The sequence below is a fragment of the Nonomuraea guangzhouensis genome, assembly GCF_019396345.1.
In the GTDB taxonomy this organism is placed as follows: Bacteria; Actinomycetota; Actinomycetes; order Streptosporangiales; family Streptosporangiaceae; genus Nonomuraea; species Nonomuraea guangzhouensis.
This window is the reverse complement of the sequence record NZ_JAHKRM010000037.1, coordinates 1-56354: the sequence shown is the minus strand read 5'-3', so window position 1 is coordinate 56354 and position 56354 is coordinate 1. Positions and strand designations below refer to the sequence as shown.

The 56354-nt window shown below is 70.0% G+C and carries 53 protein-coding genes and 1 pseudogene (1 of these 54 running past the window's edge); 17 read left to right on the top strand and 37 right to left on the bottom strand.

Going from position 1 to position 56354, the window contains the following annotated elements; all coding sequences use genetic code 11:
- Positions 1-480, top strand: the 3' end of a protein-coding gene (locus KME78_RS51660) for a UDP-glucose dehydrogenase family protein (RefSeq protein WP_219537383.1). Its footprint begins 834 nt before the window's first position; 480 of the gene's 1314 nt are visible here — the last part of the coding sequence; its start codon lies beyond the left edge, outside the window; its stop codon occupies positions 478-480.
- 14 nt (positions 481-494) lie between these two features.
- Here KME78_RS51660 and sigJ read toward each other — a convergent pair whose 3' ends face one another.
- The 4 genes from sigJ to KME78_RS51640 form a co-directional block, all read right to left on the bottom strand.
- On the bottom strand, positions 495-1379 hold the full coding sequence (gene sigJ, locus KME78_RS51655) for an RNA polymerase sigma factor SigJ (protein WP_219537382.1): 885 nt from the start codon (positions 1377-1379) through the stop codon (positions 495-497).
- Positions 1380-1463: 84 nt separating this feature from the next.
- A complete protein-coding gene (gene purE, locus KME78_RS51650) occupies positions 1464-1964 on the bottom strand; it encodes a 5-(carboxyamino)imidazole ribonucleotide mutase (protein WP_219537381.1) in 501 nt (166 codons plus the stop codon).
- Positions 1961-3109, bottom strand: a complete 1149-nt coding sequence (locus KME78_RS51645; protein WP_219537380.1) for a 5-(carboxyamino)imidazole ribonucleotide synthase — start codon at positions 3107-3109, stop codon at positions 1961-1963. The genes purE and KME78_RS51645 overlap by 4 nt, the downstream gene beginning before the upstream one ends.
- Before the next feature lie 24 nt (positions 3110-3133).
- Positions 3134-4000, bottom strand: coding sequence for a hypothetical protein (locus KME78_RS51640; protein WP_219537379.1), 867 nt, complete (start codon positions 3998-4000; stop codon positions 3134-3136).
- A 250-nt stretch (positions 4001-4250) separates the two neighbouring features.
- Between KME78_RS51640 and KME78_RS51635 the strand changes: the two genes are divergently transcribed.
- Entirely contained in the window at positions 4251-4727 is a 477-nt protein-coding gene (locus KME78_RS51635; protein ID WP_219537378.1) for a GtrA family protein, read from the top strand.
- Here the strand turns inward: KME78_RS51635 and KME78_RS51630 are convergent.
- The 9 genes from KME78_RS51630 to KME78_RS51590 form a co-directional block, all read right to left on the bottom strand.
- Positions 4711-5988, bottom strand: a complete 1278-nt coding sequence (locus KME78_RS51630) for an ATP-binding protein (RefSeq protein ID WP_214633457.1) — start codon at positions 5986-5988, stop codon at positions 4711-4713. The two genes, KME78_RS51635 and KME78_RS51630, sit on opposite strands and share 17 nt — an antisense overlap.
- A gap of 2 nt (positions 5989-5990) precedes the next feature.
- The gene (locus tag KME78_RS51625) at positions 5991-6659 is read right to left on the bottom strand and encodes a response regulator transcription factor (RefSeq protein WP_043620820.1); all 669 of its coding nucleotides are present in this window, start codon (positions 6657-6659) and stop codon (positions 5991-5993) included.
- Between the two features lie 247 nt (positions 6660-6906).
- Complete coding sequence (bfr, locus tag KME78_RS51620; protein ID WP_219537377.1) at positions 6907-7389, bottom strand: bacterioferritin; 483 nt, start codon at positions 7387-7389, stop codon at positions 6907-6909.
- A 16-nt stretch (positions 7390-7405) separates the two neighbouring features.
- A complete protein-coding gene (locus KME78_RS51615) occupies positions 7406-7582 on the bottom strand; it encodes a (2Fe-2S)-binding protein (RefSeq protein ID WP_214633455.1) in 177 nt (58 codons plus the stop codon).
- A gap of 93 nt (positions 7583-7675) precedes the next feature.
- Positions 7676-8296 carry an MBL fold metallo-hydrolase gene (locus KME78_RS51610; protein ID WP_219537376.1) on the bottom strand — a complete coding sequence of 207 codons (621 nt, stop codon included), beginning with the start codon at positions 8294-8296 and terminating at the stop codon, positions 7676-7678.
- Positions 8296-9381 carry an S-(hydroxymethyl)mycothiol dehydrogenase gene (locus tag KME78_RS51605; RefSeq protein WP_219537375.1) on the bottom strand — a complete coding sequence of 362 codons (1086 nt, stop codon included), beginning with the start codon at positions 9379-9381 and terminating at the stop codon, positions 8296-8298. The genes KME78_RS51610 and KME78_RS51605 overlap by 1 nt, the downstream gene beginning before the upstream one ends.
- A 15-nt stretch (positions 9382-9396) precedes the next feature.
- The gene (locus KME78_RS51600; protein ID WP_308127446.1) at positions 9397-10362 is read right to left on the bottom strand and encodes an adenylate/guanylate cyclase domain-containing protein; all 966 of its coding nucleotides are present in this window, start codon (positions 10360-10362) and stop codon (positions 9397-9399) included.
- Positions 10359-10871 carry a PH domain-containing protein gene (locus KME78_RS51595; protein ID WP_219537374.1) on the bottom strand — a complete coding sequence of 171 codons (513 nt, stop codon included), beginning with the start codon at positions 10869-10871 and terminating at the stop codon, positions 10359-10361. The genes KME78_RS51600 and KME78_RS51595 overlap by 4 nt, the downstream gene beginning before the upstream one ends.
- Before the next feature lie 32 nt (positions 10872-10903).
- The gene (locus KME78_RS51590; protein WP_219537373.1) at positions 10904-11725 is read right to left on the bottom strand and encodes a biotin--[acetyl-CoA-carboxylase] ligase; all 822 of its coding nucleotides are present in this window, start codon (positions 11723-11725) and stop codon (positions 10904-10906) included.
- Positions 11726-11785: 60 nt separating this feature from the next.
- Here KME78_RS51590 and KME78_RS51585 point away from each other — a divergent pair, with 60 nt between their 5' ends.
- The 3 genes from KME78_RS51585 to KME78_RS51575 are packed head-to-tail and all read left to right on the top strand — an operon-like array spanning position 11786 to position 15975.
- A complete protein-coding gene (locus KME78_RS51585; RefSeq protein ID WP_219537372.1) occupies positions 11786-13990 on the top strand; it encodes an FdhF/YdeP family oxidoreductase in 2205 nt (734 codons plus the stop codon).
- Positions 13987-14838 carry a formate dehydrogenase accessory sulfurtransferase FdhD gene (fdhD, locus tag KME78_RS51580; RefSeq protein ID WP_219537371.1) on the top strand — a complete coding sequence of 284 codons (852 nt, stop codon included), beginning with the start codon at positions 13987-13989 and terminating at the stop codon, positions 14836-14838. The genes KME78_RS51585 and fdhD overlap by 4 nt, the downstream gene beginning before the upstream one ends.
- 57 nt (positions 14839-14895) lie before the next feature.
- Positions 14896-15975, top strand: a complete 1080-nt coding sequence (locus tag KME78_RS51575; RefSeq protein ID WP_219537370.1) for an epoxide hydrolase family protein — start codon at positions 14896-14898, stop codon at positions 15973-15975.
- A 2-nt stretch (positions 15976-15977) separates the two neighbouring features.
- Here the strand turns inward: KME78_RS51575 and KME78_RS51570 are convergent, their stop codons facing one another.
- The 3 genes from KME78_RS51570 to KME78_RS51560 all read right to left on the bottom strand — a co-directional run bounded on the left by KME78_RS51570 (position 15978) and on the right by KME78_RS51560 (position 20999).
- Positions 15978-18599 carry a phosphoenolpyruvate carboxylase gene (locus KME78_RS51570; RefSeq protein WP_246654265.1) on the bottom strand — a complete coding sequence of 874 codons (2622 nt, stop codon included), beginning with the start codon at positions 18597-18599 and terminating at the stop codon, positions 15978-15980.
- A gap of 67 nt (positions 18600-18666) precedes the next feature.
- On the bottom strand, positions 18667-20226 hold the full coding sequence (locus KME78_RS51565; protein WP_219537369.1) for a hypothetical protein: 1560 nt from the start codon (positions 20224-20226) through the stop codon (positions 18667-18669).
- A complete protein-coding gene (locus KME78_RS51560) occupies positions 20223-20999 on the bottom strand; it encodes an ABC transporter ATP-binding protein (protein ID WP_219537368.1) in 777 nt (258 codons plus the stop codon). Before KME78_RS51560 ends, KME78_RS51565 begins: the two co-directional genes overlap by 4 nt.
- 35 nt (positions 21000-21034) lie before the next feature.
- Here KME78_RS51560 and KME78_RS51555 point away from each other — a divergent pair, with 35 nt between their 5' ends.
- From KME78_RS51555 to KME78_RS51530, 6 genes are all read left to right on the top strand, one after another.
- On the top strand, positions 21035-22624 hold the full coding sequence (locus KME78_RS51555; RefSeq protein WP_219537367.1) for an acyl-CoA carboxylase subunit beta: 1590 nt from the start codon (positions 21035-21037) through the stop codon (positions 22622-22624).
- Positions 22621-22821: an acyl-CoA carboxylase subunit epsilon gene (locus tag KME78_RS51550; RefSeq protein ID WP_219537366.1), complete on the top strand. Its 201-nt coding sequence runs from the start codon at positions 22621-22623 to the stop codon at positions 22819-22821. The genes KME78_RS51555 and KME78_RS51550 overlap by 4 nt, the downstream gene beginning before the upstream one ends.
- Positions 22822-22925: 104 nt before the next feature.
- Entirely contained in the window at positions 22926-23867 is a 942-nt protein-coding gene (locus KME78_RS51545) for an NYN domain-containing protein (RefSeq protein ID WP_219537365.1), read from the top strand.
- Positions 23868-23974: 107 nt separating this feature from the next.
- Complete coding sequence (locus KME78_RS51540) at positions 23975-25417, top strand: Ada metal-binding domain-containing protein (RefSeq protein ID WP_219537364.1); 1443 nt, start codon at positions 23975-23977, stop codon at positions 25415-25417.
- On the top strand, positions 25414-25914 hold the full coding sequence (locus KME78_RS51535; protein WP_219537363.1) for a methylated-DNA--[protein]-cysteine S-methyltransferase: 501 nt from the start codon (positions 25414-25416) through the stop codon (positions 25912-25914). The genes KME78_RS51540 and KME78_RS51535 overlap by 4 nt, the downstream gene beginning before the upstream one ends.
- Before the next feature lie 44 nt (positions 25915-25958).
- Positions 25959-26156: a hypothetical protein gene (locus KME78_RS51530; protein ID WP_219537362.1), complete on the top strand. Its 198-nt coding sequence runs from the start codon at positions 25959-25961 to the stop codon at positions 26154-26156.
- 44 nt (positions 26157-26200) lie between these two features.
- Here the strand turns inward: KME78_RS51530 and KME78_RS51525 are convergent, their stop codons facing one another.
- Positions 26201-27361 (bottom strand): MFS transporter, encoded by a 1161-nt coding sequence (locus KME78_RS51525; RefSeq protein WP_219537361.1) that lies wholly within the window; start codon positions 27359-27361, stop codon positions 26201-26203.
- Positions 27362-27450: 89 nt separating this feature from the next.
- Between KME78_RS51525 and KME78_RS51520 the strand changes: the two genes are divergently transcribed.
- Complete coding sequence (locus tag KME78_RS51520) at positions 27451-27882, top strand: MarR family winged helix-turn-helix transcriptional regulator (protein WP_219537360.1); 432 nt, start codon at positions 27451-27453, stop codon at positions 27880-27882.
- 8 nt (positions 27883-27890) lie between these two features.
- Here the strand turns inward: KME78_RS51520 and KME78_RS51515 are convergent, their stop codons facing one another.
- The 12 genes from KME78_RS51515 to KME78_RS51460 form a co-directional block, all read right to left on the bottom strand.
- Positions 27891-28811 carry a hypothetical protein gene (locus KME78_RS51515; protein WP_246654251.1) on the bottom strand — a complete coding sequence of 307 codons (921 nt, stop codon included), beginning with the start codon at positions 28809-28811 and terminating at the stop codon, positions 27891-27893.
- Complete coding sequence (locus tag KME78_RS51510; protein ID WP_219537358.1) at positions 28811-29401, bottom strand: hypothetical protein; 591 nt, start codon at positions 29399-29401, stop codon at positions 28811-28813. The genes KME78_RS51515 and KME78_RS51510 overlap by 1 nt, the downstream gene beginning before the upstream one ends.
- Entirely contained in the window at positions 29398-32100 is a 2703-nt protein-coding gene (locus tag KME78_RS51505) for a BTAD domain-containing putative transcriptional regulator (RefSeq protein ID WP_246654247.1), read from the bottom strand. The genes KME78_RS51510 and KME78_RS51505 overlap by 4 nt, the downstream gene beginning before the upstream one ends.
- Before the next feature lie 74 nt (positions 32101-32174).
- Positions 32175-32591, bottom strand: coding sequence for a TadE/TadG family type IV pilus assembly protein (locus tag KME78_RS51500; RefSeq protein WP_246654242.1), 417 nt, complete (start codon positions 32589-32591; stop codon positions 32175-32177).
- The gene (locus KME78_RS51495) at positions 32588-32989 is read right to left on the bottom strand and encodes a TadE/TadG family type IV pilus assembly protein (protein ID WP_246654237.1); all 402 of its coding nucleotides are present in this window, start codon (positions 32987-32989) and stop codon (positions 32588-32590) included. The genes KME78_RS51500 and KME78_RS51495 overlap by 4 nt, the downstream gene beginning before the upstream one ends.
- Positions 32986-33378, bottom strand: a complete 393-nt coding sequence (locus tag KME78_RS51490) for a TadE family protein (RefSeq protein WP_308127445.1) — start codon at positions 33376-33378, stop codon at positions 32986-32988. Before KME78_RS51490 ends, KME78_RS51495 begins: the two co-directional genes overlap by 4 nt.
- 59 nt (positions 33379-33437) lie before the next feature.
- A complete protein-coding gene (locus tag KME78_RS51485; protein WP_219537357.1) occupies positions 33438-33656 on the bottom strand; it encodes a hypothetical protein in 219 nt (72 codons plus the stop codon).
- On the bottom strand, positions 33656-34576 hold the full coding sequence (locus KME78_RS51480) for a type II secretion system F family protein (protein ID WP_219537356.1): 921 nt from the start codon (positions 34574-34576) through the stop codon (positions 33656-33658). Before KME78_RS51480 ends, KME78_RS51485 begins: the two co-directional genes overlap by 1 nt.
- On the bottom strand, positions 34569-35411 hold the full coding sequence (locus KME78_RS51475) for a type II secretion system F family protein (RefSeq protein ID WP_219537355.1): 843 nt from the start codon (positions 35409-35411) through the stop codon (positions 34569-34571). The genes KME78_RS51480 and KME78_RS51475 overlap by 8 nt, the downstream gene beginning before the upstream one ends.
- Entirely contained in the window at positions 35408-36706 is a 1299-nt protein-coding gene (locus KME78_RS51470; protein ID WP_308127444.1) for a TadA family conjugal transfer-associated ATPase, read from the bottom strand. Before KME78_RS51470 ends, KME78_RS51475 begins: the two co-directional genes overlap by 4 nt.
- A 160-nt stretch (positions 36707-36866) precedes the next feature.
- Positions 36867-37583 carry a CpaE/TadZ family protein gene (locus KME78_RS51465; protein WP_219537354.1) on the bottom strand — a complete coding sequence of 239 codons (717 nt, stop codon included), beginning with the start codon at positions 37581-37583 and terminating at the stop codon, positions 36867-36869.
- A 1-nt stretch (position 37584) separates the two neighbouring features.
- Complete coding sequence (locus KME78_RS51460) at positions 37585-38250, bottom strand: hypothetical protein (RefSeq protein ID WP_219537353.1); 666 nt, start codon at positions 38248-38250, stop codon at positions 37585-37587.
- Between the two features lie 477 nt (positions 38251-38727).
- Between KME78_RS51460 and KME78_RS65450 the strand changes: the two genes are divergently transcribed.
- Positions 38728-44568: an FtsK/SpoIIIE domain-containing protein gene (locus tag KME78_RS65450; RefSeq protein WP_246654232.1), complete on the top strand. Its 5841-nt coding sequence runs from the start codon at positions 38728-38730 to the stop codon at positions 44566-44568.
- A 572-nt stretch (positions 44569-45140) separates the two neighbouring features.
- On the opposite strand, the gene KME78_RS51445 is transcribed toward KME78_RS65450, so the two are convergent.
- Complete coding sequence (locus KME78_RS51445; RefSeq protein WP_219537352.1) at positions 45141-46517, bottom strand: hypothetical protein; 1377 nt, start codon at positions 46515-46517, stop codon at positions 45141-45143.
- A gap of 8 nt (positions 46518-46525) precedes the next feature.
- On the bottom strand, positions 46526-46939 hold the full coding sequence (locus KME78_RS51440; protein ID WP_219537351.1) for a hypothetical protein: 414 nt from the start codon (positions 46937-46939) through the stop codon (positions 46526-46528).
- A gap of 138 nt (positions 46940-47077) precedes the next feature.
- On the opposite strand from KME78_RS51440, the gene eccB reads away from it, so the two are divergent.
- The 3 genes from eccB (at position 47078) to KME78_RS51425 (ending at position 50423) form a co-directional block, all read left to right on the top strand.
- A complete protein-coding gene (eccB, locus tag KME78_RS51435; RefSeq protein WP_219537350.1) occupies positions 47078-48508 on the top strand; it encodes a type VII secretion protein EccB in 1431 nt (476 codons plus the stop codon).
- A 218-nt stretch (positions 48509-48726) separates the two neighbouring features.
- Positions 48727-48975 (top strand): hypothetical protein, encoded by a 249-nt coding sequence (locus KME78_RS51430; protein ID WP_219537349.1) that lies wholly within the window; start codon positions 48727-48729, stop codon positions 48973-48975.
- Positions 48972-50423 (top strand): LysM peptidoglycan-binding domain-containing protein, encoded by a 1452-nt coding sequence (locus KME78_RS51425; protein WP_219537348.1) that lies wholly within the window; start codon positions 48972-48974, stop codon positions 50421-50423. Before KME78_RS51430 ends, KME78_RS51425 begins: the two co-directional genes overlap by 4 nt.
- A gap of 3 nt (positions 50424-50426) precedes the next feature.
- Here KME78_RS51425 and KME78_RS51420 read toward each other — a convergent pair whose 3' ends face one another.
- The 6 genes from KME78_RS51420 to KME78_RS51395 form a co-directional block, all read right to left on the bottom strand.
- On the bottom strand, positions 50427-51209 hold the full coding sequence (locus KME78_RS51420) for a WXG100 family type VII secretion target (protein ID WP_219537347.1): 783 nt from the start codon (positions 51207-51209) through the stop codon (positions 50427-50429).
- Positions 51206-52348 carry a type VII secretion target gene (locus KME78_RS51415; RefSeq protein ID WP_219537346.1) on the bottom strand — a complete coding sequence of 381 codons (1143 nt, stop codon included), beginning with the start codon at positions 52346-52348 and terminating at the stop codon, positions 51206-51208. Before KME78_RS51415 ends, KME78_RS51420 begins: the two co-directional genes overlap by 4 nt.
- Positions 52349-52367: 19 nt before the next feature.
- Positions 52368-53777 carry a WXG100 family type VII secretion target gene (locus KME78_RS51410; protein ID WP_219537345.1) on the bottom strand — a complete coding sequence of 470 codons (1410 nt, stop codon included), beginning with the start codon at positions 53775-53777 and terminating at the stop codon, positions 52368-52370.
- A complete protein-coding gene (locus tag KME78_RS51405) occupies positions 53777-54181 on the bottom strand; it encodes a hypothetical protein (protein ID WP_219537344.1) in 405 nt (134 codons plus the stop codon). The genes KME78_RS51410 and KME78_RS51405 overlap by 1 nt, the downstream gene beginning before the upstream one ends.
- An 81-nt stretch (positions 54182-54262) precedes the next feature.
- The gene (locus KME78_RS51400; protein WP_219537343.1) at positions 54263-54577 is read right to left on the bottom strand and encodes a WXG100 family type VII secretion target; all 315 of its coding nucleotides are present in this window, start codon (positions 54575-54577) and stop codon (positions 54263-54265) included.
- Positions 54578-54606: 29 nt separating this feature from the next.
- A complete protein-coding gene (locus tag KME78_RS51395) occupies positions 54607-54957 on the bottom strand; it encodes a WXG100 family type VII secretion target (protein ID WP_219537342.1) in 351 nt (116 codons plus the stop codon).
- A 314-nt stretch (positions 54958-55271) separates the two neighbouring features.
- Here KME78_RS51395 and KME78_RS51390 point away from each other — a divergent pair.
- Positions 55272-56354: pseudogene (locus KME78_RS51390) on the top strand (hypothetical protein); the annotation flags it as partial.

Here is a 56354-nt window from a genome sequence, read left to right as displayed (position 1 = left end):
CTGGGGGCCGACCAGGCGCTGACGTTCCTGCGCGAGGTCGACGCGATCAACATGCGCCGCCGCGCCCGCATGGTCGACCTGGCCCGCGAGCTGGCGGGCGGTTCGTTCCACGGCTGTACGGTCGGCGTGCTCGGCGCCGCCTTCAAGCCGAACTCCGACGACATCCGCGACTCCCCCGCACTCGACGTGGCGGTCACCATTGGCGCCCAGGGCGGCCAGGTGACCGTGTACGACCCGATCGCCTTGGGCAACGCCCGGAAGGCACACCCCGAGCTGCACTACGGCGAGTCGGCGCTTGAGGCCGTCCGAGGGGCACATGTGGTGCTGCTGCTGACCGAATGGCCGGAGTTCGTCGACCTGGACCCGGAGGAGCTCGGCAAGGTGGTCGCGGCCCGCCGCATCGTCGACGGCCGCAACGCCCTGAACACCGAGACCTGGCGCTCCGCGGGCTGGCACTACCGCGCGCTGGGCCGCCCCTGAAAAACCACCCGCCGTCAGTCGTCGAGGGCGGTCAGGTCCAGTTGGTGCAGGCGTTCGGGGTCGGACAGCACCTCGATGGAGACGATCTTCCCGCCGGTGACGGTGAAGGCCATGACCGAGAGCGGCCGCCCGTGCATCGCGACGACGACCCCCGCGGCCCCGTTGATCAGCACCGGGCGGGCGAACGGGGAGAGGCGGCTGAACGTGAGCGCCTGTCCGGCCACGGACTGCGCGCCGGTGATCACGACGGTCTGGCGGGCACGCGTCACGCCACCGTCGGACCGCAGGACGACCTCGGGGTCGAGTACGGCGACCAGCGCCTGGAAGTCGCCGTCGCGCGCGGCGGCGAAGAACGCGTTGACGACGTCCCGCTGACGGGTGAGGTCGGGGTCGGGCGCCGGGGCCTGACCCTGGACCCGGCGGCGGGCACGGCTCGCGAGCTGCCGCGCCGCCGCCGGGGATCGCTCGATCATCGGCGCGATCTCCTCGAACGGCACGGCGAACATGTCGTGCAGGACGAACGCGAGCCGCTCGGCCGGCGACAGCGTCTCGAGCACCACCAGCAGCGCCAACCCCACCGAGTCGGCGAGCACCGCCTGGTGCTCGGGGTCGGCCCCGGACTCGGGGCTGATGATCGGGTCGGGCACACGTACGTCAAGCGGGTCCTCGCGCCGTCGCTCACGCGAACGCAGCGTGTTCAGGCACACGCGCGCCACCACCGTGGTCAGCCACGCGCCCATGTTCGCCACGTCGCCGGTGTCGGCGCGGTTGAGTCGCAGCCAGGCATCCTGTACGGCGTCGTCGGCCTCGCTCACCGAGCCGAGCATCCGGTAGGCCACCGACCGCAGATGACCCCGATGCTCCTCGAACTGCTCCGTCAGCCACTCGCGCTCGTCCACCGTGTCACGTTCCTTCCTCGCGGTCTGTCACAGAAGTAGACCCGCGAGATCCGGCTGATGTGACACCGAGACGGACTACGTGATCTAGCGGAGCAGGTTGGCCGCTTCGGCGCGCAGGCGTTCGCCCTTGGCGTGCGCCTGTTCCTTCAGCTCGCCCTGGAACTCCTCCATGCGCCACCGCAGCTCAGGGTCGGAAACGCCAAGAATGCGGACCGCCAGCAGCCCGGCGTTGCGCGCCCCGCCGACGGCCACGGTGGCCACGGGCACCCCGGCCGGCATCTGGACGATCGACAGCAGCGAGTCCATGCCGTCCAGGTATTTCAGGGGCACCGGCACCCCGATCACCGGCAGCGGTGTCACCGAGGCCAGCATTCCTGGCAGGTGGGCCGCGCCGCCGGCTCCGGCGATGATGACCTTGACGCCGCGGGACGCGGCATTCCGGCCGTACTCGATCATCTCGGTCGGCATCCGGTGCGCGGAGACCACGTCGGCCTCGAACGGGACGCCGAACTCCGCCACCGCCTCCGCCGCGGCCTTCATCACCGGCCAGTCGGAGTCGCTGCCCATCACGATGCCGATCGTCATGTGTACTCCCCAGTGGTCAGGTAGACGGCGGCGTGCCGGGCGCGGGCGCGTACGGTGTCGAGGTCGTCACCGACGGCGGTCACGTGGCCGATCTTACGGCCGGGCCGGACCTCTTTGCCGTAGAAGTGCAGTTTGATGCCGGGATCGTGGGCCATGACGTGCTCGTACCGCTTGAACAGGTCAGGGTCGTCGCCGCCGAGCAGGTTGGCCATGACGACGACGGGCGCGCTCATCGACGGCGAGCCGAGGGGCAGGTCGAGCACGGCCCGCAGGTGCTGCTCGAACTGCGACGTACGCGAGCCGTCGATCGTCCAGTGGCCGCTGTTGTGCGGCCGCATGGCCAGCTCGTTGACCACCAGCCCGCCGCTCGTCTGGAACATCTCCACGGCCAGCAGTCCGGTCACGCCGAGCTCGTGCGCGATCTGCAGCGCGACGCGCTGGGCCTCGGCGGCGTCCTCCGGGTCGAGGCCGGGGGCGGGCGCGAGCACCTCGACACAGATCCCGTCCTGCTGCACGGTCTCCACGACCGGGTAGCTGACGCCCTGGCCGTGGGGCGAGCGGGCGACGAGTACGGCCAGCTCCCGCTCGAACGGCACGAACGCCTCGACCATCAGCGGCACGCCGGTCTGGAGCGCCTCCTCGACCTCCGAGGGGGTCCGGCAGACCCACACCCCGCGGCCGTCGTAGCCACCCCTGATCGCCTTCAGCACGACCGGCCAGCCGTGCTCGTCGGCGAACGCCGACACCTCCGCAACCGCCGACACGCGGGCCCACGCGGGACACGGCGCGCCGAACGAGGTCAGCCGCTCGCGCATGACGGCCTTGTCCTGGGCGTGCACCAGCGCGTCGGCCCCCGGACGCACCGCGAACCCGTCGGCGGCCAGCGCCCTGATGTGCTCGGTCGGCACGTGCTCGTGGTCGAACGTGATCGCGTGACAGCCTCCGGCGAACTCGCGCAGGTCGGCCAGCTCGCGATAGTCGCCGAGCCGCGTGTCGACGATGACCCTGGCGGCGCTCTCGTCAGGCGTGTTGGCCAGCACCCGCAACTCCACGCCGAGCGCGATGGCGGACTGCTGCGTCATCCTGGCCAACTGGCCCGCGCCGACCATGCCGACGACCGGCCCGATGGGACTGTATGCACTCACGGCAGGTGAGCTTACCCAACGCGCTCAGGCTGGTCCGCGCCGCACGCCCACCGTGGTCAGGCCCTTCGCCGCGCTGATCACCGTGGCCAGCACGACGATCTCGGCGTCCTTCTTCAGCGGATGCGTAAGAGATGACTTGCCCGCCTTCGGGCGTTGCCGGTAGACGATGCGCAGCGCGTCGAAGGCGAGCATGGTGTCGGCCGACAGCACGAGCGCCATCGTGGGCTGTTCGGGCAGCTCGACGTCGATGTCGAGCCGGTCCGGCCGGACCTGCTCGGGCAGGCCGTCGAGCTCGTCCCGCAGGCCGCGTACCGGGTCTCCTGGCGGGAAGCGCACGCCGGCCACCCCGGCGGGGTCGGTGAGGTAGGTGAGGTGACGCTGAGCGACCACCCGGGCCTGACCGCCCAGCCCGGCATCGGGGGTGACGGTGGTCGACGTCTCCGGCGCCGCCCCGCGCGCGGGGATGGGTCCCGCGCCGAGCCGCCAGCGCCCGCCCTCGCGCAGGAACACGAAGTACGCCGGCGACGGCTTGCGCGCCAGGGCGGCGAACCAGTCGCCCTCGCCGGGCAGGAAGAAGGTGGGATCGCTGTAGAGGGCTGGGCGGCCGTTCCGGGTCGCCTCACAGGCACGACCGCCCAGCGTCTTCTCCGCCCACGTGGTCAGGTCGGCGACAGCGGCGCAGTCCCGCCGCTTCCAGGCCTGGTCAAGCCCGCCGAGCAGCTTGAACACCTGTTCGGCCGTCGCCGTGTCGACGCTGTGGGCGGACGCCGGAGCGGAGGTCGGATCCTCGGGTGGCGCCACCGTGGCGACGCCCGCGGTGCCGCAACCGGCCGCCACGACAGACAGGCCGACGAGGAGGCCGACGAGGAGGCCGAGCAGTCGAAGCGGCACAGGAGAACCCCGAGGGTCGTGGCCGTCTGCTGACGGCGGTCCGTCTGAGCCCATCGCCGGCACGTACCGGCGATCTGCCACCGCAGCGTAACGCCCTCTATTCGTAATTGTCGGTCATAACACGATATTTATTGGGTTGTTGATAGGCATGGGATGTCACTGGCTGTGGCCTGCCATCGGCCTGACGACCGGTACGCTGAAGTGGTCATGACCTGATTTGCGCCACGACCGGAAGGGCCGAGTAGCAGACGTGGACTTCGCCAAGCGGCTCTACCAGCGGTTCTCGGCTCTCCTGCATGAGCTGACGAAGTTCGGCACGATCGGCGCCATCGCCTTTCTGATCGACACCGGCATGCTCAACCTCTTCGCGGGCGTCTTCGGCATGGGTCCGCTGACCTCCAAGGTGCTGGCCACGCTCATCTCCGCGACGGCCGCTTACCTGGGCAACCGGTTCTGGACCTTCCGGCACCGCGAGCAGAGCGGCCTGGGCCGCGAATACTTCCTGTTCTTCCTGCTCAACGGCATCGCCCTGCTGTTCGGGCTGCTGGTGATCGGTTTCACCAAGTACACCCTGCACCTGCACGACCTGCTCAGCCTGAACATCGCGAACATCGTGGGCGTCGGCCTCGGCACGCTGTTCCGCTACTGGTCGTATAAGAAGTGGGTGTTCCTGGAGGCCACCGAGCCCATCCCCACCGAGCTGCCCGGGGTCAAGCAGGACCGCTGACCACGCGGGTCCGGTCGTTGTCCTCGGCGTGCCGCAGGAAGATGGCGAACGTCGCCGGACGCCGGCGCACCAGCTCCAGCCGGCCACCGTCGGCGGCGGCCAGCGCGCGGGCCAGGGTCAGCCCCAGGCCGGTGCCTCCGGCTCCGCTGACGTTGCGTTCGAAGACCTTGGGGGCGATGTCGTCGGCGATGCCGGGACCCTCGTCGGACACCTCGGTCACCACGTAGTTGTCGCCGCTGGTCGTGGTGACGGTGACGGTGCCGCCACCGTGCCGCAGGGAGTTCTCCAGCAGGGAGGCGATGACCTGGCCGAAGCCGCCGGTGGTGGCCAGCGCCCTGAGCCCGCGCGAGCCTTCGAGCAGCAGCGAGCGGCCCTCGCCGCGGAAGACCGGCTCCCATTCGGTGACCTGCTGGACCAGGACCTCGTCGATCCCGACCGGCTTGGCCTGGGCGTGGCGCTGGCGGCGGGCCGCGGCCAGCAGCTCGTCGATCACGGCGGTGAGCCGCTCGGCCTGCACGATGGCCGCCTCGCCCTCCTCGCGCACGACCTCCGGGTGCTCGCTGGCCGCGACGATCTCCTCCAGGCGCATGGTGAGGCCGGTCAGCGGGGTGCGGAGCTGGTGGGAGGCGTCGGTGGCGAACTCGCGTTCGCGGGTGAGCAGGTCGGAGATGCGGGTGGCGCTACGGTCGAGCACCTGAGCCACCCGGTCGAGCTCCGGAATGCCGTAACGATGTTTGCTGGGCCGGGCGTCGCCGGAGCCGAGCCGGTCGGCGATCTTCGCCAGGTCCTGCAGGGGCAGCGTCAGACGGCGTGACTGGACGATGGCAAGGCCGACCGCCACCGCCAGAGCCGCGACGGCCAGGGCCACGATCAGCAGCAGGCGTGCTCGCACGTCCTGCTCGACCTGGTCCCTGTCGCGGCTCACCCGGACGTAGATACCGTTCTCGGACTGGGCGTCCTCGGTCATCTGGTGACCGGACGGCGGCGGAACGCCGACGATGGTCGCCTTGGGCTGGGTGGCACGCTCGTAGATCTGGATGTAGCGGTCGGGATACTTCTGCTTGAGTTGCTGGGGATCGAGAGGCGTGTCCTGGATGCGGGCATACTCGACCTCCCCCACCAGGCGCGTGGCCTCCGCCCTGAGCTCCTGGGCCGCCTCGTCGACGATCAGGCGGCTGACCACGATGCCCAGGGGGACCCCCAGCAGCAGCACCGCGATGACCGCGACGACCAGGGTGGATGTGAGCAGGCGGCGGCGCATCCCTACTCGCGTTCGAAGCGGAAGCCGACTCCTCGGACGGTGGTGATGTAGCGAGGCTTCGCCGCGTCGTCGCCCAGCTTGCGGCGCAGCCAGGAAATATGCATGTCGAGTGTCTTGGTGGAACCCCACCAGTTGGTGTCCCACACCTCGCGCATGATCTGTTCGCGGGTGACGACCTTGCCCGCGTCGCGGACCAGCACGCGGAGCAGGTCGAACTCCTTGGTCGTAAGGTGCAGCTCTTTCTCTCCCATCCAGGCCCGGCGGGAGTCGGCGTCGATGCGGACGCCTTGGACCACCGGTGTCTCCGAGGTGCCCCGGCGCAGCAGCGCACGCACCCTGGCGAGCAGCTCGGCCAGCCGGAACGGCTTGGTGACGTAGTCGTCGGCGCCGGCGTCGAGGCCGACGACCGTGTCGACTTCGTCGACCCGAGCGGTAAGTATCAGGACCGGAGTGCCGTGCCCTTCGGCGCGGATCCGGCGCGCAACCTCCAGCCCGTCCATTTCTGGCAGGCCGAGGTCAAGAACGATGAGGTCGATGCCACCCGACAGAGCCCTTTCCAGGGCCTGCGGGCCGTCGGGGCTCACCTCAACCTGATAGCCCTCACGGCGCAACGCGCGCGCGAGTGGCTCGGAAATCGAGGTGTCATCCTCGGCGAGAAGTACGCAGGTCATGAAGCGATCGTAGGACCTTAGGCGATCGTTTCCCGGTCACAGCGCGCGGTTTGACTCGTCGTTGACCTATCCATTGACCTGGGCAAACTCAGATAAATGTCGGTTGATCCCGCTTAAATTACCGCATTCGCGGGGGACAAAAGCGGTGGCTGATCTTCCGGAATCGCAAAACCTTCTGTGCCGTCCGGCGTGTCGCGGAATGGCGCGCGCCCGCCGGGAGTACCGGCGGGCGCGTCGAATCCGGGGCTCAGCCCTCGGAGGGCGGCTCGGCGTAGCGGGCGAGATAGAGCTGCTCGCCCAGGCTCCGCATGAGCGCCAGCTCGGTCTCCAGGTAGTCGATGTGGTGCTCCTCGTCCTCGAGGATGTCCTCGAAGATCCGTGCGGAGGTCACATCGCCTTTCTCTCGCATGAGCTTGATGCCCGGCCGCAGCCGGGCCACGACGGACACCTCCACCTCCAGGTCGGCCCGGAGCTGCTCCTCGACCGTCTGCCCGATGTGCAGCGTGCCAAGGCGCTGGTAATTGGGCAGTCCTTCGAGGAAGAGGATGCGATCGGTGAGACGCTCGGCGTGGCGCATCTCGTCGATCGATTCGGCGCGGGTGTGCTCGGCGAGTTTGGTGTAGCCCCAGTTCTGCTGCATCTTGGCGTGCAGGAAGTATTGGTTGATCGCGGTCAGCTCAGCGGTGAGCTGTTCGTTGAGCAGCTCAATGATCTGGATGTCGCCCTGCATGAACGGGCCCCTCGTGCTATGCGGTCGTGAGTTCCTCAGACCTCTTCAGGATCGCACATATCTTTCTGACACAAGTCGCGCAGTCTCCCCCGGCACCCGTGGTGTCGCGGATCTGCTTAGCGCTCCTGGCACCCGCGGCAATGCAGTCGTGGACCTCGTTCTCGGTCACAGCACGACAGACACATACGTACATGCGGGGACAAGCCTTTCACGAAGGGAGCCAAGGTTAGGCACACCTAAAGTAGCTCACTTCGGTAAGGCTTGCCTATGTTAGGTCGGACACAGATCACTGTCCCCGGGCGATCCACTCCTCCAGGTGCGGCGCCTCGGCCCCGATCGACGTCGAGTCGCCGTGGCCGGTGTGCACGACCGTCTCGCCGGGCAGGGTCAGCAGCCGCCGGCTGATCGAGTCGATGATCGTGTCGAACGACGAGAAGGACCGCCCGGTCGCGCCGGGGCCGCCCTTGAACAGCGTGTCGCCGCTGAACAGCACGCCGAGGTCGGGCGCGTGCAGGCAGACCGCGCCCGGCGCGTGGCCCGGGGTGTGGAGCACCTCCAGCGCGACCCCGCCGACCTCGATCTTCTCGCCGTCGGCCAGCGGATGGTACGCCACCGCCTGGCCGTAGACCTGGTCCCAGAGGACCTGGTCGGCGGGGTGCAGCCGGATCGGCGCCCCGGTCAGCTCGGCGAGCTCCCCGGCGGCGTTGATGTGGTCGTTGTGCGCGTGCGTGCAGACGATGGCCTTGACCGTACGCTCGCCGACGCGGTCCTTGATGGCGCGCGCGTCGTGCGCCGCGTCGATGACGACCACCTCGCGGGCGTCGCCGACCAGCCAGACGTTGTTGTCGACGTCCCAGGTGCCGCCGTCGAGCGAGAACGTCCCCGAGGTGATGACCCTGTCGATCATTAGAGGACCACCACCGAACGCAGCACCTCGCCGCGGTGCATCTTGGCGAACGCCTCCTCGACCCCGTCGAGCCCGATGGTCTCCGACACGAACTTGTCGAGCGGGAGCCGCCCCTGCCGGAACAGGTCGATCAGCATGGGGAAGTCGCGCGAGGGCAGGCAGTCGCCGTACCAGGAGGACTTGAGGGACCCACCGCGCCCGAACACGTCGAGCAGCGGCAGCTCCAGCTGCATCTCGGGCGTCGGCACGCCGACGAGCACGACGGTGCCGGCCAGGTCACGGGCGTAGAAGGCCTGTTTGTACGTCTCTGGGCGGCCGACAGCCTCGATGACCACGTCGGCGCCGAAACCGCCGGTGAGGTCGCGAATCGCCTCGACGGGGTCGTTCGCCCGGGAGTTGACCGTATCGGTGGCACCGAAGCCGCGGGCCCATTCGAGCTTGCGGTCGTCCACGTCCACCGCGATGATCTTCGTGGCGCCGGCGATCGACGCGCCGAGGATCGCGGCGTCACCGACGCCGCCGCAGCCGATGACGGCGACCGAGTCGCCCCTGGTGACGTTGCCCGTGTTGAGCGCGGCGCCGAGGCCGGCCATGACGCCGCAGCCGAGCAGCCCGGCCACCTCGGCGGGCGCGTCGGCGGAGACCTTGGTGCACTGTCCCGCGGCGACCAGCGTCTTGCCCAGGAACGCGCCGATGCCCAGCGCGGGCGACAGCTCGGTGCCGTCGGCCAGCGTCATCTTCTGCGTGGCGTTGTGGGTGTTGAAGCAGTACCACGGCCGCCCGCGCAGGCAGGCGCGGCACTGGCCGCACACGGCCCGCCAGTTGAGGATCACGTAGTCGCCGGGCTCCACCCCGGTGACGCCCTCACCCACCGCCTCGACCACACCCGCGGCCTCGTGCCCGAGCAAGAACGGGAAGTCGTCGTTGATGCCGCCCTCCCGGTAGTGCAGGTCGGTATGGCAGACCCCACAGGCCCTGACCGCCACCACCGCCTCACCCGGTCCGGGGTCGGGGACGATCACTGTCTCGACCGATACTTCCTGGCCTTTACCTCGGGCGATGACACCCTGCACTTCGTACGGCATGGCAGCCATCTTGGGTCAGGAGGATGATCGCCGCAAGGCGTAGGGCTGCACCATCCCGAGTCCACGGGCTGGTCGGCGCCGGATCCGGCGTACCTCGAACCCCGGTCCGTCGTCGAGTCCCTCGGCCAGTTCGGCGTCGACGAGGATCGTGCCGGGCCGGGCGATGGCGGTGAGCCGGGCGGCCAGGTTGACGGTGGTGCCGTAGACGTCGCCCATGATGGGCAGCACCGGCCCGTAGGCCAGACCGATGCGCAGGTCGGCCGCCTCCACCAGGTCGAGCGCGATCGCCGCCGCGTCCTCCGGGTTGTGGGCGGTGAACAGCACCTCGTCGCCGAGCGTCTTGACCAGCCGGCCGCCGTGCGCGGCCACCACGTCGGAGGCCCGCGCCTCGAAGCCCTCCACCAGCGCGGCCAGCTCCCGCTCGTCGAGCTCGCGGGCCCGCCGGGTGAACGAGACGAGGTCCGCGAAACCCACCGCGATCGACACGCGGGCGGGGATGTTCGCCTCGTCGAGGTCGGCGACGGACAGCAGCCGGGTGCCCGCGGCGGCCAGCTGGGCCCGCCAGACGTGGATCAGCACCTGCTCGAAGTCGGGCAGCAGCAGCCGGGCCGTGTCGAGCACCCGGGCCAGGTCGTCGTCGGAAGGCCGCTCGCCCGGCGGCAGCATCGCGCCGATCATGATCTCGGCCTGCCACTGGGCCAGCTTGGCGGTGGTCTGGCCGAGCGCGCGGGCCATCCGGATGACGGTCTGCTCGTCGAGCAGGCCGCTGTCGAGCATCCTGCTCACTCGCCGCAGCGCGTCGACGTCACCGTCGGAGAAGGCGACCGCGTCGTCGGCGAGCGAGGCGAAGCCCAGCGCCCGCCAGATGCGCTCCGCCAGCTCCGGCGAGACGCCCGCCTCCGCCGACACCCCCGCCTTGGTGTGGCGGGCGGGCATGCCGACGAGCAGCCGGTCGATCTCCTCAGCGGTGGGTCTGTTCAATGGCCGTCGATATCTCCGTCGGAGGCGTCCTCCAGCAGGCGGAACAGGTCGGTCCTGACGTCCTGGATGTGGGGGATGTCGCGCAGGGCGATCTGCCCCCGGTCACCCGCCGACTCGACGGTGAGCGTGCCGCAGCCGAGGATGCGCTCGAAGAAGGTCTGGTCGGAGCTGACCGTGTTGACCTTGGCCATCGGGATCTCGTCCGTCGACTTGTTGAGCACGCCCGTGCTGATCGTGAAGCGGTGGGTGGTGAGCACGTAGCCGGTGTTCTTCCACTGCAGGTAGGGCACGAACGACCAGATCGTCAGCAGCAGCACGGCGACGACGCCGACGGCGAGCCTGGCGTAGTTGGCGTACTCGAAGGTGCCGGGGATGAGGAAGAGCGCCACGCCCGAGGCGGCGACGATCAGCACGAGCGCGATGAAGGGCACCACGAGCCGCTTCCAGTGCGGGTGGAACGACCTGATGCGCCGTTCACCCTGCGTCAAGTGGTGGTCAGGGAGGGTCATGGGCAAATGGTGCCACCTCCGCGCGTTCGCGGCTACGAGGACGCGCGGACGTGGACGACGTCACCCGCGCTCAGCGCGTGCGTCCTGCCGTCCGCGATCATCTGGAGGTGTCCGGCCTGGTCGATGCCGGTCGCCTGGCCGACCAGCACCCGGTCGCCGGGCAGCTCGACCCTGACCTGCCGCCCGATCGTGGCGCTCGACGCCTGGTAGGCGGCGCGCAGCCCGCACGCGTCGGCGTCGCCGCCCGCCTCGGACCAGTCGCGGTAGTGCCGCTCGACCTCCCTGAGCACGGCCCTGAGCAGCGGATCCCGGTCCACGCACGCCGCCTGCTCGATGGCCAGGGAGGTCGCCGTCTCCACGGGGAGCTCGGCCGGCTTGAGCGACACGTTCAGGCCCATCCCGATGACGACGGCGTCCTCGGCCCGCTCGGCCAAGATCCCGGCCAGCTTGTGCTCGCCGATCAGCAGGTCGTTCGGCCATTTGAGCCGTACGTCCACCTCCGCCAGCCGGCGGACGGCCGAGGCCGCCGCCACGCCGAACAGCAGCGCAAGCCACCCCTGCCTGGCGATGGGCACCTCCGGCCTGAGCAGGACGGAGACGGTCAGGCCTGAGCGCGGCGGCGCGGTCCAGGTGCGGGTCAGCCTGCCTCGGCCGGCGAGCTGCGACTCGGCCACCAGGACCAGGCCTTCCTCCGCGCCCTCCTTCGCGGCTTGGGCGAGGTCGGCGTTGGTCGAGCCGGTGCTCTCGACGACGCGTACGCCGGTCCACAGGCTGCCGGGGCGGATGAGGGCGCGGTTGAGCGCCGCCTCGGACAGGGGCGGGCGGTCGAGATCGGAGTAGCGCGAGTCGGGCATTCCCCCATCTTCGCCGAACCTCCGCTGTCCTCTGACGCCGCCCGCGGGGAAGATGGGGAGATGAGCAGACGTCTGGACCCGCGCAACTGGGCCTCGTGGCGGCCGTTCGGCCTCGGCCTGCGCAAGCCGAACAACTACTTGGAGCTGCTGAAGGCGTTTCGATCGGTCAAGGGCAACAGGCGTTACGCCTGGCGGATACTCACGCAGGGCACGTGCGACGGGTGCGCGCTGGGCACGCGGGGCATGCGCGACTGGACGATGGACGAGGTCCACCTGTGCAACATCCGGCTGCGGCTGCTGCCGCTGAACACGATGCCGGCGCTGGACGTCTCGCTGCTGGGCGACGTCTCCGGGCTGGCCGGCAAGAAGAGCGCCGAGCTGCGGGAGCTGGGGCGGCTGCCGTACCCGATGCTGCGGCGGGCGGGCGAGCCGGGCTTCAGCCGGGTCTCGTGGGACGAGGCGCTGCAGGTGGCCGCCGACGGGCTGCGTGACGCGCGCTTCGGCGCCTACCTGACCAGCCGCGGCATGCCGAACGAGAACTACTACGCGGCGCAGAAGGCGGTCCGCGCGCTGGGCACGAACAGCGTCGACAACGCGGCGCGCATCTGCCACTCGCCCTCGACCGTCGCGCTCAAGCAGACGATCGGCGCGGCGGCCACCACCTGCTCCTACACGGACTGGATCGGCTCCGACCTGATCGTCTTCATCGGGTCGAACCCGTCCAACAACCAGCCTGTGGCGATGAAGTACCTCTACCACGCCAAGAAGGCCGGCACCCGGGTGGCCATGATCAACGCCTACCGCGAGCCCGGCATGGACCGTTACTGGGTGCCGTCCAACGCCGAGTCCGCGGTGTTCGGGACGAAGATCACCGACGAGTTCTTCGGCGTGAACGTGGGCGGCGACATCGGCTTCCTCAACGGCGTGCTCAAGCACCTGATCGAGAACGACTGGGTGGACAAGACGTTCGTCGACCAGCGGACCTCCGGCTTCGAGGAGGTCCGGCGGGCGCTGGCGGAGCAGTCGTGGGAGGAACTGGAGGCGCTGTCGGGGGCGACCCGCGACGAGATGCTCCGGCTGGCCAGGCTGCTCGGCGAGGCGAAGTCGGCGGTGCTGGTCTGGTCGATGGGCATCACGCAGCACGCCTTCGGCGAGGACAACGTCCGGTCGATCGTGAACCTGGCCCTGGCGCGCGGCTTCCTGGGCCGCGACAACTGCGGGCTGATGCCGATCCGCGGGCACAGCGGGGTGCAGGGCGGGGCCGAGATGGGCGCGTACGCGACCGGCCTGCCTGGCGGCCTGCCGATCACGCCAGAAAATGCCGCGAAATTTACTGATATTTGGGGATTTGAGGTGCCGACGGCGCCCGGCCTGACCGCGACCGACATGATCGACGCGGCCCACGCGGGCGACCTCGACGCGCTCATCTCCTCGGGCGGCAACTTCCTGGAGGTGCTGCCCGACCCCGGCTACTGCCGGGAGGCGCTGGCCCGGCTCAAGCTCCGCGTGCACATCGACATCGTGCTGTCCTCGCAGATGCTGGTGCCGTCCGAGGGCGACGTGCTGCTGCTGCCCGCGCAGACCCGCTACGAGATGACCGGCGGGGTGACCGAGACGTCCACCGAGCGCCGGATCATCTTCTCGCCCGAGATCGAGGGGCCGCGGATCGGCGAGGCCTGGCCGGAGTGGAAGATCTTCGGCGAGCTGGCCGCGCAAACGAATCCCGAAATTTCGGCAAAAGTTCGGTTCACCGGGACCTCGCGGATCCGCGAGGAGATCGAGCAGGCAGTGCCGTTCTACCAGGGCATATCGGGCCTCAAGGGGTTCGGGGACAACGTCCAGTACGGCGGACGCCACCTGTTCGCCGACGGCCGCTTCAACACCCCCGACGGGCGCGGCGTGTTCTCCGCCGTCGAGCCGCCCGCGCTGGAACGCCCCGACGGCACGTTCATGGTGGCCACCCGGCGCGGCAAGCAGTTCAACAGCATGGTCCACGAGCGCCGCGACGGCTTCAACGGCGCGATGCGCGAGGCCGTGCTGATGAGCCCCTACGACGCCGACCGCCTCGGCCTGCCCGACGGCACGCCGGTCGAGCTGAGCGCGGGCGAGCGGTCGTACCAGGGCAAGGTCCTGCGGGCGCCGCTGATGCCGGGCAACCTGCAGATCCACTGGCCGGAGGGGAACATCCTGCTCGACGAGACCCGGCGCTCACCCCAGGCCAGGATCCCCGACTACAACGCGCTCGTCACCGTGCGGCGGCTATGAGCGACCGGCTGACCCGCGTGGGTCCCACCACCCGCATCCGCGTCCGCGAGCTGTCCGGCTCCACGGTCCGCGACCGGCGCGACGACCTCGCCACCGAGGAGCCACTGGAGATCCGCCTCGCCGCACTGGACGGGACCCGCAAGACCGTCGCCATCACCATGCGCACCCCCGGCCACGACTTCGAACTGGCGACCGGGTTCCTGCACGGCGAGGGCCTGGTCCGGCCCGGCGGCATCGCGGCCATCGCCTACTGCACCGACGAGGACCTCCCGCCCGAGGCCCGCTACAACACGGTCACCGTACGCCTGCACGGCCCGATCCCCGACCTGCCCACACTGGACCGCCACTTCCTCACCTCCAGCGCCTGCGGCGTCTGCGGCTCGGCCAGCCTCGACGACCTGCACGACCGCTGCGCGCCGCTCCCCCGCGGCACGCTCCAACTCACCCCCGAGATCCTGTACGGCCTGCCGGACGCGCTCCGTGCCGGCCAGGGCGTCTTCGGCAAGACCGGCGGCCTGCACGCGGCCGGGCTGTTCCGCCCCGACGGCACGCTGGTGGCGCTCAGGGAGGACGTGGGCCGCCACAACGCGGTGGACAAGCTGGTCGGCTGGGCCTCACTCGGCGAACGGCTCCCGCTGGCCGAGCACGTGCTGATGGTCAGCGGCCGGGCCAGCTACGAGATCATGCAGAAGGCGCTGGTCGCGGGCGTGCCGGCGGTGTGCGCGGTCTCCGCCCCCTCGTCGCTGGCCGTGGACCTGGCCAGGGAGTTCGGCATGACGCTCGTCGGGTTCCTGCGGGGGCAGCGGTGCAACGTGTACTCGGGACAGGAGCGGATTTCAGTGGAATAAAGCATTCCGTTCTGCTATCGTTGGAACAGAACAACCCGTTCCGACGAGGAGCCCGCGATGAGCGTTCACCCCTTCCGTATCGAGATCCCCCAGGCCGACCTCGACGACCTGCGGACCCGCCTCGCCATGACCCGCTTCACCGACGAGATCGCGGACGCCGACCAGGGCGTGCCCGTCGAGCGGGTCCGGCGGCTGGTCGGCCGCTGGCTCGACGGCTTCGACTGGCGGGCGCAGGAGGCCAGGCTCAACGCCTACCCGCAGTTCACCACCGAGATCGACGGGCAGAACATCCACTTCATCCACGTCCGCTCGGCGAACCCCGACGCCCTGCCCCTGATCCTGACCCACGGCTGGCCGGGCTCGATCGTCGAGTACCTGGACGCCATCGAGCCGCTGTCCCGGCACTTCCACCTCGTCGTGCCGTCGCTGCCCGGCTACGGCTTCTCGGGGCCGACCACCGAGCTGGGCTGGGACAACCAGCGCATCGCCAGGGCGTGGGCCGAGCTGATGGCCCGCCTCGGCTACGAGCGTTTCGGCGCGGTGGGCAACGACGCCGGCTCGATGATCTCGCCGGAGATCGGCCGGCTCGCGCCCGAGCGCGTCGTCGGCGTCCACGTGACGCAGGTGTTCTCCTTCCCCTCCGGCGACCCGGCCGAGTTCGCGAACCTGAGCGAGGAGGACCAGGCCGGGCTGGCCGTACTCGACTGGTTCTGGAAGGAGAAGGGCGCCTTCAACGTCCTGCAGTCCCAGCAGCCGCAGACGCTCGCCCACGCGATCACCGACTCACCCGCCGGGCTGGTCGGCTGGCTCGCCCAGCTCTTCGACGAGGACCTCGACGACGACTTCGTGCTGACCAACGCGGCGATCCACTGGTTCACCGGCACGGCCGGCTCGGCCCTGCGCCTGTACTGGGAGAACGCCCGCGCCGAGCACCCCAAGGAGCACACCACCGTACCGACCGCGCTGGCCATGTCGGAGGGCGACTTCAAGTCCATCCGGGCCTTCGCCGAGCGCGACCACACCGGCATCGTCTCCTGGAAGACCCTCCCCGCCCCGGCGCATGGCCACTACACGGCCCACACCGCCACCGAGGCCCTCACCGCGGACATCCGCGCCTTTTTCGAGAGCCTCGGCTGATCTCAGCCGGTGTTCTGCAGGCCGGCCGCCACCCCGTTGACCGAGAGCAGGAGCAGCGTCGACAGGCGCTCGCGCTCCCGGTCGGACGGGGTGCCGGTGCGCATGGCCGTCAGGGCGCGGAGTTGCAGGTGGGACAGGGCGTCCACGTACGGGTCGCGGAGCTGGACGGCGCGGGACAGGACCTTGCGGTTCTCCAGCAGCCGGGTGTGGCCCGTGACCTGCAGCACCAGGGTGCGGGTCCGGTCGTACTCCTCCAGGACCTGGCGGGCGAAGTCGTCCCGGCCGCCGAGCGCCAGGTAGCGTTCGGCGATCGATCTGTCGGTCTTGGCCAGCGACATCTCCGCGTTGTCGAGCAGGGCGTTGAACAGCGGCCATTCGGCGTAGGCGGCCTTCAGCTCGTCGAGCGAGGCCACGGAGGCCAGGCCGCTGCCCAGTCCGTACCAGCCGGGCAGGTTGACCCGGGTCTGGGCCCAGGCGAAGACCCAGGGGATGGCGCGCAGGTCGTCGAGCGAGCGGGGAGCGCCGAGGCCGCGGCGGGCGGGGCGGGAGCCGAGGCGCAGGGAGCCGATCTCCTCCAGCGGGCTGACCAGGGCGAACCATTCGGGGAAGCCGGGGTCCTCGGTGAGCGAGCGGTACGCCTGCTCCGAGGCCGTGGCCACCTTCTCGGCGAGCGGGCGGAAGCGGTCGGCCGCGGCGGCGGTGCGGGAGCCGATCGACGGCGAGGAGGCCATCAGCACCGCGTTCGTGACCTGCTCCAGGTGCCGGCGGGCGATGGCGATGTGGCCGTAGCGGGCGAAGATGACCTCGCCCTGCTCGGTGACCTTGAAGCGGCCGGCGACCGAGCCGGGCGCCTGGGCGAGCACCGCGCGGTTGGCCGGGCCGCCCCCACGGCCGAGGGCGCCGCCCCGGCCGTGGAACATGCGCAGCTTGACGTCGTGCTCCACCGCCCAGGCGGTCAGCTGCTCCTGCGCCTCGTACAGGCGGAGCGTCGCGGCGGCCGGGCCGAGCTCCTTGGCCGAGTCGGAGTAGCCGAGCATGATCTCCATGCGCCTGCCGGTGGCGGCCAGCCGCTCGCGCATCTGGGGCAGCTCCAGCATGCCGGACAGCACGGCCGGGGAGTTGGCCAGGTCCTGGCCCGACTCGAACAGCGGCACCACGTCGAGCACGGGCGCGCGCCGGCCGAGCGCGTGCTCGGCCAGCTCGTAGACCGCGGCGATGTCGGCGGCGGAGCGGGTGAAGGAGACGACGTAGCGGGAGCAGGCCGTGACGCCGAACCGCTCCTGGATCCAGGCGATGACCCGGATCGTGGCCAGCACCTCCTCGGTGCGCTCCGACAGCTCGCCGCCCGCCCTGATCTCCGCCAGCGCCGCCGCGTGCACCTCGGAGTGCTGGCGTACCTCCAGCTCGGCCAGGTGGAAGCCGAACGTCTCGACCTGCCAGATGAGGTGCTGCAGCTCGCCGTACGCCTGCCGGGCGGCGTGCTCGGCGAGCGAGTCCTGGACCAGGCGCAGGTCGGCGAGCAGCTCGGCCGGTGCGCGGTAGGCGAGGTCGAGGTCGCGGCGGAGGGTGGCGGCGATGCGGGCGGCCACGAACAGCAGCCACTGCCGGTGCGGCTCGCTCGGCGAGCGGGTGGCCATCACCGAGACCACCTCGGGGTGGGCGTCGACGGCCGCGGCCAGCGCCGTCCTGAGCTCCGGCGACGGCGGCGCGAACTGTTCGGCCGGGGTGAGCGTGCGGGCGATGCGCGTGCAGGCCGTCTCCAGCGCGGTCAGCACGTGGTCGGACTGGATCTGGACGGTCTCGCGGGTGACCTTGGCGGTCACGTTGGGGTTGCCGTCGCGGTCGCCGCCGATCCAGCTGCCGTAGCGGATGAAGGGCCTGGCCAGCGGCGGCCGGGTGCCGGTGCCCTCGCCGAGCGCCGCGTCAAGGGAGCGGTAGACCTGCGGCACCATGCGGAACAGCGTCTCGTCGAAGGCGGCCATGGCCGTCCGTACCTCGTCGAGCGGGTCGAGCTTGGTGGAGCGCAGCTGGGCCGTACGCCACAGCAGGTCGATCTCCTCCAGCATCCGGCGCCGGCTCTCGGCGCGTTCGGAGGCGCCGCGACCGGCCGCGTTGTACTCGGTGAGCTGGCCGCTGACCCGCTGGATCGCGGTGACGACCGCGCGCCTGCGCGCCTCCGTGGGGTGCGCGGTCAGGACCGGGTGCAGCTCCAGCCCCTTGACCAGCTCGGTGACGCGCTCGTCGCCCAGCTCTTGTACGGCCTGCGCCAGCGACTCCCGCTCGACCCGGCCCTCGGCGTCACGCTCGCGCAGGATGCGGATGCGGTAGTGCTCCTCGGCCAGGTTGGCCAGATGGAAGTAACAGGTGAACGCGCGGGCGATCTGCACGGCCCGGTCGATCTCCCACTCGGCGACCATGGCCGTGATCTCGTCGCCGGTGACCTCGCCCCTGCGTGCGGCGATCACGGCCTTACGCAAGCGTTCGACGTCGGCCAGCAGATCCTCGCCACCCTGCTCGGCGATCACCTGCCCGAGCAGCTTGCCGAGCAATCGCACGTCCTGACGCAGCTCATCGGGCATTTCGGTGACCGCGGCACTGCGACGCTCAATCCCCTGGTCAATCATGCTTCAAAGGTATCCACAAGCCCCGAAAGACCGTAAGGCGGTCTCACGTATTGGACTAGACCATTGATCAGGTGGCCTGGGACACCGCGGCGAGCAGCTCAGGGAGCCGGGCGTAACCGATCTTCGCGCCGAGCCGCCGCCCCAGCGCCTCGGCCAGCAGCCCGTAGAACGGCGCGAGCACGGACACCCAGTAGAGCCCGAAAAACAGCGGCACCACGAACGGCAGCGACAGGGCGCTGACGCCCAGCAGCGCGCCCATGCCGGAGACGAACGCCTGCCCGCCCTGGCCCGGCGCGGCCCCGGTGAAGGCGTTCATCCGGTCGGGCACGGTGTAGGGGATGACGACGCTGGTCACGGAGCCGACGCCGTACCCTATGCCGAGCGCCCCCAGGCCGGTGAGCACCGCCGGGGCGATCCCCTCCGGGTGGCCGGCGAGCAGTCCGGCGACGGTGGCGATCAGGATGAGCAGCGGCGTCGCGATCATCGCGCCGGCCAGGTGGCGCCCGGCCAGATCGGTGCTGAGGCCGCGCTCGGAGCCGGTGGCGACGGCGTTCATCCAGAGCGAGCGGCCGTCGATGCCGAACGAGTTGGCCGACTGCAGGGCGATCATCATCCCGGCCGACGCGGTGAGCAGGATCGGCAGCCACGTCCCGGTCTCCAGGGAACGGGTGACCGAGAAGCCCAGCACGACGGCCACCACGACGGAGGAGAACCAGCCGACCCGGGAGCGGGGCTCGCGCCGGATGTACTTCAGCTCCTTGGTGACCACTGCGGCCAGCGGCCCGTCCGGCAGGAACCGGTCGATCAGCCCGCTTTCCCGGCGTACGGAGACGGCGCGGGTGGAGGCGTCGGGCGTGACCAGGGCCCGGCTCAGCGCCTTGATCCACAGCCAGCCGGCCACGACCACCACGAGGGCCACCCCGACGAGCTCGGCCAGGCCGGTCAGGCCGCCGTCGGCCATCGCGTGGGCGGCCATGCCCGAGGGCGTCCATCGGAGGACCGCCGCCGCCCCGCGCAGCATCGCCGCCGGGTCGCCGATGTTGCCGTTGAGCACGAGGTTCGGCAGTTGCGCGAGCAGGACGACGAAGATCGCGGCCACGGCCAGCACGTCCCGGCCGCGCCGGGTGCGCAGCGCGCTGGACAGTGCGGTGGTGACCAGCCTGGAGGCGACCAGGCAGAGCGCGAACTGCAGGAGCACGGCGACGATCCCGAGCAGCACGCCGCCGACTCCGGTGGCGAGCCCCACCAGGGCGCCAGTCGTGACGATCAGCGTGGCCAGCGGCCAGACGCCGGTGGCGGAGGCGGTGAACATGCCGACCGCGAGCCGGTGGGTGGGCAGCGGGAACAGCGACAGCCGCGCCGGGTCGAGCGTGTCGTCCAGGCCGAACGCCAGCAGCGGCACGATCATCCAGCCGATGAGCATGAGCGAGAACACCACGACGACGATCGACGCGGCCGCGTCGGGCGAGGCCAGCCGGAGCAGGCTCATGAGCAGGAAGCCGATGACGCTCACGAACACCGACATGATGAGCGTGAAGATGAAGCCGAGCTTGCGCTGTGTGTCGCCGCGCAGGTTGCCGATCAGCAACCGGAGCTTGAGCTGGGCGAAGAGCGCGACCGTGCTCACGCCGGCTCCTCCTTGCCCCGGCCGAGCCAGGACAGGCCCGAGTCGCCGTTGTCGCGCGAGCCGCCGACCAGCTCCAGGAAGGCCTGGTTGAGGCTGCGCCCCTCACGTACCAGCTCCAGGGGGCCCTGGGCCACGATGTGCCCGGCGCTCATCACCGACACCCAGTCGCAGAGCCGTTCGACGAGATCCATCACGTGGCTGGAGAAGATGACGGTCGAGCCCGACGCGGTGAAGCGCCGGAGCACCTCGGTGAGGGTGTTGGCGCTGACGGGATCGACGCCCTCGAACGGCTCGTCGAGGAAGAGCACGGACGGGTTGTGCAGCAGCGCCGCCGCCAGGCCGATCTTCTTGCGCATGCCGGTGGAGTAGTCGACGACGAGCTTGTCGGCGGCCTCGGCCAGGTCCATCACGTGCAGCAGCTCTTCGGCGCGCTGCGCGACGTCGGCCTTGGAGATGCCGCGCAGCCTGCCGTTGTACAGGAGCAGCTCGCGGCCCGACAGCCGCTCGAACAGCCGCAGCCCTTCGGGCAGCACGCCGATGCGGGCCTTGACCGCGACGGGATCGCGCCACACGTCGAAGCCGTCGATCTCGACCTGGCCGCCGTCGGGGCGGAGCAGACCGGTGATCATGCTGAGAGAGGTCGTCTTGCCGGCGCCGTTGGGGCCGACGAGCCCGGCGAAGCTGCCTGCCGGGACCACCAGGTCGATGCCGGCCACCGCGATCTGGGGGCCGAATCTCTTGAAAAGGCCGTGCGTGTGAACCGCCTCCGTCATGGATCCACTCTAGGAGGCGGGTTAATCTTGCGCGCATGAGCGCTGCCGAGGCCATCCCGGACCCACCGGACATCCACACCACCGCAGGCAAGATCGCCGACCTGGAACGCCGACTTGACGAGGCCGTGCACGCCGGCTCCACGGCGGCCGTGGACAAACAGCACGCCAAAGGCAAGATGACGGCGCGGGAGCGGGTGCTGGCGCTGCTCGACGAGGACTCGTTCGTGGAGTTCGACGAGTTCGCCAGGCACCGGTCCACGATGTTCGGGCTGGAGAGCAGGCGGCCCTACGGCGATGGCGTAATCACCGGCCACGGCACGATCGACGGGCGCCAAGTGTGCGTGTTCTCGCAGGACGTGACCGTGTTCGGCGGCTCGCTCGGCGAGGTCTACGGCGAGAAGATCGTCAAGGTGCTCGACCTGGCGCTGCGGACCGGCAGCCCGATCATCGGCATCAACGAGGGCGGCGGCGCCCGCATCCAGGAGGGCGTGGTCGCGCTCGGGCTCTACGCGGAGATCTTCAAGCGGAACGTGCACGCCTCGGGCGTGATCCCGCAGATCTCGCTCATCATGGGCGCGGCGGCCGGCGGCCACGTCTACTCCCCCGCGCTGACCGACTTCGTGGTGATGGTCGACCAGACGTCGCAGATGTTCATCACCGGCCCGGACGTGATCAAGACCGTGACCGGCGAGGAGGTCACGTTCGAGGAGCTCGGCGGCGCGCACACGCACAACACCAAGTCCGGCGTGGCCCACTACCAGGCCACGGACGAGAACGACGCGCTCGACTACGTCAAGGCGCTGCTGTCCTACCTGCCCTCCAACAACCTGGACGAGGCGCCGGTCTTCGAGAGCGCCGCGGACCTGGCACCGGATCCCGAGCTGGACGAGCTGATCCCGGACTCGGCGAACCAGCCCTACGACATGCACCGGGTCATCGAGCGCGTGCTGGACGACGGTGAGTTCCTGGAGGTCCACGCGCTGTTCGCGCCGAACGTGGTGGTCGGCTACGGCCGGGTGGACGGGCAGTCGGTGGGCGTCGTGGCCAACCAGCCGATGCATTTCGCCGGGTGTCTGGATATCAACGCCTCCGAGAAGGCAGCCAGATTTATTCGAACATGTGATGCTTTTAATATTCCTATCCTGACTTTTGTCGATGTACCGGGATTCCTCCCAGGGACCGATCAGGAATGGAACGGAATCATCCGCCGCGGCGCCAAGCTCCTCTACGCCTACGCCGAGGCCACCGTGCCGCTCGTCACGGTGATCACCCGCAAGGCGTACGGCGGGGCGTACGACGTCATGGGCTCCAAGCACCTGGGCGCGGACGTCAACCTGGCCTGGCCCACGGCGCAGATCGCGGTCATGGGCGCGCAGGGCGCCGTCAACATCCTCTACCGGCGCGAACTGGCCGCGGCGGGCGAGGACGCCGACGCCGAGCGGGCCAGGCTGGTGACGGAGTATGAGGACACGCTGGCCAACCCGTACATCGCGGCCGAACGCGGCTATGTCGACGCGGTGATCAGGCCCGCCGAGACGCGCGCCCAGGTCGTCAAGGCGCTGCGCGCGCTGCGGAACAAGCGGGCCTCGCTGCCGCCGAAGAAGCATGGGAACATCCCGCTATGAGCGCGCATTTGAGGATCGTGCGTGGTGACGCCACGCCGGAGGAGATCGCCGCTCTTGTGGCTGTTCTCGCCACCCGGCAGTCCGCGCCGGAGCCGCCGGCCGCACCGAGAAGTCAAACATGGCGAAACCCTGCGAGAGCGATGCGTAAGCCAGTCGTACCGGGGAAGTCGGCTTGGCGGATGAGCGCCCTACCCTAGATAGATCCCGGGAATCGGGTGTCAAGTTCTCGAGGAGTTGGGACTATCTAGAGAAAGTAGGCGTATATAGTCAGCCGATCAACTAACCGCGGCCTGGAGGACACATGGCCATCCCAGACCTCATGCCGCATGCTGTGGCAGCGAAGTACGCCGTCCTGGTGGACGTCGGTTATCTCTATGCTGCCGCAGGCGAAGTGCTGCTGGGCGCCAAGGAGCGCAAAGAATATCGCGTTGCCGCCGATGAGCTGATCCAGAGTCTACAGAAACATGCGCTGGAACGTATATCTGGCGAACTTCTGCGGATCTATTGGTATGACGCCGCTCGTGACCGTGTGCCCACCGTCGATCAGCGGGTCATCGCCCAGTTGCCCTGGGTCAAGGTGCGGCTTGGCAACCTGAACGCCCGTGGCCAGCAGAAAGGCGTGGACGCGCAGATCAGGAGTGACCTGGAGGCGCTGGCCAGGCACCATGCGGTAACCGACACGATCTTGCTCGCCGGAGACGAGGACATGGTGCCCGCGGTCGAGGCGGCGCAGGCGTACGGAGTGCGCATCCACTTGTGGGGCGTCGAGCCTCCTTACGGCACCAACCAGGCCGAGCGCCTGGTGTGGGAGTCCGACACCGTGGAAGTGATCACTGCTGATTTCCTGAGGCCCTTTTTCAGCCGTGCTCCGCAGCCCGTTCCGGTCGCCCCGCCGGTCACCGCTCCGTCGCCCGCGCAGGTGTTCGCCGGGCGCGCGCCGGTCAAACCGCACGTCAAGCCCGGCCAGGTGGCCAAGCTCGGGCCCAACAGGCCACGGGTCGAGGACGTGGGCGAGCACGTGGCACAGAAGTGGATCCTCACGCGTGGCCGCGACAACATCCGCGACCTGCTGCCGGGGCCGATCCTGCCGACGGTCATCGACACGGAGCTGCTCATCGAGGCGGAGAAGGAGCTCGGCCACTCGTTGCGGCCGTTCCCCGAGGCGCGGGTGTGGCTGCGTGACGGGTTCTGGGCGCGCGTGTACCGGGAGTTCGACCTGGGTGTGGGCGTTTCGTCGAAGTGAGGTCTGATTTCCGCTGGTCAGCGGCTTTGACCTGCTGACCAGCATTTTTACGGTCAGGTCTGATTTCCGCCAGTCGGGGGGCTGGGCGAACGCATACGCTCGTTGTCATGTCACCACTTGAGCTCGATTTCGACTCCTGCTACCGGGCGGTCTCAGCCCGGGACGCCCGATTCGACGGGCGCTTCTACACGGCGGTGACGTCGACGCGGATCTACTGCCGGCCGATCTGCCCGGCCCGCACGCCGGCCTCGCGCAACGTGCGGTTCTACCGGCACGCGGCGTCGGCGGAGGCGGCGGGCTTCCGCCCGTGCAAGCGCTGCCGCCCGGAGCTCTCCCCCGGCGATCCAGGGTGGGACCTGCGCGGCGACCTCATCGGGCGGGCGCTGCGGCTGATCGACGACGGGGCCGCCGACGAGCAGGGCGTGGCGGGGCTGGCCAGGCGGCTGCACATCACCGAGCGGCACCTGCACCGGCTGTTCGTGGCCGAGCTCGGCGTGGGGCCGCTGGCGGTGGCCCGGACCAAGCGGCTGCTGCTCGCCAAGCAGTTGCTGACGGAGACGCGGCTCCCGGTCACCGAGGTGGCGTTCGCGGCCGGGTTCGGGAGCGTGCGGCAGTTCAACGCGACGATGCGGGAGACGTACGGGTTCACGCCCAGCGAGCTCCGCGCGACGGCGGGCGGCCTGTCCGCCTCGGCGCCACCGGCGGTCGAGGTCGTGGCGGGGCCCGCGCGGCTCCGGTTGCGCCTGCACCGGCGGGAGCCGTACGACAAGGACGGCGTGTTCTCGTTCTTGGCCTCGCGCGCGATCCCCGGCCTTGAGGTGGCGAGCGCGACGTCCTACAGCCGGGCGGTGCCCGGCGGGACGATCACGCTCACCCCCGAGACCGGCCACATCGCGCTCGACGTCGCCGTGGCCGACACCCGGCAGCTGGCCCGCATCGTGGCCCGCTGCCGCCGCCTGCTCGATCTCGACGCCGACCCCGACGCCATCGCGACCGCGCTGGCCGAGACCTCGCTGAGCCGGCTCGTCGAGTCCCGGCCCGGGCTGCGGGTGCCGGGCGCGTTCGACGGGTTCGAGCTGGCCGTACGCGCGGTCGTGGGCCAGCAGATCTCCGTCGCGGGGGCCCGCACCCTGCTCGGCCGGATCGTCGAGCGGGCCGGCCGGCCCGTCGAGGGCCCGGCACCTGGGCTGACCCACCTGTTCCCCACCGCCACGGAGTTGCTCGCGGCGGACCTCTCGGAGCTGGGGCTCACCAACCGCTGCGTCTCGACGCTCAAGGAGCTGGCCATCGCCGTCTCCGAGGGCCGGATCGACCTGGACGGCGGTCAGGATCCGGCCGAGGCCGTGGCGGAGCTGCTCGACGTCCCCGGCATCGGCCCCTGGACCGCCAGCTATGTGGCGCTGCGCGCGCTGCGCGACCCCGACGCCTGGCCCATCGGCGACCTGGTGCTCAACAAGCGCATGGCCTGCCTGGGCATTCCCGAAGACCACATCGAGCGGTGGCGGCCCTGGCGGGCCTACGCCGCCCTGCATCTCTGGAGTTCCTCATGATCGACGCCCAGGTCCTGCCGACGCCCGCCGGCCCGCTGTCCCTGCTGTGCCGCGACGGCGTGCTGGTCGCGGCCGGCTTCACCGCCGACCCCTCGGACATGTTCGTCCGGCTGTCACCCGCGTTGCAGGCCGAGGGCCTGGACGTGGTCGACGACCTCGGCCCCGCCGCGCAGGCCGTACGCGACTATCTGGCCGGCGACCTCCTGGCGCTGGACGCCGTTCCGGTCGAGCAGCCGGGCACGCCCACCCGCAAGCGCCTCCACGAGGCGCTGCGCGAGGTCAAGCCGGGCACCACGGTCTCGTACGCCGAGCTGGCCGAACGTGCCGGCCTGCCCAGGACGGCGGCCCGCGCGGCCGGGTCGGCCTGCTCCCAGAACCTGATCGCCCCCTTCGTCCCCTGCCACCGCGTGCTGCCCGGCTCGGGCGGCTACGGCGGCTACTACTACGGCGTGCCGGTCAAGGAGTGGCTGCTCGCCCACGAATCCGGCCGGGTCTAGCAACTCCCCGTCATGGAGCGGCAGCGCTCTGTACGATTTGGTCGGTGGCCGGAGCACACGAATACAGGGGCGGGCCGGACAGGACGCCGGCCCAGCTCATCTTGGGATTCCTTGACGCACGTCACATCGCGATCCCCGAGGAGGCTCGGGTCCGCATCCAGGCGTGCACGGACCAGAGCCTGCTTGACCGCTGGACCGTCAGGGCGGTGACCGCGCAGAGCGCGGACGAGTTGTTCGGCTGAGCTCGGGGGCCGGCGCGATGCGCGCAGGCCCCCGAGCGGGGTCGTCAGGCGGCCGGGACGAGATGGCGGCGGGCCTGCAGGCCGGCGAGTCCCGCCACCGCGAGCCCGGTCAGGCCGAGCAGCGCGGCGGTCCAGGCCGGAGCCGTGTAACCGAAGCCCGCGTCGATCGTCAGCCCCGCCACGAACGACCCGATCGCGTTGCCCAGGTTGAAGGCGCCGATGTTGGCCGCGGAGGCCAGCGTCGGAGCACCCGCGGCGGCGTCCAGGACCCGGGTCTGCAGCGGCGGCACGGTCGCGAAGGCGGCCACCCCGAACAGGATGATCGTGACGATGAACGCGGCCTGGTTCCCCGCCACCAGCGCGAGCACCACACCCAGCAGCGTGAGCAGGGCCACCGAGCCGTAGATGCTCGGCATGACGGCCCGGTCGGCGAGCCGGCCGCCGATCAGGTTGCCGACCACGAGACCCACCCCGAACAGCGCCATCACGACCGGCACCGCACGGGGGGAGAACCCGCCGACGCTCGTCATGATCGGCGAGATGAAGGTGATCACCGCGAACACGGGCGCGAACCCGAACACGGTCATGGCCAGCGCCAGCCAGACCCCACCCTTGCGGAAGGTCACCAGTTCACGCAGCACGCCACCGCCCTCGGGACGCGGCTGGGCGGGCACCAGGGCGAGCACGCCGACCAGGCCGGCGACACCGATGACCACCACGACCCAGAACGTCGCCCGCCAGCCGAACGCCTGCCCGATCCAGGTGCCGAGCGGCACCCCGAGGACGTTCGCCAGGGTCAGCCCGGTGAACATGAGTGCGATGGCACTGGCCCGCTTCTGCGGCGCGACGAGGTCGGCGGCCACCACGGATCCGACGCCGAAGTAGGCGCCGTGCGCGAACGCCGACAGGAACCGGCCGACCATGAGCACGCCGTACGAGGGCGCGAGCGCGGAGAGCAGGTTACCCACGATGAACAGCACCATCAGCGACAGCAGCATGGTCTTGCGGGACAACCGGCCACCGAGCATGGTCAGCGGCGGCCCGCCGATGGCCACGCCCAGGGCGTAGCCGGACACGAGCAGACCGGCCGCCGGGATAGTGACGGCGAAGTCCGCGGCCAGGTCCGGCAGCAGCCCGTTGATGATGAACTCGGTGGTGCCGATGCCGAAGGCGCTGATCGCCAGGGCGAACAGGGCGAGTGGCATAGAATACTCCTCAGACGACGTTAGTCAGCGTAGACATTATTTGCACGCGCCGACTAACTGACCATACAAGCTTGTCTGGAAGGTGTCACATGCCGCTCGCCGATGACGCCGTCGAGGCGCGCGCCCAGGGCTGGCGCACGCTCGCCGCGCTGCACGCCAGGATCGAGGACCGGCTGGAGAGGGCGCTGCAGAAGGGGCACGAGTTGAGCGTGAGCGAGTACACCGTGCTCGACGTGCTGGGGCGCCAGGACGGCTGGCACATGCGCATGCAGCAGCTCGCCCGCGCGGTCGTGCTGAGCCAGAGCGCCACCACGCGGCTGGTGACCCGGCTGGAGAACCGCGGACTGCTGTCCCGCTACCTGTGCGAGGACGACCGCAGGGGCATCTACACCGAGGTCACCCCGGCGGGGCGTGAGCTGCTCGCCCAGGCGAGCCCCACGCACGACACCGTGCTCAAGGAGGTGCTGGCGGAGGCGGCGGAGCTGCCGGAGCTCGCCCCGCTCGCCGCCGTCATCGCCTGAGGGCCTAGCTATGGCCTGACGTTGCTCTGCACCTCACCCACCGGCACGTCGCGGGTCGCCCCCACCTCGACCGGCGCGAACTGGACCGGCACTCCGCCCGCCACCGTCACCGGCCACACGGTCGTCACGGTCAGCTGGTACACCTGCCGCGGCTGGTCGATCGACGAGCGCAGATACTGCACGCCACAGGTGAACTGGGCCCCCTTGGCGTACGGCTTGCCGGTGGCGCCGCACTGTTCGCGCACCTCGGCCCGGTCCTTGCCCGTGCCCGCGTCGATCTTGATGTTCTGGAGCGTGGCGACCACGGTCGCGCTCATGACGCCGGGCAGCGTCGCCGTCGCCGTACGCCGCGGCCGGCCGATGCCTTCGAGCCACACGAACGTCGGCAGGTTGACGAAGCTCTTGGCGTCCGGACTCAGCTTGATCGTCGGCTGGGGCACGGTGATCGCCGCCCGCGCGATCTCGGCCAGCTGCTCGAACGTGATGCCGGAGGGCGGCGTGTCGTTCGGCGGCACGAAGATGAACAGTTCGAGCCCGGCCCAGCAGGTGGCGCCGTTGGGGTCGGAGGCGTCGTAGGCCGGCGTCCACCAGCGCCCCGGCTGCCCCTTCTTGTCCTTGAACTGCTGGACGAACTTATTGAAACTGTCCTCGTCGGCCTTCACCCTGGCGAACTGGGTCTTCGAGTTCGTCTGGAACTTGAGCATCTCGTCAGCGGACAGCCCCGGCTCGTACCAGCAGGGGCGCTTGATCCGGTATCCGTCGCTCTTGCCGCCCTTGCCCACGTCGCCGCTGACCGTGATGGTGGAGTGTTCGAGGATGAGGGTCCTCGTTCTGCCTTGCTCGGTCGTCCTGGCCCCCGTGGTGGGTTGGGGAGTGGGCGCGGACAGCAGCAACAGCCCAGTGACGAGCGCCGGGATCAGGGGATTCATCAGGTGCACCCTTCTTTGTCCTGGCGGAATTCCCTGATCCGCCACACACCGTCGTCGCCGCGATGCGCGAGCACGGCTTGGAGGTAAGGAGCGCGCACCCAGTCGGGCTGGGGCGCGACCGCCTTGCCGGTGGGCGTGGAGACGAGGCGTACGCCCCGCTCGTCCACGCACGTGTCGACCTGGGCTCCCTTGCCCATGACCGACGTGATCCGCAGCCGGTAGAGCCGCGCGACACCGCGCGCCGACTCCTTCCGGTCGGCGAACCCGCGCACCCACTCGCCCGCCTGCGGTATCAGCGGCGGCTCCAGGTGGCGCTGGTACTGGTTGTCGCCGGTCTGGACCGCCTTCCATCGCTCGACGTAGTAGTCGGCGAAGAGCCGTTGCAGCGCGTTGGCCGTCGTCCCCTTCTCCACCTTGACCTTCAGCTCGTCGCCGACCTCGACCGTCTTGCTCTGGGAGGAGGTGGGGGCGGGCCGGGTGGCGGTGCCGCCGGTGGCGGAGGCCTGCACGCCTCCGGGGACGTACGGGCGGTCGGGCGGGGCGCAGCCCGCCGCGAGCAGGAGCGCCAGCATTACCGTCATCCGCCTCATGCCGACGACTCCCTCACTATGTGGATGCGCCACGACGGCAGTAGTTCGTCGATCAGGGCTTCGGTCTCGGGTGCCATCCCGCCGCCGTAGGGGTGGGAGGACGCGCGCCGGGTCAGCCCCTCGACGACCGTGCGCAGCCGTACCACGTCCTCGGTGGCGTGCGTGGCGCGCAGCAGGTCACGCCAGAGCCCCTCGTCGTCGGTGGCGAGCAGCAGCGCCGCGCGTACGGCCGCGACCGCCGCGTCCGGATCGCCGTGCGCCAGCCGGATCTCGCACAGCCGGTGGGCGGCGTCGGCGACCTCGGCCGCGACGTCGTACTCGAGCTCGTCACCCGCCAGCCAGGCGTATCTGCCGAGCGGCCGCCCACTCAGCAGCGGCCCTCTGACCAGGCCCAGCGCCTTCTCCAGGAGCATGGACCGCGCCGCCGGATCGCCGTGCGAGCGGCGGACCAGCTCGCGGAAGAGCGCCCAGTCGGTGCGTACGCCGGGCCCCAGGCGCAGTCGGCCCGCCTCGTCGGTGCGCAGGTGTTCGTGGCCCACCCAGTCGACGACCCGGTCGATCGTGGCGTCCCTGACCATGGGCTGCACACCGCGCGGCCACAGGACGCCGCCGAGGACGACGGGGTGCACGCCGCCGGGATGCGTGGCCAGGTAGACCAGCAGCTCGGTGGCCAGCGCCATCCGGCCCTCTTCGAGCGGGCCGCGGCCAAGGATCTCGATCGGGCCGAGCATCCTGACCTCCACCGCGGGTGGCGCCAGCTCTTCCAGCGGCTCCGCCTCGGGCAGCACCTCGCCGTCGAGCTGCTCGGCCGTACGGAAGAGATCGATCAGCGCCTGGTAATGGCGGCGCGGCAGCAGCTGGGCGGTCACCTCGAAGCCCAGCTCCGCGATCTTCGCCTTGCCGTCGTCTGTGATCTCCAGGGTCCAGGTGGCGTGCGGCACGTCGCCCGTCACCACGTATCCGGCGGTGTCCTTGCGGGCGAGCAGCGCCAGGCGGCGCGCCTCCTCATGGGTGGGGGCCACGGCGGACAGCAGGTAGTGGGCGGCGCGCGGGCTGCCGGTGATGCGCCCGGTGAGCACCTCCTGGCGCGGGGCGGCGGTGGCCTCCAGCTCGGGCAGCGCCTCGGCCAGGCTGCCCACGGCCCTGATCCGGTCGGGCGCGATCGCGGTCAGCTCGTCGCCGAAGCCGACGAGCGTGATGCGCATCCGGTCGGACCAGCGGTTGGTGGCCAGCTCCACGGCCAGCGCCGCGAGCGCCGCGGTGGTCTGCGGGCCGCGGATGTTGATCAGGCCCTGCGCCGCCTCCAGGTCGATCAGTACCCGGCCGCTCTCGTCGGCGCCGATCGAGACCAGCCCCGGGTATGGCGCACCGCCGGGCTGCTCCTCCAGCAGGCGGCCCTCGTGCGCGGCCAGCCGCCACACCTGGCCGCCGTCCTGGGCCATCCACGGCTCGGGCGCGTCGCCGTCCGGCGGGTGGATCCACAGGTCGAGGTTGCGCGGCGACAGATGGGCGGCGTAGACGGTCGGCGGGGTGCGGCCCTGCGTGGCCAGTTCGGCGCCGAGCAGCCTTAGCCCGATGTCGAGGATGCGGGTACCCGGCGCGTCGGCGCCCAGCCGGAGCGCGACCTCGGCCTTGGCGGCGTCGTCGCGCGGCCTGGTGATGCGGCGGCCGAACGCCCGCCGCCAGAGCTGCTCACGGCGCCGCCTGGCCAGCACGATCAGCAGGCCGGCCGCGGCCAGCGACGCGGTGGCCAGGTAGTCGGCCAGGTCGACACCGGAGCTCTCCGCCGCCGACTCGGCTCTGGTGCCCTGGGTGTCCCGTCGTTCGTGCGCCGGTCCCTGTTTCACGCTGGAGGTCTGGCGTACCTCGTCGGTGACCTGCCGGTGTCCGCTGTGCGAGCCCGCCGGGTGCTGCTTCAGCGTCTGGGCCCGCGCCTGGTTCACCGGTACGACGTGGGCGTGGCGCGCGTCCTCGGGCATGTCGAGCACCCAGCCCGGCCTGATCAGGTCGGCCATGCGCAGCCGGGTGCCGTCGGGCTGCTCTTTGTGCTGGTTGAGCCGGTAGATCTCGGGGTATCGGCGCCCGTCGCCCAGGCACTTCTCGGCGATCTCCCACAGGCTCTCGTGGTGTCGGCCGTGGGGCGGCTGCACCACGTACACCTTCTTGGTCTGCCGCGTCTCCTGCGGCTGCTCCACGATCGGCGCGGAGTAGGCGACCGTCGTCATGGGCGGCGCGGTGGGCGGCGGCGTCGCCAGCTTCGCGATGGGCACCACCATGGCGCCGGCGGTGAACAGCACCAGCACGGCCGAGACCAGCTTGTTGGCCAGCGCCTGGGACCCGCCGGAGAGCGGCACCCTGGCGGGCATGCCCACCTTGCGCACGCCCGCGTACACCTCGACGACAACGCACGCGAAGAACTGCAGCCAGGCCAGCCAGACGAACAGCACCAGCACGGCCATGATCGTGCTCGGCCCCACGCGACTGGTGAGCAGGTCGAGATCGAGCAGTTCGGGAGAGATCGGTGGCCCGGCGAACGTGAGCAGCGCGTACGGCACGCCGCCGACGATCGCCACGAGCACCAGGAGCGCGCCGAGGCCGCCCAGCACGTCGCCCACGCTCCGCCTGGCCGGGATGCGCACGGGCGCCTGCCCCGGCCCGTGCGGCCGGCCCGCGGGACGCGCGGGTTCTCGCGTCGGCATCGCCTCTCCCTTCTCGTGTTCAGGGTCCTGCGTGGTCCTGCTCTGATCCATCGAGTGAGCGGAATCGGTCTGGCTCACCTGGCCTGTGGCCCGGCCGTGGCCTCGGCCTCCATCTCGGTGCCGGGGAAGCCGATGGCCTGCAGGAAGAAGGCCGTCCAGCGCACCTTCACCGACACGGTCACACCGTCCTGGCCCGGCTCGACGGCGCACGTGCCCCTGGTCACGTCGCCGCTGGCCACCGCCGTGATCACCTCGTCGGCCCGGTCGCACACCTGGCCGTCGCCGAGCAGCCGGACCTCGCCCGTCTCGTGAAGGTGGTCGACGTCGACCTGGTCGGCGCCCGCCCGCGCGGCCTGCTCGGCGACGTCGGCGGCCCGCAGCCGGGCGTTGATCGCCGAGCCGCCGTCCACCAGCAGCCCCGCCAGCAGGAACACCGCCACGGAGAAGAGCACGGTGAAGACCGACATCGTCCCGCGGTCGCGGCGGCTCATTCGGTCCTCCTCAACTGCTCCAGGGGCACCACCGAGATGCCGGTCATCCGCTTGGTGCCGGGGAACCCCAGGAAACCCAGGTCCAGCTCGCAGGTGACCTCGGCCTGTACCTGGCCGCCCTCCTCGAACTTGGAGCCGTCGAGGGACACGGCCGGACTCTGGCACCGCCCGTCGAGCGCGGCCTTGACGCTCCGGTCCGCCGCGTCGCCGGCGGCGTCGAACGAGCGCCGCACCGACGCGGCCCGAGCCGCGTCCCGCGCCGCGCCGTTGACCTCGCCCTGCGCCTCGACCAGCCGGCCGGCTCCGGCCAGGAACATCAGGAACAGCAGGAAGACGGGCGCCAGCATGACCGTCTCCACGGCCATCGAGCCGCGCTCACGCCGCCGGTTCTGGCTCATTCGCAGTCGTCACTCCCGTCGTCCGGGCGGAAGCACTCGACGGGACCGCCCGAGGTGGCCGTGATCGTGAACGTGAGCTCCGGCAGGAGCGGGATGACCTGTACGGCGCTGCCGGTCACGGTGACGAAGCGCTCGTCGGGGTCCTTCTCCGCGGTCGTGGCCGTCGCGTTGGAGAGCAGGCGGGGACCGATGGCGCGGACGATGTCGGTGGCCTTGGTGGTGGCCGCGCCCTCCCAGTCGCCCGAGTCGAAGGGGGCCGACCTGGCCACCCTGGCGCCTTCCCGGGCGGCCGCCTCGGCCACCTGGCGGCCGTGGAACCAGAGCGCCACCTGCACGATGAGCAGCACGACCGCCAGGATGACCGGCATCAGCAGGGCGAGCTCGATCACCGAGGCGCCGCGGTCGCGCCTAGAGTTCTTCAGCCCGTCCGACGTTCGGCGGGCAGGTGTCACGTGCGCCCGCCGGTCCCGAAGCTGGTCTGGATCTCGCCCTGCTTCTGCTCGACCAGCGTCTTGATCAGGGTGGCCAGCCCGAGGGCGACCCCGGCGATGATCGCCGTGATGATCACCCACTCGACCGCCGAGGCGCCCCGGCTGGGGGCGGTGCGGGCGCGGTGGATACGTACGCCGAGATAGGCCTGCAGGTAGGTAACCCAGGGATGGTTCATCAGGACCCCAACATCTTCATAGCGGCGGGAAAACTCAGAAAGATCACGAAGCCCGCGCAGAGCAGGAGCTGGGCGACGAGCATGGACTGGGAGCGCTCACCGGCGCGGCCTTCGATCTCGGCCAGCTCGCGCCGGCGCAGCGTGGCGGCCCGCGCGGTGAGGGAGGCGCGCACCTTGGCGCCGTCGTCGGCGACCAGGCCGAGCGCGGCGGACAGGTCGCGCAGCTCGTCGACGTTGATCTCCTCGCCGAGCTGGCCGAGCGCCTGCCACGGGGTGATGCCGACGATCCGGGCGCCGCTCAGCGCATCGCGGATGCGCGACATCGCCCAGTTGGGCTGGTCGCCGCTGATCGAGACCGCCATCATCAGCGCCTCGGGCACGCCGCGCCCGCCCGCCAGGTTCATCGAGACCAGGTCGAGGAAGGCGCCGACGACGTGCCTGAAGTCGCGCCTCCTCGCCGTCGCGTCGCGCCGTATCTGCGCGTCGGGCAGGAAGAAGAAGACCAGCGACATGATCAGGGCGGACCAGAACGGGATGGTCAGGGACGTGCCCCAGCCCATCAGTGCCAGCCAGCCGAGCAGCACCGGGAAGGCCAGCAGCCCGGCCGACGCGAGCAGCGCCTTGGTGGCCAGGTAGCCCTCGAACGACCGTCCGACCAGCGCCAGGTCGGCCTTGACCGACCGGACCTCCCAGCCGCGCGCGTGGTAGAAGCGGGCCAGCCGTACGCCCAGGCCGCGGCGGAAGGCGGAGACCTCCTCGTCGGGCAGCACGAGCTGGATGCGCGGCGCGTCGGCGTCCTCGCGGACGGCCTCGATCGCCAGCAGCCGCGCCACCAGGCCCGGGCGGGCCGGGAACAGCGCCCGGAGCAGCAGGAACAGGCCGAGGCCCAGCACGGAGCCGGCCAGCACGCCCTCAACCATGGCTGCCTCCTGCGAGCAGGCGGGTGGGCTTGTCGAAGCGGGCCAGGCGTCGCATCCAGGCGAACCCGGCCCCGAACAGCGCCGCCACGACGACCAGCACGGCCTGACCGAGCACGCCGCGGTATTCGCTGACATAGGAGGGGTTGAAGACGACGAGCAGCCCGGCGAAGACCAGCGCGGTGACCACCACGATCTGGACGCTGCGCCTGGTCGAGCGGCGTTCGGCCTCGACGCGGCGGCGCATGTCGAGCTCTTCGCGAGCGGACACGGCCAGCGCCCCGAGCACGTCGCGCAGCCCGGGGCCGCGCAGCTTGGAGTTGAGTATCAGCGCGGCCACCACCAGGTCGGCCGAGGGGTCGTCGAGCTCGTCGGCGAAGAACGCGAGCGCCTCCGGCAGCGCCATGCGGGTGCGCAGGCGGTCGACCAGCGCGCGCAGGTGCGGTTTGAGCGTGGGCGCGGCGGCCCTGATCGACGACGGGATGGCCTGCTCCAGCCCGGCCGCGCCGGCGATCGTGTCGCGCAGCGACTCCGTCCAGGCGGCCAGCCCTTCGAGGCGGCGCATCGCGGCTCGTTCCTCGGCGGCGCCGCCGGACAGGCCGCGCCACGCGAACACCAGCAGCACCGTGCCCACCGCCATGACCGGCCAGCCGGTCACGACCAGCACCAGGGTCGCGGACACCGCGGCGATCGCGGTGCGGGTGGTGAGCGTCTTGACGAGTTCGCGCTTGGGCCGGGCAGGGCGGACGCGCATGCCGTACAGGGAGAGGAAGAACAGGAACAGCCCGCCGCCGACGAGGGCGCCGGCGAGCAGGGCGAGCGGATCGAGGTTGATCACAGCCAGCCTCCGGGGTTGTATCCGTGGGCGGCGAGCTCTTCCAGGCAGGAGACGGGGGCGTGCGGCGTGGCGGAGCCGTCGGCGCCCGGGATGAACACCTCGCTCGACAGGACGCGGCCGTCGCAGCCGTTGACCTCGCGGATGCTGGAGACGTAGCGGCGCAGGGTGCCGCCGCGGCTGTAGTCGTTGCGCTTCTCCACGAAGACCACGAAGTCGATGGCACCCGCGATGAGCATGTGGGTGGCGTCGATCGGCAGCCGCTCGCCGGCTTGCAGAGCATAGGTGGAGATGCGGTTGAACACCTCCATGCTGGAGTTGGCGTGGATGGTGGACAAGGAGCCGTCGTTGCCCTGGGTCATCGCGTTGAGCATGGTGACGATCTCGTCGCCGAGCACCTCACCGACGATCACCCGGCTGGGGTTCATCCGGAGCGACCTCCTGACCAGCTCGGCCATGGTGATCTCGCCCTGGCCCTCGGAGTTGGGCAGGCGCTGCTCGAAGGCGACGACGTTGGGGTGGAGCTCGGGGAACTGGTCGAGGCCGAGCTCCAGCGCGCGTTCGACCGTGATCAGGCGCTCGTACGGCGGGATCTCGTTGGCCAGGGCCCTGAGCAGGGTGGTCTTACCGGCGTTCGTGGACCCGGCGATCATGATGTTCTTGCGGGCGCCGACCACCGCGCTGAGGAACCTGCCCACCTCCGGGCTCAACGTGCCGTTGCCCACGAGGTCCGACATGAACACCTTGCCGAGCCGGGAGCGGCGGATCGAGACGGCCGGCCTGAGCGTGACGTCCATGACCGCGCTCAGCCGCGACCCGTCGGGCAGGCGCAGGTCGAGCTGGGGGTTGGCGGTGTCGAACGGCCTGCTCGACAGGCCCGAGTAGGCCGCCAGTATCTGGATCAGCTCGATGAGCTCGTCGTCGGACTCGGCGACCGGCTCCCGCATGAGCTCCTGACCGTCGGCGTAGCTGACGAAGACGCGGTCGCAGCCGTTGATGTCGATGTTCTCGACCTCGGGGTCGTCGAGCAGCGGCTGGAGGCGGCCCACACCGAACAGCGCCGCGTGGATCCCGGCCGCGAGCGCCTCCTCCTCCTCGACGGTGGGAGGAGTGCGGCCCAGACCGATCTCGCTGCGCGCGTGCTCTTCCAGGACCTGGGAGATCAGCGCCCTGGCGAACTGGCGCTCGTCCTCGCCGGTCATCGACGCCAGACCGTTGACCTGGTCGAGCCGGCGCTGGTGGGCCAGGCGGTCGCCGACCTCCTGGCGGAAGCGCTTGACTAGGGAGTGGTCGATCACTGGCTGCTCACTCTCGCGAGGAGGCGGGTCCGGGGGGTTGTACGTGCCGGTGGCCTCGCGAGGTTGAATGCCATACCGAAATGCGTAGGTGTCGTTGGGGTCATAGGTGACTCACTCATGGGTGACCCGCTCATAGGCGACCCGCTCATAGGCGACCCGCTCATAGGTGACTCACCAGTCGGCCCGCGAGGTCGCGCGCCGTGCGGATGAGCAGGCACCGGTCGAGACGCCCGCCCCACTGGCCGCGCAGCAGCTCGGCGCCCTTGGGATCGTGCGCGAGGCCGTGGACGAACTTGACGCTCGGGCCGACGATCCTGCGTACGTCGTCGATCGAGGAGCGGTAGTTGCGTGGGTCGGCGATCACGGCGACACCGTGGGCCTTAGTGATGGACAGGCGTTCGCGCAGGTGGGCGACGTGGTCGAGGGTGGCCCTGGTGAGCAGCACCACCTGCTCGGCCTGCGCCATCAGGTCTCCCAGCTGCGGGTGGGCGCCCAGGCGGCCGCAGTCGGCGATCACGTCGGCGTTGGGGATCGCGGCGAGCGCCCTGCCCAGCGGCCCCCACAGCCAGGTGAGCCCGGACGCCTGCTCGCCGTGGGTGAGGCCGACCAGCACGTCGAGACCGCCGACGATCTTCTGGGTGTGCTGGTGGATCTGCGCGGGCTCCAGGCCGCGCCGGGCGGTCGCGGCCAGCGTGAGCAGGCCCTTGCCCGGGTTGAGCACGCCGCCGTCGGCCGCGGGCAGCCGGTAGGCGACGTCACCGCCCGCGGGGTCGCACTCGGCGAGGAGTACGGGGCGCGGCCAGACCGCCGCGAGTGCCGTCGCGGCGGTAGTCACGCCCGGCGCGCCCTTGTCGGCGGCCAGTACGATCAGCGCCACGTCAACTTACTCCGGGCAGGTCGGCCACGGCGATCTCACCGCTGGAGGCGTATTGGACTATGGTCTTCGCCGCCGCGGCGTCGACGATCACGGTGAGCAGGACTGATCCGCCGGTTCTGCCGCTGTCACTGACGCTCTGGACGAGCGCGCTCTGTGCGAGTACGCGGCTTTCCGCCTGTTCGGTACGGGCTGGGACGTACACCACCTGGACCCGATGGCTTGCGATGATGCCGGACGGGAACTGCCCAGGTTTCAGGGCCAGGCCCACCTTGGCCTTCCCGGGCACCAGCTCGCTGCTGGCCTTGACGCCCATGTTGTGGGTCAGCAGGGTGCCGGGCACGATCGTGACGGCCGCGAAGCTCTTCGTCACCTCGCCCCTCTGTGACCAGGAGACGAAGTCGAGACCGGTATTGGCGATCTGCACCTCTTCGAGCGCCTCGATGGTGAACTGCTGCCCAGCGCCGATCTGCTGGGTGACCCGGATCGCGGAGATCCGGTCGCCGCTGCGCAGCACGAGCAGCGTCGTGGCGAGCGCTCCGCCGAGGATCAGGAGTACGGCGAGAGCGGCCAGGGCGGGCTTGCGTTCGCGGGGCGGCACGGGGAGCTTGCGCGAGGCAGGGCCGGACAACCCCGCCGTGTTGACGGCAGGCTTTTCACTGGTCCTCATGGGTGGGGGGCTCCCATTGTGAATTGTCGAATTCACGCCATTATGTGCACCCGCTTGTGGGAGCGGGGCTGGAATGCGAGGAACCATGCTCGTTTCGCAGGTGGCGCGGTGTCAACAAGAAATAATCAATGCCTATTGTTTCTACCAAGTTGACGGGGGTGGTTTTTTCGGGATATGCGCGGCGATGGCGGGATGGAGTGGGGCGATTTTCGAGCCCTCCCAGGCTCGGACCTTGCATCGTCCCTGCTGGCGTAAGGGGTAGACATCTGCGCCTCTCTTTTCACACCATTCCCTCCATTAACATGCGTTAGCCCGCCACCCCTAAATGGACAACCAAATCGTCGACTTTCCACAGGCCATAATTACCGTCGCCGGTTATCCACAACCCGGCCCTTTCATGCCATTGCCGCCAACCGCGGGACCTACCCTTTCTTCGGGCGCTACCTTTGCGCCGAGGCCTGATCAAGGAGACGGCACATGCGGATCATGCTCACCGTGCTCGGCGAGCAAGGCGATCGTGACGTTGTGATCGAGGGCGACAACGGCGCCACGGTGGCAAGGGTGAGCGAGGCACTGAGCGGCCAGGCACCGCTGGCCGAGGTCGTCCGCCTTCCCAGAGCCCGAGCTCCCTACGGCATGTCGGTGACCGACCCCGGCGGCCGCCCATCGAGGCGGCCCACCCGCGCCGGCGGATCGCCTGGCGCCCCCACCCCTGAGCCGAAGGACGTCCTCGGTGACCCACGCAACCCCCTCGGGGCACCCATCCGGGACCGGACCGAGGGATCCGACCGGAGCTGGGCTGAGGGGCCCGGCCAGGGAGGGGCGAACGGACCTGCCCGGCGCCGGACCGAGGGGTCCGACCGGGGCCCGGTTGAGGGGTCTGCCCGGAGCTGGGCTGAGGGATCCGACCGAGGCCCGACTGACGGGCCTGCCCGGCGCCGGACTGAGGGGTTCGACCGGGGCCGGGCTGACGGGCCTGGCTGGCACGGTGCCGTGATCTGGCGCAACGGCCGGCCGCTCGACCCGCGCGCCCTGGCGGGGGCTGTGCTGCGCGACGGCGACAAGGTCACTCTCGACCCTCACCTCGCCCGCTCCACGATCATCCAGGAGCCCGGCGGCGTGGCCGAGGTGCGGGTGGTCGGCGGCCCGGCCGCGGGCGCCGTTCACCGTCTGGGCCTGGGCGTGCACGTCATCGGGTCCGACCCGATGTGCGCGCTGACCGTCGCCGACCCGTCCCTCGCCCCCGAGGCCGCCACATTGCGCGTGACCCCAGACGCGATCACGGTCGAGCCGGTCCGCCACCGGGTGCCCCAGCGGGCGCAGCTCAAGCTCAAGGGCCGGTGGGCCGACGAGGTCGCCGAGCTCACCGCCCGAGTCGCCGAACGCGAGGCGGCGGAGCTGATGCCCGTCCACTACGAGCCGCCGACGCTGGCCGCCCAACCGCTCACCGAACCCGTCGACTGGCCCGAGCACACGCTGCTGACCTGCGGCTCCTCGGTGTTCACCCTGACCGCGATCGAGCCGCAGGACGCGCACCTGGCGCCCCTCCCGGAGGGCGGCGTCGCCTACAACCGCCCGCCACGGCTACGCAGGCCCGAGCCCGAGCGCACCTTCGAACGCCCCCAGGAGCCCAGCCGCACCGAGGGGATGCGCCTGCAGCTGCTGGCCGCGCTTCTGCCCGCGGTGATGGGCGTCACGCTGGCCTTCGTCCTACGACAGCCGTACTACCTGCTCATCGCCCTGATGAGCCCCCTCATCATGATCGGCCAGTGGTGGAGCGACCGCCGCCACGGCAAGAAACAGCACAGAAAGGCCGCCAAGCAGCACAAGGAACGCCTGGAGGCGTACGAACTGGCGGTCGAGCAGGCCAGGGCCGAGGACGAGCTGATCCGCCGATCCGACGCGCCCGACCCGGCGCAGGTGCTGCTCACCGCCACCGGTCCACGCAGGCGGCTGTGGGAGCGGCGCATCCACGATCCCGACGCGCTGCGGCTCAGGGTCGGGCTGGCCGACCTCCCGGCCAACCTGGAGCTCTCCGAGGAGAGGGGCGGTGCGATCTCCCCGCCGATCTGCCGGTCCGTACCGGTGGCCCTGGCCATGCGCAGGCTCGGCGTGGCGGGAGTCACCGGCCCGCGCGACACCGCGACCGGTCTGACCGGCTGGCTGATCGGCCAGGCGGCGACGCTCCACAGCCCGCGCGACCTGGCCGTCGTAGTCCTGTCCGCGCACGCCGACGGCGAGCGCCGCTGGGGCTGGGTCCGCTGGCTGCCGCACTGCGCCCCACGCGGCGGCGAGGACTGCGTGACCCTGGTCGGCACCGATCCGGAGTCCGCCGCCCACCGCGTCGCCGAACTGGCCGCCCTCATCGACGAACGCCAGAACACCGCCATTCCCGAGCTCGGCAAGATCCCCACCGGCTGGGACGACCTGGGCGGCCCGGAGACACCGGCTCTGACCTCCTACGACGTACGCCCCTATGACGTGCTCGTCGTGCTCGACGGCGCCCAGGTCCTGCGCGGCCTGCCCGGCATGCCGCAGATCCTGCGCCAGGGCCCGCGTTCGGGTGTCTTCACCCTCGCCCTCGACGAGGACCAGAGTCTGCTCCCCGAGGAGTGCGCCACCGTCGCCGCGTGCGCCGCGGACGGTCAGGTACGCCTGCTCGGCGGCGGCCTGGAGGTCATCGGCCCGGTCCTGGCCGACCTGGTGTCACCGTCGTGGTGCGACCGCGTGGCCAGGGCGCTCGCCCCGATCCGCGACGTGAGCAGAGACGACCCGGCCGGTCACCTCCCCGAGGCGACCCGCCTGCTCGACCTGCTGGGCATGCCCGCCCCGTCCGGCCACGACCTCGCCATCCGCTGGCACGGCCACGGCTCGACGAAGGCGGTCATCGGCATCGGCCCCGACGGCCCGTTCTCCGTCGACCTGAGAGTGGACGGTCCGCACGGCCTGATCGCCGGCACCACGGGCGCGGGCAAGTCGGAGCTGCTGCAGACGCTCATCTGCTCGCTCGCGGTGGCCAACCGGCCGGATCAGCTCACGTTCGTGCTGGTCGACTACAAGGGCGGTGCCGCGTTCAAGGAGTGCGTACGCCTGCCGCACACGGTCGGCATGGTCAGCGACCTGGACGGCCACCTGACGCAGCGGGCCCTCGACTCCCTGGCCGCCGAGATCCGGCGCCGCGAACGCCTGCTGCTCGCGGCCGGCGCCAAGGACATCGACGACTACACCGGCGAGCCGCTGCCCAGACTCGTGTTGATCATCGACGAGTTCGCCGCCCTGGTGGCCGAGCTGCCCGACTTCGTCAACGGCCTGGTCGACATCGCCCGCAGGGGCCGTTCGCTCGGCATCCACCTGATCCTGGCCACCCAGCGCCCGGCGGGCGTGGTCACGGCCGACATCCAGGCCAACACGTCCCTGCGGATCGCGCTCCGGGTCACCGAACCCGCCGAGTCCTCCGACGTCATCGACCTGCCGGACGCGGCGCACATCTCCAAGTCGACGCCTGGCCGGTGTTACGTGAAGTCCGGCGTGGGGGCGGCTGTGGCCGTACAGACCGCACGAGTGGGCGGCCGGAGCCCGATCGCAAGCACGTCCCTCAGAGCCGACCGATCGGGCACGATCGGACCGGTCGGGACGGGCGGGCCGCTGAGCACGGGCAGCCTTGGGGGCCCTGGCGGCCTTGCGGGTCCTGGCGGGCTTGTAGGCGCGGGCGGCCTTGTGGATCAGGACGGGCTTGTGGGTCCGGGCGGGCTTGCGGGTCCGGGCGGGCTTGCGGGTCCGGGCGGCATCGCCAGCCCAGGCGGCATGGCGGGCGCGGGCGGTCAGCTGCGAGTGATCGATGTGGAGTGGCGTTCCCTGGGGAGGGCACTCCCCCCGCTCCCGGAGCCGCCCGAGGGGTCGACGATCACCGACCTCACCATCCTCGCGGACGCGCTCATCGAGGCCGCCCGCCTCACCGGCGTACCAGAGCAACCGAGCCCTTGGCTGGAGCCGCTGCCCTCGACCGTGACCCTCGACGAGATCATCCCTTCCTTGGCGGCCGGGACGCTTTCCCTGGCAGCCGGAGCGCTTTCCAGCTCCGGAACATCGTCCAGATCGGCAGCATCTACCACATCGCAAACATCCACCCCGTTCACCGGCTCAGGGAGGGGCACCGGCCCAGAGACGGACACCGGCGCGGGGACGTTCGCCGAAGTGCGCCCGTTGGCCTTCGGGATAATCGATCGGCCCTGGGCGCAGGACCGACGGCCGCTCGCGCTGGACCTGGCCCAGGGTGGCCACCTGCTCATCGCGGGAGCAGCCCGCAGCGGCAGATCCACCGCACTACGGACGATCGCCGGTGCCATCGCCGCGCAAGCGTCCCCGGCCGACGTCCACCTGCACGCCATCGACTGCGGATCGGGCGCGCTGCTCCCGCTGGTGGCCATGCCGCACTGTGGCGCGGTCGTGACCCGCGACCAGATCGACCGCGTCGAACGCCTGCTGGCCCGCCTCCGCGCCGAGGTAGGCCGCCGCCAGCAACTACTCGCCGAAGCCGGACACGCCTCACTGGCCGAATACCGCCAAGCAGGCCACCGCCTCCCCTGGCTGGTCCTCATGGTCGACCGCTGGGAGGGCTACGTGGCGGCTTTCGAGGGCTACGACTACGGCCGCCTCACGGAGTCCCTCCTCCAGCTGCTCAGAGAGGGTCCGGCGGTGGGACTTCGGGCGGTGGTGACCGGTGACCGTTCGTGCCTGCTCGGCCAGATCTCCACGGTGTTCGACGACCGCCTCCTCCTCCGCCTCGCGGACCCGGCCGACTACGGCCTGGCGGGCATGCCGATGAAGGGACTCCCCACGTCGATGCCCTCCGGCCGAGCCCTCTCGATGGGCGAACACGGCATCGTCGAAAGCCAGATCGCCCTCCTCACCCGAGACCCCTCGGGCCCCGCCCAGGTAGCGGCCCTACAGTCCCTCGCCCGCGCGGCGGCCCCTCTCCGCAGCATCCCGACGTACGCATCGATAGCGTCCTCGAAGGGCCCCACCCACCTCAGCACCACCGAGCCCGAAACGAACCTCAGAGCGGGCGTACCGGACAGCACGTCAAGCGACACCTCGGGCGGCGCTTCACGTGGCGATGTCCCGGCTGGCACGTCAGTCGGCGATGGGACGTCAGGCAGCGCGGTCACGTCAGGCGATGGCGTCCCAGGCAACGTGTCGCTGAGCACCCCAGGTGGCAGGTCAGGTGGCGACGTCCCTGGCGACACGCCAAGCAGTGTGTCAGCCGGCGTAGGGGCATCAGATGCCAGCATCCTAGACAGCATGTCGGGAAATGCCACAGGCGGCGATGCTCCGGACAGCACGGGTACGTCGGTCAGCGCAGGCGCGTCAGGCGATGTATCCGGAAGCACCGCAGGTAGAACGTCAAGCGGCACCTCAGGCGACGACGCCCGAGGCAGGACATCAGGCGGCACCCCAGGAGACGGCATATCCGGAAGCGCCGCAGGTGGCGACTCCCCAGGCGGGACGTCAGGCGACAACGTCCCGGACGGCACGTCGGGCAACGCGGGGGCGTCGGGCGGCATTGCTCGAGCGGGTCGGTCGGCTCGTGTGGGACGTGGCGCGTGGCTTTGGGAGGGAGAGCCGCCGCTTCGCGTCGACGCGCTTCCCATGCGCATCACCGCTGGCCAGGCCATGGACCTGGAACCGAACTTCGCCCGGCCTTCTCCCCTGTGGGCGCTGGTCGGCGCAGGTGGTGACGCCCTCGCCCCGATGGGTCTGGATCTGCTCGCGCACGGCCCCGGTGCCGTCGTCGCCGGGCCGGCTCGCTCGGGCCGCTCCTCGGTGCTGGTGACGGCCGCCAGGTCGCTCATCTCGTACGGCACTCCGGTCGTCGCCATCGCCCCCCGGCGTAGCCCGCTGCGTACGCTGGACGGGGTTCTCGCCACACTCGATGGTGACGGGGCGGGGCTACAGGAGCTGCTCGCGGACCGCGACCGCTACGTGGTGATCGTGGACGACGCCGAGCTGATCAACCCGGACTCCCCTCTCGGTACGGCCCTGGAAGAGGTCCTTCGATCAGGCCGGGACGGAGATCACGGCCTCATCATCGCGGGCGCGACAGGCGACCTTGCGACGGCCTACCGCGGCTTCGTGGCGGAAACCCGCAAGTCGCGCACCGGCGTACTCCTGTCGGTACAGAGTCCGGCCGATGGCGACCTGTTCACGGTCCGTCTACCGCGCGGCTCCGTCGGCGGCCCACCGGGACGCGGCCTGCTGGTCACCATGGGCAACACAACGCCCATCCAAGCCGCTATCTCGGACCCCGGACCGCCGTAGAACCGGGATAACCACACACCCGCCTTTGCACCGGGCCTGCCCAGGCTTCCTGGTGGAAGCGTTCGGGTTCTCCGCGCATCCGGCTCTGAACACGCGGGTGCTCACGGTGGGCAAGGACGCTTCGACGCTGGACGCCGCCACGAACTTCGCGGCGTTCAACGTTGGGATCACCACCGTCGGGCCATGGGTGGGCGGGCCGGCGATCGGAGCCGCAGCCGGCGGGGCCGGATCAAGCCCGCCGAGGTGGGGCTGGCGCCCGGCCCGCGCCGACAGAGCGGCTCTCGGGTATCCGGTGGCGGCCCGGGATCGGGGCCGGGCTCGGGTATCCGGTGGCGGCCCGGGATCGGGGCCGGATTCAGGTATCCGGTGGCGGCCCGGGATCGGGGCCGGATTCAGGTATCCGGTGGCGGCCCGGGATCGGGGCCGGATTCAGGTATCCGGTGGCGGCCCAGATCAGGGCCGGGCTGGGAGTCGTCGCGCTCGGGACCGTGAGGCTGGCCGCCCTACGGGACAAGCGCGTGCATACGGATTGATCCGGCCCCGCGTGCACACGTGTGAACGGACAGGGACAGTCAGCCGATTCGGTCGGTGACCACGCCCTCGGTTTCGCCGCCCCACACGTCGTCGTCCTCGGTCAGCCAGGTGCCGCCCTCATTGGTTCGCTCCTCGGCGCCGGCGCCCGCGCCGCCCATGGGCATGAACGGCATGCCCGTCCCGGTCCCGGTGCCTGCCTTGGGGATGCCTGTGGTGTTCGACAGGCCCGAGAGCATGCCGCCGTCGCCTCGGGCGCTCGTGAGGGGTCCGGTGGCGGGTGAGGAGGAGTTCGGGAAGGAGGAGTTCGGGGAGTTCGGGGAGTTGAAGTTGGGGTTGGTGTTCGTGGAGGTGGGGGTGGAGGTGTGGGGGTTGGCGGCGTTCCAGTCGGCGGGGGGCTGGAAGTCCTCCAGTTTGGTGGAGGTGGGGCTCCCCTTGGTGGGGTCGGTGAGGCCCGACGTGGGGTCCGTCATGCCCTTCGTCGGGTCGGTCAGGCCGCCCTTGGTGGGATCCGTGACGCCGTTCGTGGGGTCCTTTATGCCCTTTGTCGGGTCTGTCGCGCCGTTGGTGGGGTCTGTCGCGCCCTTTGTCGGGTCCGTTGCGCCATTCGTGGGGTCCGTCGCGCCCTTGGTCGGGTCCGTGGTGCCGTTGGAGGAAGGGTCGGGGAACTGCGTGCCGTTCGGAGGCGTCACGCCCCCGCTCTTGTCCGAGCCGTCAGAGGAGCCGTCGTTGAAGCCCGCGCCGTTGTAGCCGCCGTTCCCCAATCCGTTCGTGCCGCCGGGATTGGAGAAGTCGGTGTTCAAGGGCGTGACGGGAGGGGGCGCGCTGGCAGGGTCCTTGATGTCCGGGATCTCTTTGTGGAAGGAGTCCGGCAGGTTCTGGTAGGTCTGCGTGAGGTCGTCGTTCAGCAGGCGCAGGTGCTTGCCGGCGAGTTCGTCCTGGGAGCCCCATTCGATGCCCTTGTCCATGGTGCGATACCAGCCGACCATGGAGTCGTCCCAGGTGTAGGTGTTGTCGGCCCAGGACAAGCCTCCCTTGTCCATGAACTCCTTATGCTCCTGGATCCTGTCACCGAGTGACTGCAGAGGGCGGCCCATCCAGTTGAGCTTGCCCGACAGCTCGCGCACCGTCGCGTGCAACACCCTGAGGGCTTCCTGCGCCTCGACCGACGCCTTGCCACCCCAGCACTTCGCCATCTCGACGTTGATGTCCTCGATGACGCGCTGGGCACCGGCCAGCGTCGAGCATGCGTCGAGGTAGGCGTTGCCCGCCTGCTTGACGGCATCCGCGTCCAGCGACTGGACGAAGGTCTTGACCTCGGCGACGCTCCTGCCGTCGTCGTCCACCCCAAAGGTCGGGCAGTACGTCTTGATCATGTGCGTCTGCTTCTTGGTCTTGAGCTTCTTGTCTTCGGCCACGGGAGCTCCTACGCCTCCTTGTTACCGAGGTTGGCGAGATCGACGCGCTCGTAGTTGCCCGCACCCGCGTTGATCAGCTCGATGGCGATCCGCGTCTTCTCGACGACCTCGCGGTAGACCTCGGTGAACTCCTTGTGCCCGCGCTGGACCGTTTCGACGAAGGCCTGCCCGCCGTCCCATCGCTTGACCTGGTCGACGGTCGCCTTCAGGCCGATGAGGTTGGCCTTCATGTCCAGGTCGTTGACGGACCCGGGCTTCTCCCCTGAGAACTTGGCGAATTCGTCCGTAAGCTGCTCAGCGAGCTTCTTGAGCTTGCTGGCGCTGTACGTGACATCGTCACGCTGAGGATCCAGCCCCGCCCAGTCCGACTCCAGATGCCACCCCTGGGCCGGCGGCGGGCTCAACTTATCGGGATCTGACACAGCAACCTCCCCGGGCACCACTGACCACAAACTTTACTCATATATCACGATCTAGTGCCCCCATTTGCGACATAACACCCACTGTCCTCATAGGCAACACTCCTATGCTGTCCTCAGGCTGGACCGGAACGGAGTGGCATGCAGACCCGCAAGGATCTCTACCAGGCACATCGGCTCATGACCCAGCGCCTGGGTATGGCCCTGTTGCAGGGCGAACCCGACCTACCCGAGTCGCCGATGCGGCGGCACAACGTGGCGACGTTCGCCGGCGTCATGATCGGCGTCCTCATCATCGCCGGGTTCGGCATCTGGGGCATGCTCAAGCCGGGCGGCGCGACCAATCTGCGGGACGCCGGTCAGCTCATCGTGGAGGAGGAGACGGGCGCCTCCTACGTCTACAGCCAGCAGACCGGCCAGTTGCTGCCCGTGGCCAACTACGTCTCCGCCCGGCTCCTCCTGGACAGCGACGCCATCAAGGTCAAGACGGTGTCCACGGAATCGCTGGCCGGCTTCTCGCGCGGCGGGCAGGTGGGCATCGCGGGCGCTCCCGACTCGCTGCCCAAGCCCGAGCGGCTCATCAAGTCGCCCTGGTCCGCCTGCGTGGTGGACGCGACCGACGCCGCCGGGGGGCGCAAGTCGTACGTGACGCTCGTGGGCGGGACCGACGTCGGCGGCACGCCGGCCGGAAGCGACGCGCTGATCGTCAGTGATGGGCGGCAGAACTGGGCGCTCTGGGGCAACCAGCGCATGGTGGTGAAGAACGTGGACCGGCTCACCGACCAGACCCCCCGGCGGGTGCCGAGCTCGTGGATCAACGCCATCGCCGAGGGTTCGGACTTCGCCGCGCCGCAGATCCCCCAGCGCGGCCGCAACATCCCCGGGCCCGGCGGCTCGACGTTCAAGGTCGGGCAGATCTTCAAGGTCGCGCCCGTCGCCGGTGCCCCCGCGCGCTGGTACGTCATGCTCGCTGACGGCCTCGCGCCGATCACCCAGACGCAGGCGACGCTGCTGGTCCAGGATCCGGCCAGCCAGGCGGCGTACGGGCGGAACCACGTGCGGGAGATCCCCATCGACGCGGCGGCCGCCAACGCGACGAAGGTGTCGGCCCAGCGGATCACGGGCGGCGGCATGCCGGCCACGATGCCGCGCTTCCAGGTGCCCGCCAGCTCGGCCCCGCTGTGCATGGTCTACGCCAACACCGTGAAGGGGTCCGTGAAGGGCACGCTGACCGTGGGGAGCCGGATGGGCATCCCGACGCCGGCGTCGAACGGCAACCCGGAGAAATTCGACCAGGTGCTGCTGCCGCCGGGCTCGGCGGCGCTGGCGGGGCTGCTGCCCGCCGAGAATCAGCTCTCTTCGGTGCAGCAGTTCTACCTGGTCACCGACCAGGGGAAGAAGTACCGGCTGGCCACGCCCGACGTCCTGACCAAGCTGGGCTACGACGCCTCGAACGTGGCCCCGATGCCCGCCCACCTTCTGCACCTGATCCCTGAGGGGCCGACGCTGGACCCGGCGGCCGCCAGGACGCCGGTCTCCGACACTCCGGCAATGCGCTCAGGCGGCTCGTAAACAGCCCAGGTGGCCCGTAAACAGCTCAAGTGGTTCGTAAACAGCAGGTTTCCTGGACGACAAATAGCCGTAAACATTACTATCAATGGGACATATGTGGCTTTGTGATGCGTGGGGGACCGATGGGGGACAAGATCGATGGGTATGAGGTCATACCGCCGGATCTGAAAAAGGCCATGGAGACCTGTGCCGAGCAGGCCCCTATCGTCCGCAACTGCATGATCGCCTTTGCGCCCGCCAAGCTGAGCACGAGCGACTTTGGTCTCGCGCCAGGAGCCGACGAGTTGGGCGCGGCGTACGTCGACGGCACCGCGGAGAACGACCACCGGGACAAGCGGTACGAGTCGGTCTACGGCTACCTCGGCGACCTGGCCGATGCCCTGGAGTTCATCACCACGGCCCTGGAAGTCTCCGCGTACAACTACCAGGCCGGCCACCAGGCCAGCCAGGTCGGAGGCACCAGATGAGCCACGAGGGCAGCATGAACCCGCTCCAGTGGCACTGGGCGGACTGGCACTTCGAGATCAAGTGGGGCTCGCTGCTCGACCCCACCCCGCTGCTCAACACGATCACGTCCATGTGGCGCGCGCTCCCCACGCTCATCGGCGGCGATGAGACCGAAGGGCGGCTCAAGGCCGCCGCCGCGGCGCACGACGGGCTGGCCGTCAGCCTCGACAAGGTCTTCGACGCTCTCGACGGGCGCGCCCAGGGCCAGCACGCCGGCTACCTCGACAAGATCGTGAAGGAGTGGAAGGGCAAGGCCGCCGACGACTTCAGGAAGGTCTGGGGCCTGGTCCTCCGGCAGGACAACCGCGTCGCGCTGAAGAAGAGCTGCACGGAGATCGCCGACCTGCTCAGGATGGTGGCGGAGTCGGCCGCCCACACCAGGCAGGCCATCATCGAGCTGCTCAAGACCGCGATCATCTGGTACGCGGCCTTCATAGCCCTCAGATGGGCCGCCGGCGTATGGGGTGGATGGCTGGCCGCGGGAGCCGCCTACATGCGGACGACGAAGATCGTCCTTCTGGTGGCCCAGGTCCTCACCAGGTTCGCGTCCCTGCTGAGGATCTGTGCCGGTGCGCTCAAGATCCTGCCCGTGGTCGGCCGGCTGAAGTGGGTGGCCAAGCTCGGCACCGCGACACGCACCGCCACGGCCATGACGAAGACGGAGTTGGCGGTCGCGAAGTTCAAGAAGTACTCGGCCTTCGCCGACAAGTTCGCCGCGTCGAGCTTCAACGCGTACGCCAAGACCTCCGGCAGCGTGTACGCGGGCGTCATCGGCACGCAGATGGTCGCCCAGGGCATCAGCGGCCACAGCCTCTTCAACCTCGCCCCCCTGACCTTCACCCAGGCGGCCCGCATCACCACGGGCGCCATGGTGGTGGCCACCTTCGCCCCCATGGGCGGATTCTTCGGCAAGGGGATCCTCCAGGGCGGCACCGCGGCGAGCTGGGCGGCCACCCTGACCAAGACGGGCGCCGCCGTCGGCGAGTCCGGCATGGCCTTCGGCGGCTTCGTCGGGATGCGCAACTGGGCGTACGAGCAGGTCAAGCTCAAGCTGCCCGGAGCCAGGGTCGCCGGGAAGCCGGGCAACTTTCACAAGCAGTTCTGGGGTGGCATCCCGACGTCCCTCTTCCGGGTGTGGCGGCCCCTGCAGACCAACCACGACTTCGGCGAGCTGCCCCAGTCGGATGTGCCCGTCGCCAGCGGTCATGCGACTCCGCCGTCACGGGTCGGCACGGAGAAGGTCGGCTACTGGCCCGTCAACAACGGGTCGCTGTACGACATCGCCGAGAAGGTGTACGGCGACCCCAACCGGTGGCGCGAGATCTACAACGCCAACCGGGACATCATCGGGGACGACCCGCGCAGCCTGGTGCCCGGCCAGGTGCTGCGGATCCCGCTGGACGAGTGAGGCTCAGACCGAGGCGATGTCGCCGGGCAGCTTGCCCAGCGAATCGTCCATCTTCACGCTGAGGCCGCCCATCTTCTCGTCGTACTGCATGCCCGCGTCGGAGAACGGGGGCATGCCGCCCGACTTCATCGCGGTCATCTCGGTGGGGATGGCGGCCTCAAGCCCGGGGAAGAGCTTTCCGGTCATCTCGGTCTGCTGGACGGCCATGTAGAGGACCGTGGAGAGGCCTCCGATGATCATGCCGTGCCGGACGAGCAGCTTCTTGACCGCCTGCAGGGTGATGGAGCCCCGCACCGCCGACAGCCCTTCGGAGGCGATCATGGTCCACGGGGTGGCGCGCATGGCCAGCTTCCACAGGCCCAGGATGAGCATGCTGCTGCCCACCGCCACGGCCACGAGGGCGCCGTAGTGGTAGGCCTTGGCCGCCACGTCGACGGCCTGCCCGGTGTCGTTGCGGGTGTCCTTGAGTGACTTGACCCCGTTCTTGAAGGACTTGTGGATGCCCTCGAAGGTGTCGAAGGCCGCGCCCGCCCACTTGCCCGACGACTTCAGCTGCTTCTTGAGGTGGTCCAGCCCCTGGTCCAGGTCGTCCAGCTCGGACATCAGACCGTCGTGGTCGAGACTCCGCCAGGCTTTGGCGCTCCTCGACATCGCCCCGGGGTCCGAGACCATCACGCCAAGGGCGGCGGCGACGTAGAAGGCCCAGGGCTGCAGGATCATCACGGCCCCGGCGGCCGCCCCGCTCGCCGCCAGCTTGTAGAGCGCCCCGTCGGACTCGTAGCTCACCTGGAATCCCGTCCGATCACTTCGGGAGCGATCTCATCGTCGCCGCCCCAAACGCCCTCGTCCTCGCCGAGCAGGGCGTTCTCGCGCTCCTTTTCCTTGTCGCCACCGGCCCCGGCGCCACTCATCGGCATCATGGGCATCATCGGCATGCCGCTCGAACCGTTGATCCCCTTCAGTCCGGCCGGGACGGCGCCCGCACTCCCACCGCTGCCGAGCGCGGTGCCTATGCCCGTACCGAAGCCAGTGCCGGTACCGCTGCCCGTGCCGGTACCGGTGCCCGTGCCAGGGCCGATCCTGGTGCCGGTCGAGTCCGGCGACAAGGCGCTCAGGTCGGGGTTCTTGACCTGCGGGGTGTTCAGCGAATTGGGGTCGAGTTGGGACAGCGACGTCGTGTCGGGGACCTTGCCGTCGACGCCGGGCAGCTTCTGATCGGGCATCTTCGGCTGGCCGTTGAGCGCCGAGTCGATGTCCGGCACCTTCATGTCGGGCTGGTTGATCTGGCTCCCGTCAGGAGCCGACGGCAGGTCCGTCTTGGGGAGGTCCGTCGAAGGCAGGTCGGTCTTCGGCAGATCCGTTGAGGGAAGATCCGTCGAGGGAAGGCCGCCGTTGGGCAGACCGCCGTTGGGCAGTTTCGTGTCGCTCCCCGGCGGGTTGCCCACGCCGGACAGGTCGGGCATGCCGCCGGTGTTCGGCATGCCGGAGCCGCCGGGATTGCCGAGGCCGCCGAGGTCCGGTCCGCCGCCGAGGCTGTTCGGGTCGAAGCCAACGTTCTTGAACTGGTCGCCGCTGGCGTCGTCCGCCGCCCGGTAGTTGGAGGAGGCCTGCCTGAGCGCGGTCTTCCAGCTCTGCAGCGCCTTGCGGCCCTTCTCGAGCGCGTCCTTCTGCTGTTCGACCGCCTTGTCGTGGACGCTGTTGACGCCGATGCCGATCACGCCGAAATGCGGCCACTGTACGGGGAGGGTGTTGGTCTTGGCCTCCAGCGAGGAGATGACCCCGGCGTGTTCGTCTATCGCCTCGCTGTTGGTGTCGAGCGCGCTGGTCTTGAAGGAGACGCCCGACGCCATCGACGGCAACTGCCCGCCGTTCTGCAGCTGCGCGAGTTGAGCCGCCTGGCTGGAGTCCTGCGTTGAGTTGCCCATACCACTCCCCGTAGCGCGATCAGCAGATGACCGGGTCGGTCACGTCGTGCGCGGAGTTCCAATCGTCCTGGTCTGCAGGGAGATAGGTCATTCTCTCGAAGTCTCCCTGGTCCGTGCCCGCGCCGGCACCGCCCATCGGCATGAACGGCATACCGCCGGACATGCCGTTCCCCGACGTCCGCATCGCCGCCGCGAGTCCTTGGCCGCCCGCGCCCATGCCACCGTTCGGCGAGCCGAGCACCGAGGGAACGCTGGGCGTTCCGGTGGGTGAGAGGACGCCCACCGGATTGGGGGCGATGGTGCTCACCGGATTGCCGAACGGGCTGATGGCGGTCGTGGTCGGCGTAGTGACCGGCGTGGTCGGCGAGTAAGAGGACACTTCGGTCCCGTTCGGGTCCGTGCCCTTGAAGTTGTCGCTGCTGGTCTTGTCGTCCTGGCCGAGCACGGGCGGGACCGTCTGGTCCTGCGTGTCGGAACCGCCGGTCTTGGACGGATCCTGGCTGCCGTTGCCGTCACTCGACGAATCACCCTGACCGCCGGGGTCGGAGCCGTTCTGGTCGCCGCGGCCGGAGTCCGAGCCCGACTGGTCGCCGGAGCCGTTCTGGTCGCCGCGGCCGGAGTCCGAGCCCGACTGGTCACCCGAGCCGGAGCCCGAGGAGTCTCCCGAACCGCCGCCGCGTGAGCCGTCGGAGCCCGTGCCGCGCCCCGTGGAGCCCGTGGAACCCGAGCCACCGGAACCGGAACCGTCGTCGAACCCGCCGGAGTCACCCGACGACCCGCTTCCGCTGGAGCCGGCGTTGATCCCCACGCGGTCCGGATATCCGGGGTCGCGGTACGAGCCCGTACCGCCCGGGATCGAGACGCCGGGCAGCTCGTAGGAGACGTCGTGCGGAACCTGAACGTTGTAAAGATCGACGATCTTCTTGTTCAGCTCCTGCATGGCCTTCTGGGCCTCGCGGTCCGCGGCGGCCTTCGCGGCCTTCTGGTTGGCGGCGTCGTCCACCATGATCTCGGAGCTGGGGACGTCACCATCGGAGCTGGACTTCGTCGAGATGCCCTCGACCTTCGCGATCGTCTCAGGGAGGTAGCTCGCGTACTGGCGCAGGGCGGAGCTCATCATCTCCAGCTTGGTGGACAGCTCGCCGCCTGAGGCATGCAGCATCTGCAGCGCGTGGCGCGCCTTGCTGGCGTCAGGGCCCTTCCACACTTTGATGATCTTGCCGGCGTGCTCTTCGAGCGCGTTGACGGCACTCTCGATCGCGCTCGACGCCTTGTCGTACGCGAACCCGGCATCCTCGATCTGGCTGGGCTGGGTGCTCTTCAGCATCGTCAGGATCTCGTCCCTGGACGCCTTGACCTCACCGCCCTCTGGCATCTTGTCGAACGACAGGATGACGACGACATGCCTGCCGCCTTTGCCCTCGGCCATCAGCCCTTGCCCTCATTGGCCTTGTCACCGGCGCTGTGGTTGGCGGCGCTCGCCTCGACGGCGGCGATCACGTCCTTGTAGGCGTCGATGAATTCCTGATAAACCTGCGCGAACTTCTTGCCGCCGCTGTTGGCGCCGACAGTCCTGCTGAAAGCACTGGCGTCGTGCCACGTGCCGATCTGCGCCTCGGACAGCTGACAGTGGTCCAGGATGCCGTTGACGGAACCGTTGGTGTAGCCCTCCGCCGAGCCGGGTCCCGTCATACCGCCGAGGTACGACTTGAGCTCTTCCGCGATCGCTCGCATCTGGGTGGGGGAATGCTCCCGCCCCGGTCCCGAGTCGAACAGATCAGGATCGATGTACAGAGGGTCCTGGTCGCCCTCCATTGCATCCTTCTGAGTCATCCCCAACCCCCATAGACAAAGGAACCCGGCCGGCGCGTCACGGCACCGGCCGAGGGAGACACGATCGGCGCGACCGACTGCTTAGTCGGTCCAGATGTTGATGTTGCGTCGCTCAGCGGTCTCGTAGTTGCCCTTGGCGATGTTGACTGCCTTGGCCGCCTCGAACAGCTGCTTGCCCATCTCAACCTCGAGGTTGTCCCACTGGGCCTTCTTGCCGTCGAAGAACGTCTTCGCCTCACCCTCCCAGTCCGTGCCGAGAGTGGTCCTGACGTCGTTGTAGAGATCGTCCGTCACCCGGTCCAGCTCGGTGACGATCGACTTGAGCTGCTCGAACGCCGCTTCCATGTTGGGGAAGTGGGCGTAGGTGTAGTCCTCAGGAGTGAAGGTGTCGGCCATGAGTGTCTCCGTCCTAGGTACTGGGGGGCTTAGTTCGACGCGTTGATGAGCGAGTCGATACGGCCGGCGCTGCCGGCGCTGTTGAGCCCGCTGGAGATGTCCATGTTCTGCTGCGCGGCGTCGGCGTACACACCGGCGTTGATGTTCAGCTTGTCGTAGATGTCCTCAAGGATCTTGATCACCTGACGGAAGTCGACATCCCAGGCGTCGAGCGCCTTGCCGAACTGCTGGGAGGCACCGCCCTTCCAGCCGGCGGCCAACAGGTCACCCTTGATGGTCTGCACCCTCTGGCGCATGCCCTCGATGTACTGGGCGGTGGTTTCGCACTGGCCGGCAGCCTTGATGAGCTTCGTGGGCGCCGTACCCATAAGTGTGGCCATTGGACCTCCAGGTCAACAAGGTCTGGTTCTGTACGGCGGTGCCGTAGGTCCGGTCAACCCGGGTACCCCCGCAAACAACATCAAATGGCATGCTAGCCCCCATCTGCCCCAGAAATAACAGATACTTAACATAACGGCTAGGTCACCGTTGGGCGACTTCTCGGTAAACAAGCAGGTAGACGAGCCGCCGATTTCTGACTGGCCTCGCCGATGGGTAGTCGCTACTTGTCGTAAAAGCTCACAACCTGTACGGCCCAGCAGCCTCACGGATACGCTTTTGCCGCTTCTGTGTTGATTGCTGGGAGGGGCGACAGGTGGCCGAATTCGGGACTGTGGGGCGATCGAGCATCGACAGCCTGCTCAACTGGAGCTCTCCCCCGCCACCGGACGGCCCGGGCGAGGTCCAGGTGGGCACCGCGCCCCCGGGCTCGGTCGACGGTGGGACGACCGTCATTGTCGCGGGTGGCGCGAACGGGGCCGCTGCACCGGTGAGCACCCAGAACGGCGACACGTCGGGAGACCCCGGGAGACTCGTCGAGGCCGGCTCGTCCGGCGATCAGACAGCCCAGACGGGCACCGTCGACGACCAGGCGATCCCGCCGGACCAGGCGGGGCCCGCCGTCGACCAGATCCCGCCGGACCAGGCCGGACCCGCCGTCGACCAGATCCCGCCCGATCAGGCGGGCCCGGCCGACGGCCAGGGGGACCCCACGGTGATCGAGTCCGATCAACTGAGCGTCGGGCCCGAGACGGTGGACGACGTGATCGACGGCGAGCCCGGCTCGGTCGATCCCCAGGCCGCCGAAGGTGACCCCGCATGGGAGCCCTCAGACGCCGACCAGAGCACGGATCCGGACGGAACCGACGCGACCCAGGACCCGAACGACCCGCAGAACCAGGACGACACCGGAAACCAGGACGACCAGAACGGCACGGACACCGGCGACCAGTCGGACACGGGCGACCAGGGCGGCACGTCGGACCAGCAGACCGACCCCGGTAGCGCCGATGGCCAGGGAGACGCCTCCCAGACCGACCCCGCGGACTCCCAGACGGACCCAGGCGGCCAGACCGACCCCAACGCGCCCGACGGCCAGGGCGACACGACCGTTCCCGAGATTCCCTCGGACGCCGGTGGCGGCGGCACCGGAGACCCCGGCTCCGGCACCCCGGAAACGCCGACCACGGAAACCCCCACCCCGGAAACACCCAGCGCGGAGACTCCTGCCGCGGACCTGCCGACCGCGGAGACTCCCGCCGTGGAGACGCCGTCGGCGGACACACCCAGCGCCGAGACTCCCGCTGCGGACATGCCCAGCGCGGACATGCCCAGCGCGAACACCCCGTCCGCCGAAACCCCCGGCTCCACCGGAGGCGGCGGGGGCGGGGATGGGGGT

What these genes read in the sequence shown, in the direction of transcription:
- purE (WP_219537381.1), bottom strand. Translation starts at nt 1,964, where the DNA reads ATGACGATCGGCATCGTGATGGGCAGCGACTCCGACTGGCCGGTGATG.
- KME78_RS51630 (WP_214633457.1), bottom strand. Translation starts at nt 5,988, where the DNA reads ATGCGCCGCCGCCTGCTCACATCCACCCTGGTCGTCGCGGTCATCGCG.
- KME78_RS51625 (WP_043620820.1), bottom strand. Translation starts at nt 6,659, where the DNA reads ATGACCTGCGTACTTCTCGCCGAGGATGACACCTCGATTTCCGAGCCA.
- bfr (WP_219537377.1), bottom strand. Translation starts at nt 7,389, where the DNA reads ATGCAGGGCGACATCCAGATCATTGAGCTGCTCAACGAACAGCTCACC.
- KME78_RS51615 (WP_214633455.1), bottom strand. Translation starts at nt 7,582, where the DNA reads ATGTACGTATGTGTCTGTCGTGCTGTGACCGAGAACGAGGTCCACGAC.
- KME78_RS51610 (WP_219537376.1), bottom strand. Translation starts at nt 8,296, where the DNA reads ATGATCGACAGGGTCATCACCTCGGGGACGTTCTCGCTCGACGGCGGC.
- KME78_RS51605 (WP_219537375.1), bottom strand. Translation starts at nt 9,381, where the DNA reads ATGCCGTACGAAGTGCAGGGTGTCATCGCCCGAGGTAAAGGCCAGGAA.
- KME78_RS51595 (WP_219537374.1), bottom strand. Translation starts at nt 10,871, where the DNA reads ATGACCCTCCCTGACCACCACTTGACGCAGGGTGAACGGCGCATCAGG.
- KME78_RS51590 (WP_219537373.1), bottom strand. Translation starts at nt 11,725, where the DNA reads ATGCCCGACTCGCGCTACTCCGATCTCGACCGCCCGCCCCTGTCCGAG.
- KME78_RS51585 (WP_219537372.1), top strand. Translation starts at nt 11,786, where the DNA reads ATGAGCAGACGTCTGGACCCGCGCAACTGGGCCTCGTGGCGGCCGTTC.
- fdhD (WP_219537371.1), top strand. Translation starts at nt 13,987, where the DNA reads ATGAGCGACCGGCTGACCCGCGTGGGTCCCACCACCCGCATCCGCGTC.
- KME78_RS51575 (WP_219537370.1), top strand. Translation starts at nt 14,896, where the DNA reads ATGAGCGTTCACCCCTTCCGTATCGAGATCCCCCAGGCCGACCTCGAC.
- KME78_RS51570 (WP_246654265.1), bottom strand. Translation starts at nt 18,599, where the DNA reads ATGATTGACCAGGGGATTGAGCGTCGCAGTGCCGCGGTCACCGAAATG.
- KME78_RS51560 (WP_219537368.1), bottom strand. Translation starts at nt 20,999, where the DNA reads ATGACGGAGGCGGTTCACACGCACGGCCTTTTCAAGAGATTCGGCCCC.
- KME78_RS51555 (WP_219537367.1), top strand. Translation starts at nt 21,035, where the DNA reads ATGAGCGCTGCCGAGGCCATCCCGGACCCACCGGACATCCACACCACC.
- KME78_RS51550 (WP_219537366.1), top strand. Translation starts at nt 22,621, where the DNA reads ATGAGCGCGCATTTGAGGATCGTGCGTGGTGACGCCACGCCGGAGGAG.
- KME78_RS51545 (WP_219537365.1), top strand. Translation starts at nt 22,926, where the DNA reads ATGGCCATCCCAGACCTCATGCCGCATGCTGTGGCAGCGAAGTACGCC.
- KME78_RS51540 (WP_219537364.1), top strand. Translation starts at nt 23,975, where the DNA reads ATGTCACCACTTGAGCTCGATTTCGACTCCTGCTACCGGGCGGTCTCA.
- KME78_RS51535 (WP_219537363.1), top strand. Translation starts at nt 25,414, where the DNA reads ATGATCGACGCCCAGGTCCTGCCGACGCCCGCCGGCCCGCTGTCCCTG.
- KME78_RS51525 (WP_219537361.1), bottom strand. Translation starts at nt 27,361, where the DNA reads ATGCCACTCGCCCTGTTCGCCCTGGCGATCAGCGCCTTCGGCATCGGC.
- KME78_RS51520 (WP_219537360.1), top strand. Translation starts at nt 27,451, where the DNA reads ATGCCGCTCGCCGATGACGCCGTCGAGGCGCGCGCCCAGGGCTGGCGC.
- KME78_RS51515 (WP_246654251.1), bottom strand. Translation starts at nt 28,811, where the DNA reads ATGAATCCCCTGATCCCGGCGCTCGTCACTGGGCTGTTGCTGCTGTCC.
- KME78_RS51510 (WP_219537358.1), bottom strand. Translation starts at nt 29,401, where the DNA reads ATGAGGCGGATGACGGTAATGCTGGCGCTCCTGCTCGCGGCGGGCTGC.
- KME78_RS51505 (WP_246654247.1), bottom strand. Translation starts at nt 32,100, where the DNA reads ATGCCGACGCGAGAACCCGCGCGTCCCGCGGGCCGGCCGCACGGGCCG.
- KME78_RS51500 (WP_246654242.1), bottom strand. Translation starts at nt 32,591, where the DNA reads ATGAGCCGCCGCGACCGCGGGACGATGTCGGTCTTCACCGTGCTCTTC.
- KME78_RS51495 (WP_246654237.1), bottom strand. Translation starts at nt 32,989, where the DNA reads ATGAGCCAGAACCGGCGGCGTGAGCGCGGCTCGATGGCCGTGGAGACG.
- KME78_RS51485 (WP_219537357.1), bottom strand. Translation starts at nt 33,656, where the DNA reads ATGAACCATCCCTGGGTTACCTACCTGCAGGCCTATCTCGGCGTACGT.
- KME78_RS51480 (WP_219537356.1), bottom strand. Translation starts at nt 34,576, where the DNA reads ATGGTTGAGGGCGTGCTGGCCGGCTCCGTGCTGGGCCTCGGCCTGTTC.
- KME78_RS51460 (WP_219537353.1), bottom strand. Translation starts at nt 38,250, where the DNA reads ATGAGGACCAGTGAAAAGCCTGCCGTCAACACGGCGGGGTTGTCCGGC.
- KME78_RS65450 (WP_246654232.1), top strand. Translation starts at nt 38,728, where the DNA reads ATGCGGATCATGCTCACCGTGCTCGGCGAGCAAGGCGATCGTGACGTT.
- eccB (WP_219537350.1), top strand. Translation starts at nt 47,078, where the DNA reads ATGCAGACCCGCAAGGATCTCTACCAGGCACATCGGCTCATGACCCAG.
- KME78_RS51430 (WP_219537349.1), top strand. Translation starts at nt 48,727, where the DNA reads ATGATCGCCTTTGCGCCCGCCAAGCTGAGCACGAGCGACTTTGGTCTC.
- KME78_RS51425 (WP_219537348.1), top strand. Translation starts at nt 48,972, where the DNA reads ATGAGCCACGAGGGCAGCATGAACCCGCTCCAGTGGCACTGGGCGGAC.
- KME78_RS51415 (WP_219537346.1), bottom strand. Translation starts at nt 52,348, where the DNA reads ATGGGCAACTCAACGCAGGACTCCAGCCAGGCGGCTCAACTCGCGCAG.
- KME78_RS51410 (WP_219537345.1), bottom strand. Translation starts at nt 53,777, where the DNA reads ATGGCCGAGGGCAAAGGCGGCAGGCATGTCGTCGTCATCCTGTCGTTC.
- KME78_RS51405 (WP_219537344.1), bottom strand. Translation starts at nt 54,181, where the DNA reads ATGACTCAGAAGGATGCAATGGAGGGCGACCAGGACCCTCTGTACATC.
- KME78_RS51400 (WP_219537343.1), bottom strand. Translation starts at nt 54,577, where the DNA reads ATGGCCGACACCTTCACTCCTGAGGACTACACCTACGCCCACTTCCCC.
- KME78_RS51395 (WP_219537342.1), bottom strand. Translation starts at nt 54,957, where the DNA reads ATGGCCACACTTATGGGTACGGCGCCCACGAAGCTCATCAAGGCTGCC.